The organism is Agromyces sp. NPDC004153 (genome assembly GCF_053603635.1).
The window spans coordinates 1,064,049-1,119,030 of record NZ_JBSGFY010000001.1; the positions used below are offsets into that span (position 1 = coordinate 1,064,049).

At 72.7% G+C, this 54,982-nt stretch carries 51 protein-coding genes and 1 tRNA gene (2 of these 52 only partly in view); 25 read left to right on the forward strand and 27 right to left on the reverse strand.

The features are described 5' to 3' along the window. On the reverse strand, positions 1 to 416 hold the start of the coding sequence (locus ACWEOH_RS05015) for a PucR family transcriptional regulator (protein ID WP_452028785.1). The gene continues 1,258 nt to the left of window position 1, outside the view; 416 of the gene's 1,674 nt are visible here — the first part of the coding sequence; the start codon lies at positions 414 to 416; its stop codon lies off the left edge, out of view. Positions 417 to 562: 146 nt separating this feature from the next. On the opposite strand from ACWEOH_RS05015, the gene ACWEOH_RS05020 reads away from it, so the two are divergent. The 3 genes from ACWEOH_RS05020 (at position 563) to ACWEOH_RS05030 (ending at position 5,338) form a co-directional block, all read left to right on the forward strand. Continuing rightward, on the forward strand, positions 563 to 2,101 hold the full coding sequence (locus ACWEOH_RS05020; RefSeq protein ID WP_452028787.1) for a CoA-acylating methylmalonate-semialdehyde dehydrogenase: 1,539 nt from the start codon (positions 563 to 565) through the stop codon (positions 2,099 to 2,101). Positions 2,102 to 2,220: 119 nt separating this feature from the next. Next, complete coding sequence (locus tag ACWEOH_RS05025; protein ID WP_452028789.1) at positions 2,221 to 3,630, forward strand: aminotransferase class III-fold pyridoxal phosphate-dependent enzyme; 1,410 nt, start codon at positions 2,221 to 2,223, stop codon at positions 3,628 to 3,630. 154 nt (positions 3,631 to 3,784) lie between these two features. After that, positions 3,785 to 5,338 (forward strand): FAD-dependent oxidoreductase, encoded by a 1,554-nt coding sequence (locus tag ACWEOH_RS05030; RefSeq protein WP_452028791.1) that lies wholly within the window; start codon positions 3,785 to 3,787, stop codon positions 5,336 to 5,338. On the opposite strand, the gene ACWEOH_RS05035 is transcribed toward ACWEOH_RS05030, so the two are convergent. The 4 genes from ACWEOH_RS05035 to ACWEOH_RS05050 all read right to left on the reverse strand — a co-directional run bounded on the left by ACWEOH_RS05035 (position 5,235) and on the right by ACWEOH_RS05050 (position 8,456). Continuing rightward, positions 5,235 to 6,029 (reverse strand): Pr6Pr family membrane protein, encoded by a 795-nt coding sequence (locus ACWEOH_RS05035; protein WP_452028793.1) that lies wholly within the window; start codon positions 6,027 to 6,029, stop codon positions 5,235 to 5,237. The genes ACWEOH_RS05030 and ACWEOH_RS05035 overlap by 104 nt on opposite strands. Positions 6,030 to 6,059: 30 nt before the next feature. Continuing rightward, complete coding sequence (locus ACWEOH_RS05040) at positions 6,060 to 6,812, reverse strand: amino acid ABC transporter ATP-binding protein (RefSeq protein ID WP_452031856.1); 753 nt, start codon at positions 6,810 to 6,812, stop codon at positions 6,060 to 6,062. A 97-nt stretch (positions 6,813 to 6,909) separates the two neighbouring features. After that, positions 6,910 to 7,575 carry an amino acid ABC transporter permease gene (locus tag ACWEOH_RS05045; protein ID WP_452028794.1) on the reverse strand — a complete coding sequence of 222 codons (666 nt, stop codon included), beginning with the start codon at positions 7,573 to 7,575 and terminating at the stop codon, positions 6,910 to 6,912. Between the two features lie 59 nt (positions 7,576 to 7,634). Then, the gene (locus ACWEOH_RS05050; protein WP_452028796.1) at positions 7,635 to 8,456 is read right to left on the reverse strand and encodes an amino acid ABC transporter substrate-binding protein; all 822 of its coding nucleotides are present in this window, start codon (positions 8,454 to 8,456) and stop codon (positions 7,635 to 7,637) included. A gap of 300 nt (positions 8,457 to 8,756) precedes the next feature. Here ACWEOH_RS05050 and ACWEOH_RS05055 point away from each other — a divergent pair, with 300 nt between their 5' ends. Next, positions 8,757 to 9,086 (forward strand): hypothetical protein, encoded by a 330-nt coding sequence (locus ACWEOH_RS05055; RefSeq protein ID WP_452028798.1) that lies wholly within the window; start codon positions 8,757 to 8,759, stop codon positions 9,084 to 9,086. 62 nt (positions 9,087 to 9,148) lie between these two features. Here the strand turns inward: ACWEOH_RS05055 and ACWEOH_RS05060 are convergent, their stop codons facing one another. The 4 genes from ACWEOH_RS05060 to ACWEOH_RS05075 are packed head-to-tail and all read right to left on the reverse strand — an operon-like array spanning position 9,149 to position 13,365. Next, positions 9,149 to 9,406: a hypothetical protein gene (locus ACWEOH_RS05060; protein ID WP_148732523.1), complete on the reverse strand. Its 258-nt coding sequence runs from the start codon at positions 9,404 to 9,406 to the stop codon at positions 9,149 to 9,151. Positions 9,407 to 9,443: 37 nt separating this feature from the next. After that, positions 9,444 to 10,943: an aldehyde dehydrogenase (NADP(+)) gene (locus ACWEOH_RS05065; protein WP_452028800.1), complete on the reverse strand. Its 1,500-nt coding sequence runs from the start codon at positions 10,941 to 10,943 to the stop codon at positions 9,444 to 9,446. Then, positions 10,943 to 12,133 (reverse strand): acyl-CoA dehydrogenase family protein, encoded by a 1,191-nt coding sequence (locus tag ACWEOH_RS05070; protein WP_452028802.1) that lies wholly within the window; start codon positions 12,131 to 12,133, stop codon positions 10,943 to 10,945. The genes ACWEOH_RS05065 and ACWEOH_RS05070 overlap by 1 nt, the downstream gene beginning before the upstream one ends. Next, positions 12,130 to 13,365 (reverse strand): CaiB/BaiF CoA transferase family protein, encoded by a 1,236-nt coding sequence (locus tag ACWEOH_RS05075; protein ID WP_452028804.1) that lies wholly within the window; start codon positions 13,363 to 13,365, stop codon positions 12,130 to 12,132. Before ACWEOH_RS05075 ends, ACWEOH_RS05070 begins: the two co-directional genes overlap by 4 nt. A 115-nt stretch (positions 13,366 to 13,480) precedes the next feature. On the opposite strand from ACWEOH_RS05075, the gene ACWEOH_RS05080 reads away from it, so the two are divergent. The 3 genes from ACWEOH_RS05080 to ACWEOH_RS05090 all read left to right on the forward strand — a co-directional run bounded on the left by ACWEOH_RS05080 (position 13,481) and on the right by ACWEOH_RS05090 (position 16,471). After that, positions 13,481 to 14,251 (forward strand): FadR/GntR family transcriptional regulator, encoded by a 771-nt coding sequence (locus tag ACWEOH_RS05080; protein WP_452028806.1) that lies wholly within the window; start codon positions 13,481 to 13,483, stop codon positions 14,249 to 14,251. Next, positions 14,232 to 15,011, forward strand: coding sequence for a PDC sensor domain-containing protein (locus tag ACWEOH_RS05085; RefSeq protein ID WP_452028808.1), 780 nt, complete (start codon positions 14,232 to 14,234; stop codon positions 15,009 to 15,011). The genes ACWEOH_RS05080 and ACWEOH_RS05085 overlap by 20 nt, the downstream gene beginning before the upstream one ends. A gap of 95 nt (positions 15,012 to 15,106) precedes the next feature. Further along, a complete protein-coding gene (locus tag ACWEOH_RS05090; RefSeq protein WP_452028810.1) occupies positions 15,107 to 16,471 on the forward strand; it encodes an NAD-dependent succinate-semialdehyde dehydrogenase in 1,365 nt (454 codons plus the stop codon). Positions 16,472 to 16,572: 101 nt separating this feature from the next. On the opposite strand, the gene ACWEOH_RS05095 is transcribed toward ACWEOH_RS05090, so the two are convergent. Next, positions 16,573 to 17,718, reverse strand: coding sequence for a flavin-containing monooxygenase (locus ACWEOH_RS05095; protein WP_452028812.1), 1,146 nt, complete (start codon positions 17,716 to 17,718; stop codon positions 16,573 to 16,575). A gap of 90 nt (positions 17,719 to 17,808) precedes the next feature. Then, the gene (locus ACWEOH_RS05100) at positions 17,809 to 19,443 is read right to left on the reverse strand and encodes a LuxR C-terminal-related transcriptional regulator (protein ID WP_452028814.1); all 1,635 of its coding nucleotides are present in this window, start codon (positions 19,441 to 19,443) and stop codon (positions 17,809 to 17,811) included. A 223-nt stretch (positions 19,444 to 19,666) separates the two neighbouring features. Here ACWEOH_RS05100 and ACWEOH_RS05105 point away from each other — a divergent pair, with 223 nt between their 5' ends. Both ACWEOH_RS05105 and ACWEOH_RS05110 read left to right on the forward strand, forming a co-directional pair. Then, a complete protein-coding gene (locus ACWEOH_RS05105) occupies positions 19,667 to 21,190 on the forward strand; it encodes an APC family permease (protein ID WP_452028816.1) in 1,524 nt (507 codons plus the stop codon). A 95-nt stretch (positions 21,191 to 21,285) separates the two neighbouring features. Next, entirely contained in the window at positions 21,286 to 22,086 is an 801-nt protein-coding gene (locus ACWEOH_RS05110) for an alpha/beta fold hydrolase (protein ID WP_452028818.1), read from the forward strand. A gap of 3 nt (positions 22,087 to 22,089) precedes the next feature. Here ACWEOH_RS05110 and ACWEOH_RS05115 read toward each other — a convergent pair whose 3' ends face one another. Both ACWEOH_RS05115 and ACWEOH_RS05120 read right to left on the reverse strand, forming a co-directional pair. Continuing rightward, positions 22,090 to 22,728: an iron chaperone gene (locus ACWEOH_RS05115; protein ID WP_452028820.1), complete on the reverse strand. Its 639-nt coding sequence runs from the start codon at positions 22,726 to 22,728 to the stop codon at positions 22,090 to 22,092. 107 nt (positions 22,729 to 22,835) lie between these two features. Beyond that, positions 22,836 to 24,455: a LuxR C-terminal-related transcriptional regulator gene (locus ACWEOH_RS05120; RefSeq protein WP_452028822.1), complete on the reverse strand. Its 1,620-nt coding sequence runs from the start codon at positions 24,453 to 24,455 to the stop codon at positions 22,836 to 22,838. A 66-nt stretch (positions 24,456 to 24,521) separates the two neighbouring features. On the opposite strand from ACWEOH_RS05120, the gene ACWEOH_RS05125 reads away from it, so the two are divergent. Next, complete coding sequence (locus tag ACWEOH_RS05125) at positions 24,522 to 24,791, forward strand: acylphosphatase (protein WP_452028824.1); 270 nt, start codon at positions 24,522 to 24,524, stop codon at positions 24,789 to 24,791. 138 nt (positions 24,792 to 24,929) lie between these two features. Beyond that, the gene (locus ACWEOH_RS05130) at positions 24,930 to 25,289 is read left to right on the forward strand and encodes an SPW repeat domain-containing protein (RefSeq protein ID WP_148732535.1); all 360 of its coding nucleotides are present in this window, start codon (positions 24,930 to 24,932) and stop codon (positions 25,287 to 25,289) included. A 56-nt stretch (positions 25,290 to 25,345) separates the two neighbouring features. On the opposite strand, the gene rplA is transcribed toward ACWEOH_RS05130, so the two are convergent. The 5 genes from rplA to ACWEOH_RS05155 form a co-directional block, all read right to left on the reverse strand. Beyond that, the gene (gene rplA / locus ACWEOH_RS05135) at positions 25,346 to 26,035 is read right to left on the reverse strand and encodes a 50S ribosomal protein L1 (protein WP_452028825.1); all 690 of its coding nucleotides are present in this window, start codon (positions 26,033 to 26,035) and stop codon (positions 25,346 to 25,348) included. Positions 26,036 to 26,180: 145 nt separating this feature from the next. Continuing rightward, a complete protein-coding gene (gene rplK, locus ACWEOH_RS05140) occupies positions 26,181 to 26,609 on the reverse strand; it encodes a 50S ribosomal protein L11 (protein WP_148732537.1) in 429 nt (142 codons plus the stop codon). Positions 26,610 to 26,760: 151 nt separating this feature from the next. Continuing rightward, positions 26,761 to 27,687 (reverse strand): transcription termination/antitermination protein NusG, encoded by a 927-nt coding sequence (gene nusG / locus ACWEOH_RS05145; RefSeq protein WP_148732538.1) that lies wholly within the window; start codon positions 27,685 to 27,687, stop codon positions 26,761 to 26,763. A gap of 61 nt (positions 27,688 to 27,748) precedes the next feature. After that, positions 27,749 to 28,024, reverse strand: a complete 276-nt coding sequence (gene secE, locus ACWEOH_RS05150; protein WP_148732539.1) for a preprotein translocase subunit SecE — start codon at positions 28,022 to 28,024, stop codon at positions 27,749 to 27,751. Between the two features lie 40 nt (positions 28,025 to 28,064). Continuing rightward, positions 28,065 to 28,137, reverse strand: a tRNA-Trp gene (locus ACWEOH_RS05155). A 244-nt stretch (positions 28,138 to 28,381) separates the two neighbouring features. Between ACWEOH_RS05155 and ACWEOH_RS05160 the strand changes: the two genes are divergently transcribed. Beyond that, positions 28,382 to 29,896: a deoxyguanosinetriphosphate triphosphohydrolase family protein gene (locus ACWEOH_RS05160; protein ID WP_452028828.1), complete on the forward strand. Its 1,515-nt coding sequence runs from the start codon at positions 28,382 to 28,384 to the stop codon at positions 29,894 to 29,896. 130 nt (positions 29,897 to 30,026) lie between these two features. Beyond that, the gene (locus tag ACWEOH_RS05165; protein WP_452028830.1) at positions 30,027 to 30,434 is read left to right on the forward strand and encodes a DUF7144 family membrane protein; all 408 of its coding nucleotides are present in this window, start codon (positions 30,027 to 30,029) and stop codon (positions 30,432 to 30,434) included. Here ACWEOH_RS05165 and ACWEOH_RS05170 read toward each other — a convergent pair. Continuing rightward, on the reverse strand, positions 30,394 to 33,450 hold the full coding sequence (locus ACWEOH_RS05170; protein WP_452031858.1) for a hypothetical protein: 3,057 nt from the start codon (positions 33,448 to 33,450) through the stop codon (positions 30,394 to 30,396). The genes ACWEOH_RS05165 and ACWEOH_RS05170 overlap by 41 nt on opposite strands. Before the next feature lie 130 nt (positions 33,451 to 33,580). On the opposite strand from ACWEOH_RS05170, the gene ACWEOH_RS05175 reads away from it, so the two are divergent. After that, entirely contained in the window at positions 33,581 to 35,851 is a 2,271-nt protein-coding gene (locus ACWEOH_RS05175) for an esterase-like activity of phytase family protein (protein WP_452028832.1), read from the forward strand. A 100-nt stretch (positions 35,852 to 35,951) separates the two neighbouring features. Continuing rightward, on the forward strand, positions 35,952 to 37,169 hold the full coding sequence (locus ACWEOH_RS05180) for a pyridoxal phosphate-dependent aminotransferase (protein ID WP_452028834.1): 1,218 nt from the start codon (positions 35,952 to 35,954) through the stop codon (positions 37,167 to 37,169). 64 nt (positions 37,170 to 37,233) lie between these two features. Here the strand turns inward: ACWEOH_RS05180 and ACWEOH_RS05185 are convergent, their stop codons facing one another. Next, entirely contained in the window at positions 37,234 to 37,416 is a 183-nt protein-coding gene (locus tag ACWEOH_RS05185; protein WP_452028836.1) for a CsbD family protein, read from the reverse strand. A gap of 94 nt (positions 37,417 to 37,510) precedes the next feature. Then, entirely contained in the window at positions 37,511 to 38,404 is an 894-nt protein-coding gene (locus ACWEOH_RS05190; protein WP_452028837.1) for a LysR family transcriptional regulator ArgP, read from the reverse strand. A gap of 71 nt (positions 38,405 to 38,475) precedes the next feature. Between ACWEOH_RS05190 and ACWEOH_RS05195 the strand changes: the two genes are divergently transcribed. The 3 genes from ACWEOH_RS05195 (at position 38,476) to ACWEOH_RS05205 (ending at position 41,533) form a co-directional block, all read left to right on the forward strand. Beyond that, positions 38,476 to 39,261 (forward strand): LysE/ArgO family amino acid transporter, encoded by a 786-nt coding sequence (locus ACWEOH_RS05195; protein ID WP_452028839.1) that lies wholly within the window; start codon positions 38,476 to 38,478, stop codon positions 39,259 to 39,261. A gap of 80 nt (positions 39,262 to 39,341) precedes the next feature. Beyond that, entirely contained in the window at positions 39,342 to 40,211 is an 870-nt protein-coding gene (locus tag ACWEOH_RS05200; RefSeq protein WP_452028841.1) for a YciI family protein, read from the forward strand. Positions 40,212 to 40,279: 68 nt separating this feature from the next. Next, positions 40,280 to 41,533 carry an RNA polymerase sigma factor gene (locus tag ACWEOH_RS05205; protein ID WP_452028842.1) on the forward strand — a complete coding sequence of 418 codons (1,254 nt, stop codon included), beginning with the start codon at positions 40,280 to 40,282 and terminating at the stop codon, positions 41,531 to 41,533. 45 nt (positions 41,534 to 41,578) lie between these two features. Here ACWEOH_RS05205 and ACWEOH_RS05210 read toward each other — a convergent pair whose 3' ends face one another. Further along, positions 41,579 to 43,153, reverse strand: coding sequence for a carboxypeptidase regulatory-like domain-containing protein (locus ACWEOH_RS05210; RefSeq protein ID WP_452028845.1), 1,575 nt, complete (start codon positions 43,151 to 43,153; stop codon positions 41,579 to 41,581). Positions 43,154 to 43,350: 197 nt separating this feature from the next. Between ACWEOH_RS05210 and ACWEOH_RS05215 the strand changes: the two genes are divergently transcribed. From ACWEOH_RS05215 to ACWEOH_RS05235, 5 genes are all read left to right on the forward strand, one after another. Continuing rightward, positions 43,351 to 44,271 carry an ABC transporter ATP-binding protein gene (locus ACWEOH_RS05215; protein ID WP_452028847.1) on the forward strand — a complete coding sequence of 307 codons (921 nt, stop codon included), beginning with the start codon at positions 43,351 to 43,353 and terminating at the stop codon, positions 44,269 to 44,271. Then, positions 44,268 to 45,077 (forward strand): ABC transporter permease, encoded by an 810-nt coding sequence (locus tag ACWEOH_RS05220; protein WP_452028848.1) that lies wholly within the window; start codon positions 44,268 to 44,270, stop codon positions 45,075 to 45,077. Before ACWEOH_RS05215 ends, ACWEOH_RS05220 begins: the two co-directional genes overlap by 4 nt. Before the next feature lie 61 nt (positions 45,078 to 45,138). Further along, positions 45,139 to 46,320 (forward strand): sensor histidine kinase, encoded by a 1,182-nt coding sequence (locus ACWEOH_RS05225; protein WP_452028849.1) that lies wholly within the window; start codon positions 45,139 to 45,141, stop codon positions 46,318 to 46,320. Then, positions 46,317 to 46,955: a response regulator gene (locus ACWEOH_RS05230; protein WP_452028851.1), complete on the forward strand. Its 639-nt coding sequence runs from the start codon at positions 46,317 to 46,319 to the stop codon at positions 46,953 to 46,955. Before ACWEOH_RS05225 ends, ACWEOH_RS05230 begins: the two co-directional genes overlap by 4 nt. A gap of 126 nt (positions 46,956 to 47,081) precedes the next feature. Beyond that, the gene (locus ACWEOH_RS05235) at positions 47,082 to 48,713 is read left to right on the forward strand and encodes a phosphatase PAP2 family protein (RefSeq protein ID WP_452028853.1); all 1,632 of its coding nucleotides are present in this window, start codon (positions 47,082 to 47,084) and stop codon (positions 48,711 to 48,713) included. Here the strand turns inward: ACWEOH_RS05235 and ACWEOH_RS05240 are convergent. The 5 genes from ACWEOH_RS05240 to ACWEOH_RS05260 form a co-directional block, all read right to left on the reverse strand. Then, positions 48,710 to 49,942 carry a UDP-N-acetylmuramate dehydrogenase gene (locus ACWEOH_RS05240; RefSeq protein ID WP_452028855.1) on the reverse strand — a complete coding sequence of 411 codons (1,233 nt, stop codon included), beginning with the start codon at positions 49,940 to 49,942 and terminating at the stop codon, positions 48,710 to 48,712. The genes ACWEOH_RS05235 and ACWEOH_RS05240 overlap by 4 nt on opposite strands. Continuing rightward, complete coding sequence (locus ACWEOH_RS05245) at positions 49,942 to 50,367, reverse strand: MaoC family dehydratase (protein WP_452028857.1); 426 nt, start codon at positions 50,365 to 50,367, stop codon at positions 49,942 to 49,944. The genes ACWEOH_RS05240 and ACWEOH_RS05245 overlap by 1 nt, the downstream gene beginning before the upstream one ends. Further along, a complete protein-coding gene (locus tag ACWEOH_RS05250) occupies positions 50,367 to 50,816 on the reverse strand; it encodes an FAS1-like dehydratase domain-containing protein (RefSeq protein ID WP_452028859.1) in 450 nt (149 codons plus the stop codon). The genes ACWEOH_RS05245 and ACWEOH_RS05250 overlap by 1 nt, the downstream gene beginning before the upstream one ends. A 124-nt stretch (positions 50,817 to 50,940) precedes the next feature. Continuing rightward, positions 50,941 to 51,564 (reverse strand): DUF937 domain-containing protein, encoded by a 624-nt coding sequence (locus ACWEOH_RS05255; RefSeq protein ID WP_452028861.1) that lies wholly within the window; start codon positions 51,562 to 51,564, stop codon positions 50,941 to 50,943. 102 nt (positions 51,565 to 51,666) lie between these two features. Beyond that, positions 51,667 to 52,281, reverse strand: coding sequence for a TetR/AcrR family transcriptional regulator (locus tag ACWEOH_RS05260; protein ID WP_452028863.1), 615 nt, complete (start codon positions 52,279 to 52,281; stop codon positions 51,667 to 51,669). A gap of 146 nt (positions 52,282 to 52,427) precedes the next feature. Between ACWEOH_RS05260 and ACWEOH_RS05265 the strand changes: the two genes are divergently transcribed. Next, on the forward strand, positions 52,428 to 53,669 hold the full coding sequence (locus ACWEOH_RS05265) for an MFS transporter (RefSeq protein ID WP_452028865.1): 1,242 nt from the start codon (positions 52,428 to 52,430) through the stop codon (positions 53,667 to 53,669). Then, a protein-coding gene (locus ACWEOH_RS05270) for an amidohydrolase (RefSeq protein WP_452028867.1) crosses the window boundary here: on the forward strand, positions 53,666 to 54,982 show its 5' portion. 333 nt of this gene lie beyond the right edge of the window; the window shows 1,317 of its 1,650 coding nt (coding positions 1-1,317); it begins with the start codon at positions 53,666 to 53,668; the stop codon falls past the right edge of the window. The genes ACWEOH_RS05265 and ACWEOH_RS05270 overlap by 4 nt, the downstream gene beginning before the upstream one ends.

The following is a 54,982-nucleotide window of genomic DNA, read 5'->3' on the forward strand; positions in this document are numbered from 1 at the left end:
TCGCGGTGCAGCGCGACGAGGGCCAGGCCGTGCTCGCGGGCCGCCTGCTCCACGACCGCGGGCACGTAGCGGTAGTGCACGCCGAGCTCGAGCACCAGGCCTGCGACGCCGGCGTCGACGAGTCCGGCGATGAACGACTCGAGGTCGGCCGGTTCGGTCGGCCAGCCCGATCCGGTCGACAGCAGCAGCTCGCCGCCGTTCAGCAGGCGAGCGACGCCGGCGCTGTCGGACGCGTGCACCCAGCGCACGCGCGCGTCGAGCGCCTCATCGCTCGCGAGCACCTCGGGCACCCCCTGCACGACGGCCTCGAGGGTCAGGATCTCGCCCACGGTCGGCAGTCCGGCGTCGCCCCGCTGTTCCCCCAGGCCGTTCGGACGATCCGTATGGTTCGAGACGTCTTCGCGACGGTCTGCCATCTGTAGGGCCTCTCTGCCTCTGTAAGATTTGGGAACGCCAGCTTAGACGAACTCGGTCGATCTGTCCGACTGCAGGTCCGGCGGCAAGCACATCCGTCGATGCGGTGCCGAGGCATCCGTCGGCACGAACCAACCGAAGGAGCGCCATGAGCCTCGTCCAGGACACCGTCGACCGCGAGGTCGTCGACGAGCGCGAGACCGCCCTCGTCCGTCATTTCGTCGCCGGCCGCGAGGTCGGCGTCGCCGACCGCACCGGTCCCGTCTTCAACCCCGCCACCGGCGAGGTGTCGCGTCGCGTCGCCTTCGCCTCGACCGCCGAGGTCGACGAGGCGATCGCCGCCGCCAAGGCCGCACTGCCCGGATGGCGTGCCACCGGCCTCATCAAGCGCGCCGACGTGTTCTTCAAGCTCCGGCACCTCCTCGTCGAGCGCCAGGACGAGCTCGCCGCGATCCTCACGAACGAGCACGGCAAGGTGCTGTCCGACGCGAAGGGCGAGATCAGCCGGGGCATCGAGAACGTCGAGTTCGCCGCCGGGCTCGTGCACCTCCTGAAGGGCGAGCGCTCCGAGCAGGTCGCGCGCGGCGTCGACGTGCACCAGGCCAAGCAGCCGGTGGGCGTGGTCGGCGCCATCACGCCGTTCAACTTCCCGGTCATGGTGCCGCTCTGGATGGTCGCCTCGGCGATCGCGTGCGGCAACACCGTCGTGCTGAAGCCGTCGGAGAAGGACCCGAGCGCCGCGATCTTCCTCGCGAAGCTCTTCCAGGAGGCCGGCCTGCCCGACGGCGTGCTCAACGTCGTGCACGGCGACAAGGTCGCGGTCGACGCGATCCTCGACTCGCCCGACGTGCGTGCGGTCTCGTTCGTCGGCTCGACGCCCATCGCCCGGTCGATCTACCGGCGCGCATCCGAGAACGGCAAGCGCGTCCAGGCGCTCGGCGGCGCGAAGAACCACATGGTCGTCATGCCCGACGCCGACCTCGACGCCGCGGCCGACGCCGCCGTCTCGGCCGCATACGGCTCGGCGGGCGAGCGCTGCATGGCGGTGTCGGTGCTCGTCGCGGTGGGCGACGAGGTCGCCGACGCCATCGTCGCGAAGGTCGCCGAGCGGATGGCGACGCTGAAGATCGGCGACGGAACCGACCCGGCGAGCGAGATGGGCCCGCTCATCACCCGCGAGCACCGCGACAAGGTCGCCTCGTACGTCACGGGCGCCGCGGCGGAGGGTGCGACGGTCGTCGTCGACGGCACCCTGCAGGCGTTCGAGGGCGACGGGTTCTTCGTCGGCACCTCGCTCGTCGACCACGTGAAGCCCGGCATGCGGGTGTACGACGACGAGATCTTCGGACCGGTGCTGTCGGTCGTGCGCGTCGCCTCGTACGAGGATGCCGTCGACCTGATCAACGCGAACGACTTCGCGAACGGCGTCGCGGTCTTCACGCGCGACGGCGGCACGGCCCGCCAGTTCGAGTTCGACATCGAGGTCGGCATGGTCGGCGTCAACGTGCCGATCCCCGTGCCGATCGGCGCCTACTCGTTCGGCGGCTGGAAGAACTCGCTCTTCGGCGACTCGCACATCTACGGCCCCGAGTCGGTGCACTTCTACACCCGCTCGAAGGTCGTCACGACGCGCTGGCCCGACCCGTCGGAGTCGCAGGTCAACCTGGGCTTCCCGAGCAACCACTGATCGTCCCGGTGGTCGAGTAGCGCCCGGCGAAGCCGGACGCGTATCGAGACCCGTGCTGCGTCTCGATACGCGTCGCCTGCGGCGGCGCTACTCGACGACCGACCTGAAAGGACCCCACCATGACCGACACCCTGATCGACACGGCGACGTACGTCGACCGGAGCGGCACGCGGCATCCGCTGCCCGACACGGCGGCCGAGGCGCAGGTGCGCGCCGACGACCGCGGCCACGTGTTCCACTCGTGGAGCGCGCAGGCCCTCATCGACCCGCTGCCCATCGCGGCGGGCGAGGGCTCGACGTTCTGGGACTACGCGGGCAACGCGTACCTCGACTTCTCGAGCCAGCTCGTGAACCTCAACCTCGGGCACCAGCACCCGGACCTCGTCGCGGCGATCCAGCAGCAGGCGGGGCGGCTGGCGACGATCCAGCCGTCGATGGCCTCGGACGTGCGCGGCGAGCTCGCGCGCCGGATCGCCGAGGTCGCACCCGGCGACCTCGACACGGTGTTCTTCACCAACGGCGGCGCCGACGCCAACGAGTACGCCGTGCGCATGGCGCGCGCGGTCACCGGCCGCCGCAAGGTGCTGTCGATGTACCGCAGCTACCACGGCGGCACGGCGACGGCGATCTCGCTCACGGGCGACCCGCGCCGGTGGGCGAACGAGCCGAGCGACGGCAGCGTGGCGCACTTCCTCGGGCCGTACCCGTACCGCTCGTCGTTCCACGCCGACACCCCCGAGCAGGAGACCGAGCGCGCGCTCGCGCACCTCGAGCAGGTCATCACGCTCGAGGGCGCGTCGACCATCGCCGCGATCATCATCGAGACCGTCGTCGGCACGAACGGCGTGCTCGTGCCGCCGCCGGGTTACCTCGAGGGCGTGCGGCGGCTGGCCGACCGGTACGGCATCGTCTACATCGCCGACGAGGTCATGGTCGGCTTCGGCCGGGTCGGCGAGTGGTTCGCCGTGAACCACTTCGGCGTGACCCCCGACCTCATCACCTTCGCGAAGGGCGTGAACTCGGGCTACGTGCCGCTCGGCGGCGTGGTCATCTCGCAGCGCATCGCGTCGCACTTCGACACGGTGTCGTTCCAGGGCGGCCTCACCTACTCCGGCCACCCGCTCGCGTGCGCGGCGGGCGTCGCGACGTTCGAGGTGTTCGAGCGCGACGGCATCCTCGAGCGCGTGCGCGACCTCGGCACGCGCGTCGTCGAGCCCCGCCTGCGGGCGATGGCCGAGCGGCATCCGTCGGTCGGCGAGGTGCGCGGGCTCGGCCTGTTCTGGGCGATCGAGCTGGTGGCGGATGCCGCGACGCGCGCGCCGCTCGTGCCGTTCAACGCGTCGGGGCCGGATGCTGCGCCGATGGCGGCCGTGGCGGCCGCGTGCAAGCGGGCCGGCCTCTGGCCGTTCATCCACTTCAACCGGATGCACGTCGCGCCGCCGCTCGTCATCACCGAGGACGAGCTCGTGCGCGGCCTCGACGTGATCGACGAGGCGCTCGACGTGGCCGACGGGTACGTCACGGGCTGAGGTCCTGCCGGGCGGAAACGCATGAGAATCCGCACGACAGGCGCCCACGGGGCGCCGAAGTGCGGATTCTCATGCATTTCGGGATCGACCAGCGTGGGCGGGCGCTGCGCGCCCTCCGCAACCCGCCGAGAACCCGTCGACTAGCCTGAAACCCATGGAGTCTCGGGCGGGGTCGGGCGGCATGGCCCGGCGAACCTTCCTCGCCGCGTCGCTCTCGGGGATCGCCGCCGTCGCCCTCTCGAGCTGCACCTGGGGACAGCCGAACCCGACCGGCTCGCCGACCGCGAGCCCGACCCCGTCGCCCACGCCCACGCCGACGCCGGCGGTGCCCGACGGCGTCCCGCTGCCGACGGCGATGCGGCGCTCGAGCTGGAGCTCCGACCCGTTCGCGCGCGGCGCGTTCTCGTTCGACGGCGTCGGCACGACCCCCGAGCTCCGGTCGTCGCTCGCCGAACCCGTCGAGGACCGGCTCTGGATCGCCGGCGAGGCCTGCTCCCCCGATGCGCCGGGCACCATCACCGGCGCGCGCGACTCGGGGCTCGCCGCGGCCGAGCAGCTCGCCCGCACCGCCGAGCCCGGGGAGCGCATCGCCGTGATCGGCGCGGGCATGGCCGGGCTCACGGCGGCCGTGCACCTCGTCGAGGAGGGCTTCGAGGTCGTCGTCGTCGAGGCGCGCGACCGCGCCGGCGGGCGCGTATGGTCGGTGGATGCCGACGGCTTCGACCGGCCGGTCGAGCTCGGCCCCGTGCTGGTGCCCGACGAGGAGCCGCTCGCCGAGGCGCTCGGCGCGGCATCCGTCGACACTCTGGCCTTCGACGGGGTGGTCGAGGCCCGCACCGCCGACGGCGTCGTCGTGGCGATCCCGCCGACGGGCGACGAGGCGGTCGCCACCGCCCGCGCGTGGGCCGAGGCCGCGCCCCGCGACGTCTCGCTCGCGGACGCGCTCGTGCAGTCGGGCGTCGTCCCGCTCTCGCAGGACCTCGGCCCCGACGGCGTGAGCCCGGCGTCGTGGCTCGCGCACACCATCTCGAGCGGGGTGCAGCCCGCGACGGGCGCGCCGTCGAACCGGGTCTCCGCGCGGACGGCGCCGACCATCGCGTTCCCGCCCGGCTCGCGGCTCGTGACCGGACGCCTCTCCGACCTGCTCGACGGACTCGCCGACCAGGTCGACATCGCCGTCTCGAGCGTCGTGACGCGCATCGCCTACAACGACACCCGGGTGAGCCTCCGGCTCGACTCGGGCGAGTCGCTCACCGTCGACCGCGCGATCGTGACGGTGCCGCTCGGGGTGCTGAAGTCCGACACCCTCCGGTTCTCGCCCGCGCTGCCGTACGCCCACCAGCGCGCGATCGCCGTGCTCGAGACGGGCGCGATCGACGTGGTGTGGCTGCGGTTCGACGAGGCGTTCTGGCGCGCTGGCGCCGGAGCCGACGGCACCGAGGGCGCCGACGGTGGCGACAGCGGGGCGGATGCCGCGGGCGACGCGGCATCCGTCGAGCCCGCGGCATCCGTGCCCGATGTGCTCACCCTCGTGGGCACGCCGTCGCCCGTGGCCGCCTGGCTCGACGTCGGACGGGAGACCGGCGAGCCGATCCTCGTCGGCGTCATCGCGGCGGGACAGGCACCTCGACTGGAAGCGCTCGACGATCGGGAGTTCCTCGAGGTGATCCTCGCCGGGCTCGCGCCCTACGCCACAGCGCCCGGTTGATGGCGACGAGCACCGCCGTGACCGCGACGAAGATCAGGAGCACGAGGGCGCAGTAGAGCGCGACCCCCAGTGCGCCGCCGACCTGCGCCTCGTCGAGGAAGAAGTACGGGTACCAGCCGACGTCGGCGCCGCGCCAGAGCGTGTAGGGCAGCCACAGCGACGGGTAGACCAGCACCCAGCCGACCGTCGACCACGGCACGGGCGGGTTCACCGCCATGATGCTGTCGGTCGTCCACGCGATCACCGCGAGCGCCGGCACGACCCAGTGCAGGAGCGTGTCGGACCACGGCACGTCGACGCGGTAGTCGCGCGTCGACGCCTGGCTCACGATGAGCGCGAACACGATGCCCGAGACGAGCAGGTACGCCGTCACCATGGTGCGCAGCACGCCGAGCCACGGCGGGTCGTTCGGCGCGAGCAGGGCGTACGCGGCGGCGATCCCGAGCGTCGCGACGGCGAGCATCGCCGACTGGATCGTGAAGTAGCTGAAGAAGTTCGCTGTGGCGAAGAAGCGGAATCCGAGCACGTACTCGTAGTTGCCGATGAGCGCGACGACCTCGATCGCGGCGATGAGCACGCGGAAGACGCCGAGGGCGCGCCGCTGCCGCATGCCCGGCAGGCGGGCGTCGGGAGCAGGGTCCGCGCGGGCCCGCGAACCCGGAGCGGTGACTCCGGGGGTGCGGGCGGCCATGCGTCAACGCTACGCCCCGCGACTCCGACGTCAGTCGAACGGGCGCAGGATGCGGTCGAGGAACCGGCGCGTGCGCTCCTCGCGCGGCGCGGTGAACAGCCGCGACGGCGGACCCTGCTCGACGACGACCCCGCCGTCGAGGAACAGCACCTCGTCGGCCACCTGGCGCGCGAACCCGAGCTCGTGCGTCACGATGACCATCGTCCAGCCCTCCTCGGCGAGCTCCTTGATGACCGCGAGCACCTCGCCGACCAGCTCGGGGTCGAGCGCGCTCGTCGGCTCGTCGAAGAGCAGGAGCATGGGCTTCAGCGCGAGGGCGCGCACGATCCCGACGCGCTGCTGCTGCCCGCCCGAGAGCTCGAACGGGTAGGCGTCCCGTTTCTCGGCGAGCCCCACGCGGGCGAGGAGCGCCTCGGCCTCGGCGATCGCCTTGGCCTTCGGCACGCGCTGCACCTGCGTCGGCCCCTCGATGACGTTCTGCAGCACCGTCATGTGCGGGAACAGGTTGTGGTGCTGGAACACCATCGCCGAGCGGTCGCGCAGCGCGAACCGGTCGGCCTTCGGTACGGGCGCGCCGAACGTGATCGACGGACCCCCGTCGACCGCGATGGTGCCCGCGTCGGGCGTCTCGAGTCCGTTCAGCGAGCGCAGCACGGTCGTCTTGCCCGAGCCGCTCGGTCCGATGAGGGCCACGACCTCGCCGCGGCGCACCTCGAGGTCGACGCCGCGCAGCACCTCGTTCTTCCCGAACGACTTGCGGATGCCGCGCGCGGTGAGCACCATCGTGTGGTCGGCCGGCGTCTCGGGCGCGAGCGCGTCGTCGCCCGCGGAACCGCCCGCGGGAACCGGCTCGTCACCGTTGCCGTCGCGACCCCCAGGATCAGTGTGCGACATGGCGGTCGAGCCTCCTCTCGAGGGCATTCTGCCCCGACGACAGCGCGAGGCAGAACAGCCAGTAGATGAGCGCGGCCTCGAGGTAGAGCAGCATGAACTGCTGGCTGAACGCCGCGATCTGCTGCGCCACCCTGAACAGCTCGGTGACGAGGATGAGCGAGGCGAGCGACGTGTCCTTCACGAGCGAGATGAACGTGTTCGACAGCGGCGGCACGGATACGCGCGCCGCCTGCGGCAGGATGATGCGCCGCAGCGTCTTCGCGTTCGACATCCCGATCGTGTAGCCCGCCTCCCACTGGCCCTTGGGCACCGAGAGGATGGCGGCCCGGATGACCTCGGCGGCGTACCCGCCCACGTTCAGCGAGAACGCCGCGATCGCGCTCGGCCACGGGTCGATCACGACGCCGATGGCCGGCAGCCCGTAGAAGATCACGAACAGCTGCACGAGCAGCGGCGTGCCGCGGATGACCGACACGTAGAACCGGGCGATGCCCGAGACCACGCGGTTCCGCGACAGCCGCATGAGCGCGACGCCGAGCGCCAGCACGAGCCCGATCGCGAAGGAGATGAGCGCGAGCGGGATCGTCCCCGTGATGCCGCCCCAGACGATGGGCCAGAACGACTCAAGGAAGAGCTGCAGGTCCTCGTTCACGGGGAGCCTCCCTCCGGCGGCATCCGCCGCGCCGCCACCCTACCCGGTGACGGGCTCACCTACTCGGAGACGTCGGCGCCGAAGTACTTCTCGCCGAGCTCGGCGAGCACGCCCTCCTCGCGCAGCTCCGCGAGCGCGCCGTTCACGGCGTCGACGAGGGCCTGCTTGTCCTTCGTGAACGTGAGTGCGCTGAGCGACGGGTCGTCGGTCTCCGCGGCGACCTCGATCGCCGCGTCGGGCGTCGTGTTCACGTAGTCGAGGAAGGTGAGCTTGTCGTTGATCGTCGCGTCGACCCGGCCCTGCTGGAGGAGCGAGACGGCCTGCGCCCAGCCCTCGACGGCCTCGACGTTCGCGCCCGACTCCTGAGCGAGCTCGTACCAGTTGCTCGTGAGCGACTGCGCGGTGGTCTTGCCGGCGAGGTCGTCGAAGCTCGAGATCGACGAGTCGCCCTCGTTCACGACGATGACACCGGGCGAGACGGTGTACGGCTCGCTGAAGAGGTACTGCTCCTCGCGCTCGGGGTTGATCGAGACCTGGTTCGCGATCACGTCGAAGCGGCCAGCGTCGAGGCCCGCGAAGATCGCGTCCCACTGGGTCTCCTGGAACTCGACGTCGAGGCCGAGCTTCTCGGCGACGGCCTCGGCCAGCTCGACGTCGTAGCCGACCAGGTCGCCCGAGCCGTCCTCGTGGAAGCTGAAGGGACGGTACGTGCCCTCGGTGGCGACGGTGAGCGTGCCCGCCTTCAGCAGGCCGTACTCGTCGCCGCCCTCCGCGCTGTCGCTCGCCGCGGGTGCGCCGCTCGAGCAGGCGGCGAGGGCGATGAGTGCGGCGGAGGCTGCGGCGAGGCCGAGCAGGGTGCGGGCGCGGCGGGCGCGGGTCATGTGGTACTCCTTCGTGGGGAATGTCGAGGCCCGGCGGGCGTTCGTTCGTCGCCCTGGGCGGAACCAGTCCAGCACGCGGGCGACCCCGAGGGGAAACCCCATGACTCCGCGTTGCATTCCGCCGCTCGCGAGAACGGGACGGATGTCCCGCCCTCGGGGCTCATGCGGGCCGCGGCATACACGGCACGGCGTGTCGCACGCAAGCCCTGCCGCGCCGATCGCGCCCGTCGCTACGCTGGCCGCGTCGTGGGAGTCCCCTCCCGCGTCGCGGTGCCCCCCACACCAACCCGAAGGGAACCCATGATCACGCTGTCCTGGCTCCTGCTCATCGCCCTCGCCGGTGGCGTCCTCGCCCTGGTCGACGGCATCTGGCGACTCCGCGCGCGCGGCGGCTCCACCGTCGTCGGCATCATCGAGGTCATCGTCGCCGGACTGTTCCTGCTGTCGCTGTTCGTGCCCGGCATCCCGTGGGGATCGCTCGTGCTCGGCATCGCGACGCTCGTCGTGCTCGCGGTCGCCATGTTCGCGGGCGGGCGCACGGGCCGAACCCTCACGATCATCGCGCTGGTGCTTGTGGTCGTGTGGGTGGTCCTCGTGAACCGCTGGCTGGTGATCCCCGGGATCAACTGAGCCCGGGCACGCGACGAGGCGGCCGTCCCCGGCGGGGGCGGCCGCCTCGCGTCATGCGCGGGTCAGCCGCGATCGTAGGCCGCGCTCCAGGCGAGCGCGTCGACGGCGTCGCCGCCGAGCTCGGGATGCCGCAGCCGGAACTCCGAGGAGGACGCGGCGTAGTCGGCCTCGAGGGTGCGGGCCGCCTTGGCGAGTGCCGGTCCGGCGACCCCGCCGAACCGTGCGATGACCCTGGCGTCGTCGCGGGCGGGACGGGGCGTGCTGCCCCAGCCGGTCCACTCCACGACGGCACGGGTGAGACGAGGCTCCATTGCCTTCATCGGTGCTCCTTGCTTCGTTGCATCAACGATGTTATGCCTACTCGGGCGAAGTGTCGCCACGGTGTCCACGTGGTGTCGGCACGCCGTCCTCACGCCGCGGGATCCCGAGCGGGTTCCCGTCGCGCAGCTCCGGCGGCAGCACCTCGGCGGGCGCGTCCTGGTACGCCACGGGCGTGAGGAACCGGCGGATCGCGGTCGCGCCGACGGAGGTGTGCACCGACGCCGTCGTGGCGGGCCAGCCGCCGCCGTGGTGCTGCGCCCAGGCGATCGCGACGCCCGTCGGCCAGCCGTTGAACACGAGTCGCCCGGCGACGCGCTCGAGCTTCTCGGCGAGGGCGGTCACGTCTTCACCCGGTGCGTGGTGGATCGACGCGGTGAGGCTGCCCTCGAGCGACGCGAGCGTGGCGTCGAGGTCGTCGTCGTCGCGATAGCGCACGAGCACGGTGAGCGGCCCGAAGCACTCCTGCAGCCACGCGTCCGGTGCGGCGGTGAGGGCGGGCGCATCGGTCGCGACGACGGTGGCCGCGGCATCCGCACCCTCGGCCGCGCCGCGCCAGACGATCTCGGCATCGTCGAGGCCGGCCAGCCGGGCGGCGCCGTCGGCGAAGGCGGTCGCCATGCCGTCGGTGAGCAGCCGCTGCGAGCCGACCGTGCCGAGCGCGTCGCACAGCGCCTCCTCGAAGCCGGCGTCGGCCGGCACGAACACGAGCCCGGGCTTCGTGCAGTACTGGCCGCCGTCGCGGGTGAACGAGCCCGCGAGTCCGGTCGCGACGCCCTCGACGTCGCCGGCGGCCGCCGCCCGCGTGACGACGACGGGGTTGAGCGAGCCGAGCTCCCCGTAGAACGGGATGGGCGCGGGCCGCGCCGCGGCGAGGTCGAAGAGCGCGCGTCCGCCGCGCAGCGAGCCGGTGAAGCCGACCGCGGCCACGAGCGGATGCCCCACGAGCTCCACGCCCGCGTCGAGTCCCTCGATCACCGAGAGCGCATCGGCGGGTGCGCCCACCTCGACGAGCGCGAGCCGGGCGACCTCGGCCACATGTCGTGAGAGCAGCGGATGCCCCGGATGCGCCTTCACGACGACGGGGCATCCGGCGGCGAGGGCCGACGCGGTGTCGTTGCCGAGCACCGAGAACGCGAACGGGAAGTTCGACGCTGCGAACACCGCGACGGTGCCGATGGGCCGCAGCATCCGTCGCAGGTCGGGGCGCGGCGGGATGAGCCGCGCATCGGGCGGGTCGATCGCCGCCTCGAGGTAGGAGCCCTCCTCGATGACGCCGGCGAAGAAGCGCAGCTGGGTGGCCGTGCGCACGACCTCGCCGCCGAGTCGCGCCTCGGAGAGGTGGGTCTCGTCGTGCGCGAGGCCGACGAGCTCGTCGCGGTGGTGCTCGATCGCGTCGGCGAGCGCCCGCAGCCAGGTCGCGCGCTCGGCGCGGGTCGATCGGTCGACGCCGGATGCCGCGGCGGCGCGCACGGCCGCGTCGACCTCCCCCGAGGCCGCGGTCGTCGCGTCGACGGCGACGGTGTGACGGCCGCTCATCAGAACGCGTTCAGCCCCGTGAGGGCGCGGCCGAGGATGAGCTGGTGGATCTCGTCGGTGCCCTCGTAGGTGCGCACCGACTCGAGGTTGGCCGCGTGCCGCATGACCGGGTAGGCGTCGGTGATGCCGTCGCCGCCGAGGATCGTGCGGGCCTGGTGCGCGATCTCGAGCGCCTCGCGCACGCTGTTGAGCTTGCCGACCGAGATCTGCGCGGGCGTGAGGCGGCCCTGCTCCTTGAGCCGCCCGAGGTGGAGGGCGAGCAGGATTCCCTTCTCGAGCTCGAGGAGCATGTCGGCGAGCTTCGCCTGCGTGAGCTGGTTCGCGCCGATCGGCTTGCCGAACACCTCGCGTTCGCGCGAGCGCTCGAGCGCAGCCTCGAAGCACGACCGGGCGGCGCCCATCGCTCCCCAGACGATGCCGTACCGGGCCTCGTTGAGGCAGCCGAAGGGCCCCGAGAGTCCGGATGCCCCGGGCAGGATCGCATCGGCCGGTACGCGCACCCCGTCGAGCTCGACGTCGCACTGCACGGAGGCGCGCATCGAGAGCTTGCCCTCGATGGGCGTCGCGGTGAACCCGGCCGTCGTGGTCGGCACGAGGAAGCCGCGCACGGCGGCCCCGCCGTCGCCGTACGCAGCATCCTCGACGCGCGCCCACACGACGGCGACATCGGCGAGCGACGCGAGGCCGATCCAGCGCTTGGCGCCCTCGAGCACCCACTCGTCGCCGTCGCGGCGCGCGACGGTGGTCATCGCCGCGGGGTCGGAGCCGCCCTGCGGCTCGGTGAGGGCGAAGCATCCGATGAGCTCGCCCTTCGCCATGCCCGGCAGCCACCGCTGCTTCTGCTCCTCGGAGCCGTAGCGGCGGATCGCGCTCATCGCGAGCGACCCCTGCACCGAGACGAACGTGCGCCAGCCCGAGTCGGCGGCCTCGAGCTCGAGGCAGACGAGGCCGTAGCTCACCGCGCCGGCGCCCGCGCAGCCGTACCCCTCGAGGTGCATGCCGAGGAAGCCCTGCTCGCCGAGCTCGCGCACGAGCTCGCGGCGGAAGTGCCGCTGCTCGAAGTCCTCCTCGATGATCGGGAGGATGCGCTCCTGCGCGAAGGCGCGGGCGCGCTGCTGCCAGTCGCGCTCCTCGTCGGTGAGCAGTCCGTCGAGGTCGAAGACCTCGTCGAGGCGTGGGGCCGTGGTCATGCGGTGGGTCCTTTCTCACGGGGAGTCTCACGGTCGCGCGGCTCGCGCGGGTCGCGCGGCTCGCGCGGGTCGCGCGGCTCGCGCGGGTCGCGCGCAAGCCAGTCGGCGCCGGCGTGCTCGTCGAGCCGCGGCGGGGGCGTGCGGTAGTCGGGGGCGGCCTGCGAGAGGCCGATGGGGTTCGCGACGGTACGGCTCGCGCCCAGCTCGACGACGGGCTCGAGCCCGAGCGACTCGGCGAACGCGATGGCCTCGGCGACGTCGTTCACGAGCCCGGCGGGCACGCCGGCGTCGGTCAGCGCGCGCACCCAGTGGTCGGCGGATGCCGCGGCGAGCGCGCCCTCGAGCTCGGCGTGCAACAGGTCGCGGTGCGCCACGCGGGCCTCGTTCGCGGCGTAGCGGGGGTCGTCGGCGAGCGCCGGCACGCCGAGGAGCCCGGCGAGCGCGCGGAACTGCCGGTCGTTGCCGACGGCGATCACGAGGTCGCGGTCGGCGGCGGGGAACACGGCGTACGGCGCGATGCTCGGATGCCGGTTGCCGAGCCGTCGGGGCGCCCGTCCGGTCGCGAGGGTCGAGGCCGCCTGGTTCGTGAGCGCCGAGAGGAGGCTCTGCAGCAGGTTCACCTCGACGCGCTGGCCCAAGCCGGTGCGGTCGCGGTCGCGCAGGGCGAGCAGGATGCCCGCCACGGCGTTCTGCCCGCAGAGCACGTCGACGAGCGCGACGCCCGCCTTCGACGGCTCGCCCTCGGGCTCGCCGGTGATCGACATGAGCCCGCCGACGGCCTGCACGAGCAGGTCATAGCCGGCGAGGGTCGCCCCGTCGCCCGTGCCGAAGCCCGTGATCGAGCAGTACACGACCCCGGGGTTCGCGGCGCGAACCTCCTCGTACGACAGGCCGAACCGGTCCATGACGCCGGGGCGGAAGTTCTCGACCACGACGTCGGCGGATGCCGCGAGCCGACGCGCCTCGGCGAGCCCCGACTCCGTGGCGAGGTCGAGCGCCACCGACCGCTTGTTGCGGTTCACGCTGCCGAAGTACGTGGCCTCCCCCGCCGCGTCGACAGGCGGCTTCCAGTGCCGGGTGTCGTCGCCCGCCGGCGACTCGACCTTGATCACGTCGGCGCCGAAGTCGGCCAGGGTCATGGTGGCGTAGGGGCCGGCGAGCACGCGGGAGAAGTCCGCGACGCGCACGCCGGCGAGCGCGCCGCGCGGCATCGCCCGGGTCGACTCGGTCATGGATCATCCGCCTTCGCATGATGCGGCCCAGCGGGGCGCGCCGGATTCATCCTATATCGAATCTTTTTTCCGCGCGGCGCCCGCCGCGGGCGCACCCCTCGGCTAACGTGGTCCCATGGAGACGAGGGTCGGTCCCGGGGCGCGCGAAGCCGTGTTCGCCCAGTTGGCCGACGCCGGGCGTGCCGAGCAGGTCGCCCAGCGCCTCACCGACGGCATCGTGCTCGGGGTGCTCGACCCCGGCGAGCGCCTCCCCAGCGAGCCCGAGCTCGCCCGCCGCTTCGGCGTCGCCCTCATCACCGTGCGCGAGGGCCTCGGCATCCTGCGCGACGCCGGCCTCGTCGAGACCCGACGCGGTCGCGAGGGCGGCAGCTTCGTGGTGCACGACGACGTCGAGCACCGCACGATCCTCACGGCCCGGCTCCGCGGGCTCGCCCAGGTCGAGCTCAGCGACATGGCGGTGTACTTCGGCGCGATCCTCGCGGGCGCCGCCGAGCGGGCGGCCGAGCGCGCGTCCGACGACGATGCGGCCAACCTCGCGGGCTGGCTCCGCAACGCCGACTTCTCCACCGCCGCCGCGGCGCGCACCAACCAGGGCGGGTTCCTGCTCGAGCTCGCGGTGCTCAGCCAGTCGGCGCGGCTCGTGCGCGAGCAGATCCGGCTGCAGGCCGAGTTCGGGCCGCTGCTCCTGCTCGGCCTCGCCGACGAGGGTGCCCGCGACGAGGTCGCCGACCTGAACCAGCGCATCGTGCGGGCGGTGGCGCGGCACCGGGCGGTGCGGGCCCGCGAGGCGGCGGGCGAGCTCGTCGCGATGCTCGCGCGTCGGCTGCTCGCCGCGAAGGCCCGCGTCGAGCGAGGGGGTGCGCTCGATGAGCCGCACGCCGACTGAGGTCGCCGACGCCGTCAGCGAGGTGTTCCGCGGCGTGTTCGACCAGCTCGCCGCGTGGCGCACGCCGATCGAGCAGCTGCTGGCCGCGAGCGTGAGTGCTGCGGGCGCGGTCGGCGCGGCCGGCAGCACGAGCGGCGCCGCGCGCGGCGAGGTCCGCCCGGCGACGCTCGACGCGACCGTGGCCGACCTCGTGCTCCCGCGGCTCGAGGAGGCCGACCCGATGCTCGTCGGCGCGGGGTTCATCGCCGACGGGGAGGTGGTGCGCGGCAAGGGCGTGCACTTCGCGTGGTGGCTGGGCCCCCTCGACGACAACCCCGTGCTCGGCTCCACCGACGGACCCACCCGGCTCGACCTGTCGACGCGCGGCTACACCGAGTACCTCCGCGACTTCCGCGCCCTCGAGTGGTACCGCATCCCGGCGACCACGCGGCACGCGCACGTGACCGGCCCCTACGTCGACCACCTCTGCACGTGCGACTACATCCTCACGCTCACGATGCCCGTGCACGACGCCGACGGCGAGCGCATGGTCGGCGTCGTCGGCGCCGACGTCGCGGTGCGCACGCTCGAGCGTGCGCTGCTCGCCACGTTCCTCGACGTCGACGATCCGCTCGCGCTCGTGAACGAGCACGGCCGGGTCGTGCTCTCCACCGAGCCGGCGCTGCAGGTCGGCCAGCTGGCGGGCCCGGGGGCCGAGACGGTGCCGTGCGCCGGCACGCCGTTCGCCGTGCGCGTGCGGCCCGCGGCATCCGGTTCGTGATCAATCATTCAGTGGTATATCTTTGACGGACGAGCGACTGCACCGCGGCAGACGGACTCTCCCGCGTGTGTGCACCTGAGAAGGAGAGAACTCCCATGAGCTATGCCGTGACCAACCCCGCCACCGGCGAGACGGTCAAGACGTTCCCGACCATCACCGACGCCGAGCTCGAGGCCGCCATCGCCGCCGCCGCCGAGGCGCACCGTACCTGGTCGAAGTCGACCACGGTCGAGGAGCGTGCCGCGCTCATCCGCCGCGTGGGCGAGCTGCACGTCGAGCGCCGCCAGGAGCTGGCCGAGATCATCGTGCGCGAGATGGGCAAGCCCATCGAGCAGGCCCTCGCCGAGGCCGACTTCGCCGGCGACATCTACGGCTACTACGCCGACAACGCGGCCGAGTTCCTGAAGGACGAGCCGGTGTCGCTCCTCGCGGGCGACGGCTCTGCGGTGATCCGTCGCTCCTCGCTGGGCGTGCTGCTCGGCGTCATGCCGTGGAACTTCCCGTACTACCAGGTGGCCCGCTTCGCCGGCCCCAACCTCATCATCGGCAACACGATCCTGCTCAAGCACGCCGAGCAGTGCCCCGAGTCGGCCGCCGCCATCGCGCAGATCTTCGCCGACGCGGGCTTCCCTGAGGGCGCGTACGTCAACATCTACGCGTCGCACGCCCAGATCGAGACCGTCATCGCCGACCCGCGCGTGCAGGGCGTCTCGCTCACGGGCTCCGAGCGCGCCGGCGCCGCGGTCGCCGAGGTGGCGGGCCGTCACCTGAAGAAGGTCGTGCTCGAGCTCGGCGGCTCCGACCCGTTCATCCTGCTGTCGACCGACGACCTCGACTCTGCTGTGCAGAACGCGGTCGACGCACGCCTCGACAACAGCGGCCAGTCGTGCAACGCGGCGAAGCGCTTCATCGTGATCGACGAACTGTACGAGCCGTTCCTCGAGAAGTTCACCGCGAAGATCGCCGAGGTCGAGGCGACCGACCCGACCTCGTCGGACTCGGCGCTCGGCCCGCTGTCGTCGCTGAAGGCGGCCGAGGGCCTCGACGAGCAGGTCAAGCGCGCGGTCGAGCACGGCGCGACGCTCGTGCACGGCGGCACGCGCGACGGCGCGTTCTTCCAGACGACGGTGCTGACGGATGTCTCCGCCGACAACCCCGCGTCGAAGGAGGAGTTCTTCGGCCCGGTCGCGCAGGTGTACCGTGCGACCGACGAGGGCGACGCGGTCCGCATCGCGAACGACATCCCGTTCGGCCTCGGCTCCTACGTCTACACGACCGACGCCGCGCAGGCCGACCGTGTCGCGAACGCGATCGAGGCGGGCATGGTGTTCGTCAACCTCGTGCTGGCCGACGGCGCGGAGCTGCCCTTCGGCGGCGTGAAGCGCTCGGGCTCGGGCCGCGAGCTCGGCCGCTTCGGCGCCGACGAGTTCGTCAACAAGAAGATGATCCGCATCGGCTGACGCCCTCCGGTGGTCGAGGAGCGCCCGCTGGAAGCGGGGCGCGTCTCGAGATCCGCACGCACGAGCCCCCGACCGTTCCGGTCGGGGGCTCGTCGCGTTCGTCACGACCTCGTCGAGGCTGCGTCGGTGACGTCGGTGGTCGCCGATGCGTCCGAGCGCCGTGCGCGCATCATCCGGGCGAGGTGGGCGGCGTCGCGCGACACGCCGGGCAGCGTCGCGGAGGCCATGGCGTACATGAAGTCCATCCCGATGGCGTAGAGCCCGGGAACGGCGTCGACGACGCCCCGGTACTGGCGTAGGCGCCCCGACTCGTCGAAGGCGGGGAGGTCGACCCAGCCGAAGTCGTCGTCGTACCCCGTGCACCAGATGACGTTCGCCACGTCGAGCACGCGGCCGTCGTCCGCGACCGGCCTCCCGTCGGCGACGCCCGTCACCCGCCCCACGCGCGAGACGCCGGCCGCGTCGAGATCCGCGAGCTTCGTGCGGATCAGCGGAGCGCCGTGGCCGGCGAGCTTCGGCAGCACGCGACGACCGATCGGCGTGCCGAGCGAGAGGACGCGCGTCCCGGCGAAGCGCAGGATGGGCGCGCCCCACCTCGCGAACGCGCGCCCATGCCGCAGGGGGAACTCACCGGACGGGGTTCCCGCGACGGTGGTGGCGTGCGCGCCGCTGACGTCGAGCGCGATCTCGGCTCCCGAGTTGCCGATCCCCACCACCAGGACCGCACCGGGGCGGAGCTGTTCGGGACCGCGGTACGCGCTCGAGTGCAGCTGCAGCACGGATGCCGCCAGCCCCAGCGCGAACCCGGGCACGCGCGGCGCCTGGTGGCCGCCGGTGGCGAGCACGACGTTCCGGCCGAGCCAGCGGCGTGCGCCCGCCTCGACGACGAAGCGGTCGCCGTCGCGGGCGACTCGGTCGACGTGCACCCCGGTGAGCACCGGGAGCTCGAACCGGGCGGCGTAGGCCTCGAGGTAGTCGGCCTGCTCGTCCTTCGTCGGGAACCCGAGCCGGTCGCCCGGGAACGGCATACCCGTGAGTCCGTCGAGCTTCGCGGGCGTGAACAGGCGCAGGGAGTCCCAGCGCCGGCGCCACGCGTCGCCGATGCGCTCGTGCGCGTCGAGGACCACGAAGTCGCGGTGCTGCTGCGCCAGGTGGTAGGCGATCGCCAGGCCGGCCTGCCCGCCGCCGATGACGACGGTGTCGAGTGTGCGGCCGGTGGTGTCCGTGTGGTCAGGTGTCTCGTTCATGCACCGGACGGTACGGCGGCGCCACGCGATCCGCGTCGAGAGGATCTCCCATTCCGCGAGCGCGGTCGTCGGGGATACCACCCATCCGGTTCAGTCGGCGACGCCGTGCCGGAACGCGAACGCGGTCGCGGCCGACCGCGAGGAGACGCCGAGCTTGCCGAAGATGTTGCTGAGGTGCCGCTCGACGGTCTTCTCGCTGAGGAAGAGGTCGCTCGCGATCTCGCGGTTGGTCTCGCCTGCCGCCACGAGCCGCAGCACCTCGGCCTCCCTGGCGGACAGCCCGCCCGGCTGCGCCGTCGGTTCGGCCGACCACTCGGCCTCCGCCGCAGAGAGCGCCTGCCCGGCGCCGAGGTCGGCGAGCACGACGCGCGCCGCGTCGAGCTCCATCGCTGCGGATGCCTCGTCGTCGAGGGCCCGGCAGGCCCTGGCCGCGATCAGCCGGCACCGGGCCGCCTCGTAGGGGACGTCGAGGTCACGCCAGCGAGCCCATGCCCGCCGCGACGCCGTCAGCGCGCCACGAGCATCGCCCTCGGCGAGCCGCACGGCCGCGTCGGCCTGCTCGACGACCGCCAGCAGCATCGGCATCGGGCTCGACCGGCTCAGCTCCCGCAGCTCGTCGGCCACCGCACGCGCGGCGGCGACGTCGCCCACGCCGAGCTGGATCTCGACGGTCGCGGGGAGCAGCCAGCGGCGCTCCGCCGGATCCAGTCGTTCCGCCGCGGCGACGACCATGGCGCGCGCCACGTCGGGCTCCGCCTGTGCCAGCCGCAGCAGGGCGAGGCCGGGCTGCGGCTCGAAGCCCGTGCGTGCGGCCTGCTCGTACGCCGCCGCCGCGGCATCCGGCTCACCGCGCAGCCGATGCACCTCCCCGATCTGGTAGCACGCCCCGAACATGCCGTTGGGGTCGCCGAGCTCCGAGAGCTCCCGCGCCAGCTCCGCTGCGGCGAGCGCGTCCGCCCAGGCGCCGTGCAGGAGGAAGAGCTCGGCCCGGTGCGAGTGGCACTGCCCGCTGAACGCGACCATGTCCGGCCGTTCGGCGCACCACCGGTCGAGCGCACGGGTCCACTCGTGTGCGCGCCGCACGTCGAACGTCTGCCGGCAGCACTGCAGGACCTCGCAGTAGACGATGCCCGAGGGAACGGGCGAGAGCTCACCGGCCGTGACGGCCACCATCACCTCGTCGAGCCGGGCGAGACCCTCCGCCGACCGGCCGAGCATGATCTCCGACTGGCCCATGCCGAGCTCGCCGAGCGCGACGAGGTCGGCGTCCTTCGCCGTGCGGGCGAGCTCCGCCGCGCGGGAGAACGATGCCGCCGCGCGCGCGCCGTCGCCGCCGTAGAGGGCCGCCAGCCCTTCGGGGATGAAGAGGAACCCGTGGTCGGGGCGACCGTCGGGATGCTCCTCCAGCAGTCGCTGCGCCCGCGCGAACCAGCCGCCGCCCTGCGCCAGCTGCCCGACGTACATGAACTCCATCCCGAGCCAGACCGCGCAGCGGATGGCGTCGTCCAGGTCTCCATCGGCCAGGAACGCCTCGTGGGCCCGCGTGCGCCACTCGACGCTCTCCTCGAACCGTCCGACCAGGAGGGCCGCGGTCGCCAGCTGCTCGAGGTCGAGTGCGGTGGTCGCCGTCGCGCGATCCGCCGCATCGAGGCCGATGACGGCGTCGGTCCAGCGGTGTTCGAGGTAGGCGGTGCGTCCTCGGTCGAGGGCGGTCGACGCGTCCATGACGCCTCCCGGGAGGTGACGGCGACGACCGCGCACGAGGTCGGGAGACCGTCGACTCCGACCGACGCCCAGCCTCAGGCTAGCCCCGCGCGCACGGCGCGGCAACGCTGCGGGAGATAATCATCCGGTGCTATAGCTTTAGCGCCGAAGGTATGGCATGCTGGCGCAACCGACTGGCGTCCGGGTGGGCGGACGCGATCAACGACGATCACGAAAGGTCACGATGTCCGAACCCGCCAAGCCCGCCGACCTCGGCGACGGCGAGCACCTGAACGTCCTCGGCTACCAGGACGAGTTCAACCGCTCCATGAGCCTCTGGGCGAACTTCGCCCTCGGCTTCACCTACCTGTCGCCGCTCGTCGGCGTCTACTCGCTCTTCGCGCTCGCGCTCACCGTCGGCGGACCGCCCTCCATCTGGTGGATCGTCATCGTCGGCGCCGGACAGCTGCTGGTCTCGCTCGTGTTCGGCGAGGTCGTGTCCCAGTACCCGATCCACGGCGGCATCTACCCGTGGGCACGCCGCCTGTGGGGTCGCCGCTACGCCTGGATGGCCGCGTGGGTCTACATCTGGGCCATGATCGTGACGATCACCGCCGTCGCCGAGTACGGGTCGGGCTTCGCCGCGAGCCTGTTCGGCGTCGAAGCGAATCCGACCACGGGGCTCGTGCTCACCCTCGCCCTGCTGCTCATCGCGCTCGCGATCAACTTCACCGGCACGAAGTGGCTGGCCCGCGTCGCGCGCATCGGCCTCGCGGCCGAGCTCATCGGCGTCATCGGCCTTGGCCTGTACCTGCTGATCTTCCAGCGCAAGCAGGAGTTCAGCATCTTCTTCGACACGATGGGCGTGCAGGGGGACGGCAGCTACCTGCCGGCCTTCATCGGTGCCGCGCTCGCCGGCCTGTTCCTCTTCTACGGCTTCGAGGCGTGCGGCGACGTCGCCGAGGAGGTCGAGAACCCGGCACGACGCATCCCGAAGGCGATGATCCTGACGATCCTCGTCGGCGGCGTCTCCGCGCTGTTCTCCTTCGGCGGCTACGTGCTCGCGGCGCCCGACCTGCAGGCCATCGTCTCCGGCGAGGACGCCGACCCGATCCCCGCGATCCTCGAGTCGACGCTCGGCCCGGTCGGGGCGAAGCTGTTCCTCGTCGTCGCGATCACGGCCTTCCTGTCGTGCGTGCTCAGCCTGCAGGCCGCCGCGAGCCGCCTCCTGTTCTCCTTCGCACGCGACGGGATGCTCCCAGGTCACCGCTGGCTGTCGAAGGTGTCGGAGCGCAGCAAGGTCCCGACCAACGCGCTCATCGTCGCCTGCACGGTGCCCGCGCTCATCGCGGTCCTGGTCTGGCTGAACGCCGACCTGCTCTACCCCGTCACGGCGTTCGCAGTGCTCGGCATCTACGTCGCCTTCCAGATGGTCGTGCTCGCATCGCTGCGGCAGCGCTTCCGCGGCTGGAAGCCCGCCGGCCCGTTCTCGCTCGGCCGCTGGGGCATCGTGGTGAACGTCCTCGCGCTCGGGTATGGGATCTTCGCGATGTACCTGCTCGCGGCTCCCGGCGCTTCGGGTGACTTCTTCACCGACTGGGTGGTCCTCATCGGTCTCGGCGTCGTGCTCGCGACTGGCTTCGCGTACCTCTTCCTCGCGCGCCCCGACCGCAAGTCGGACGCGCCCGCCGGCGACGCGATCGAGGTCGCGGACCGCCTCAGGGCGCACCGCGGCGAGTTCGCCGAGGCGCCCTCCATCGTGAACTGAACCGACGGCGGACGAGCGGTCGCGGCAGGGGGACGCCGCGACCGCTCGTCCGTCGTTCGTGGCCGTCGCGCGTGGCGCAGCGCTACCGTGGCGGCATGCGCACCGTGCGGGTCGACGGCCTCGACCTCGCCTATCGCCGGAGCGGACACGGCGTCCCGCTCCTGTTCCTTCACGGCGCCTTCGGCGACTCGCGCGATTGGACCGCTGAATCGGAGCGGCTCGCCGATCGCGCCGACGTCGTCGCGTGGGACGCCCCGGGCTGCGGCGGCTCCTCCGACGTGCCCGAGGGCTGGACCGACGAGGACTGGTCGGGCGCGATCGCGGGCTTCGTCGACACGCTCGGTCTCGACCGTCCCGTGATCTGCGGGCTCTCCCTCGGATCCGTGCTCGCCCTGCTCGCGGTGCGCGACCATCCCCGCCTCGCTCGGGGCCTCATCCTCGCCGGACCCTACGCCGGCTGGGCCGGGTCGCTCCCGGCCACCGAGGTGGAGCGGCGCATCCACGACTTCGAGGCCACGGCCGACCTGCCGGTGGCCGAGTGGGCGGAGGAGTTCCTGCAGGGCGCATTCCGGGCGGATGCCTCGCCCGAGCGCCTGGCGTCGGCCCGCGCCGCCCTGCTCGAGTGGCGGCCGCAGACGACCGCGGCGATGCTGGAGGCCCTGGGCCGACTCGACCTGCGCTCGTGCCTCCACCTGATCGACGTGCCCACGCTCGTCGTGCACGGCGGCGCCGACCGGCGCAGCCCGTTCTCGGCGGCGCTCGCGATCGCGCAGGCGATCCCGAATGCGCGGCTCGTGGAGCTCGCGGGCCTCGGCCACGACTGCTGCGGCGAGGCCGAGTTCATCCGCGCCGTCGAGCGATTCCTCGACGACCTCGGCGACGAGGCCGCCGCGTAGGCGTCAGCGCTTCTTCGCGGCGTCGATCTGGTCGCGGCGCAGCAGGATGATGCGATCCACGAGCGACTCGGGCAGCGGATGCTCGGGCGTGAACCGGATGGTGCCCTTCGACCACGACCAACCGTGGAGCTCGCCCTCCACCGACGAGACGACCTCGGGGCTGAACGGGTAGAGGCCGATGTGGTCCTTCGTGGACATCAGGCTGAGCAGCGGCGAGTCGCGGTATCGCAGCGCCGGCATGCCGTAGCTCACGCCCTCGACCGCCTCCGGCACGAGTGACACGGCCCTCGCCCGGATCCGCTCGATCAGGTCGCGCTCGGGCTCCTCGAGCCCCGCGATGTAGTCGCTCATCTCCCCCATGTCGTCACATGGTACGCCGGGGGTGCGACGCGCCGCCCGCAGGCAGAGCACGAGCATGATGCCGCACGAGACGAGGTAGAACGTGTGCAGCGCCCAGATCGGGCCGATCGGCAGGCTGAACACGTAGAGCGAGTAGATGGCGTTCGCGGTGTTGATGATGGCCATGCTCGAGACGCTGTACGAGGAGACGTCCCGCGTGCGCAGCGCCTTGCGCAGCATCGGCAGGTTGCTGACCGCGAAGGCCACGGTCGAGACCGTGCCGGCGACCAACGGGATGTCCATGGCGGCAACGGTAGGCCGGGGCATCCGCCCGCCGCGTCGGCCGAAGCGCCCAACTTCGCGGTCCCGCGGGCATGGGTCATTCGATGCAGACGGATGCCGCGCCCGGATCAGACGAGCCCGTTCTCGTACGCGTAGGCGGTCGCGCCGGCGCGCGACGAGAGGCCGAGCTTGCCGAAGATGTTGCTGAGGTGCCGTGCGACGGTCTTCTCGCTCAGCGAGAGCCGCTCGCCGATGGCTCGGTTGGTGAGGCCCGTCGAGACCAGGCGGAGCACCTCGACCTCGCGTGCGGTGAGCGCGCCGGCCGGGCGATCCCCCGTCAGTGCGGCGAGCTCCGCGAGCGCGGGGTCGGCGCCGAGTGCACGGAACACCTCCCGGGCGCTGCGGAACTCGGCCTCGGCCGCATCGCGATCGCCGAGCGCCGCCAGCGCTCGTCCCGCCACCACGCGGCTGCGTGCGAACTCGTAGCCCGCGCCGACCGTCCGCCAGGCCTCAATGGCGGCGCGTGCCGCATCGAGCGCAGCACGCGCATCGGCCTCGGCCAGGAGCACGCGTGCCTCGCCGGCCGCGACCAGCGCCTCGAGCGTCGGCGTCGTCATCAGCCGGCCCGATTCGTGGAGCTCGTCGACCGCGCGGCGAGCCGCTCCGACGTCGCCCGCTGCGAGCTCGATCTCGACGACGGCCGGCAGCAGGTACCGCCGGGTGAACGGATCGACGCCCGCGGCGCTGCGCCGGATCTCGTCCTGCGCCTGTCGGGTGCGCCCGGCGGCGAGGTGGAGCAACGCGAGACCGGGCTGCGGCTCCCACCCCGACTCGCCGGCCCGCCGGTACGCGGCCTCGGCGGAGTGGAACGCGCCGCGCAGGCGTGCGAGCTCGGCGAGCTGGTACGGCGCGCCGTAGACCGCCCGGTAGTCGCCGGCGCGGAAACGCGAGAGCGCGAGCTCGGCGGCCGTGTCGGCCTCGGCCCAGGCCCCGCGCGTGATCAGGAGGGCGGCCTCGAGGGCGTGGCGCTGCCCGCTGAACGTCACGAGCTCGGGCTGGCCTCGGCACCACTCGTCGAGGGCCGCCGTCCAGGCCGCAGCGCGGTCGAGGTCGGAGGCCATGAGCGCGTCCGAGATCACCGCGCAGGCGACGACGCCGGATGCCACGGGCGTGACCTCGCCCGCGGCGATCGAGGACATGGCGCGGTCGAAGCAGCCGAATCCCTCGGCGACCTCGCCCAGCTCGATGAGCGACTTCCCGAGGCACAGCGACGCGTTCGCGATGAGCTCGCGATCGTCCGCCTGCTCGCCGATCGCGAGGACCTCCTCGCTGATGCGCCTCGCCTCGGCAGGGTTGCCGCTGCCGAGCTGCGCCACCGTGGGCGCCAGGCGGACAAACCCTGCGAGCGCACCCGGATGGTCCATGGCCTCGACGAGGTGCATCGCTCGAGAGGCCCAGACGACGCAGCGCGAGAAGTCGCCCAGCTCGATCAGCCACAGCGAGAGCCATCCCGCCGCGCGGGCGGCCCGGTCGGTTCTGCCCGCCGAGAGGTGCGCCTCGTACGCGCGCGACAGCGCGTCGACCGCCTCCTGGGGCTCTCCGCGGAGCAGCGTGACCTCCGCGAGCAGCTCGAGGTCGGTCGCGCCGAGGCCGTCGACCGCGTCCGCGACCGAGAGCCGCTCGTACGCCTCCGCCCAGCGCCGCACCGCCGCGGCCGCGCGGCCCGCCTCGAGTGCGCTCGACGTCATGTCGCCCCCAGCCGGGTGCGGTCCGCCGTGGCCCGACGCCGGCACTCGTCATCGTACGCTGGAGGGGTGATCCGCAGGCGGGTGATCGTGCACGGCGGGGTCCAGGGCGTGGGCTTCCGCTACTCCGCGCAGCTCGAGGCCGACCGCCTCGGGGTCGCCGGCTGGGTGCGGAACCGCTCCGACGGCACGGTCGAAGCCGAGGTCGAGGGCGACGCGGCATCCGTGCAGGCGATGCTCGACTGGCTCGCGCAGGGTCCGCGGGGTGCCGTCGTGCAGGGCACCGACGTCACCGAGGTCGAACCCACCGGCGATCGGGGCTTCCGCATCGGCTTCTGAGCGGAGGCCGCACGACCTCGTCGCCCGTCGACGAGCCCGATTGCCTGATCAGTCACGATTGCCGCGCGACCCCGGCGGTCGTACCGTTAAGTCGACCCCCGCTTTGGGAGCCACCGACCCGTGAGGAGGCTGGTTTCTATGAAGAAGTGGACGCGATGGGAGGACTGGGTGGCCATCGCCGCCGGTCTCGCCGTGGCACTGTCGACCTTGTTCGTGCCGCCGATGGGCGCATCGGTCGCGATCATGGTGACGCTCGGCGCGCTGCTCATCGTCTCGGGGCTCGTCAACCTTGCGATGCCGGGCCTCGTCGCGATGGAGTACGTGCAGGGCGCCCTCGGCGTGCTGCTCATCATCTCGCCGTGGATCGGCGGCTACGCCGATCCGATGACCTTCGGTGCGGCGTGGATGTCCTGGATCGGCGGAGCGGTCGTCGTGATCGTCGCCGCACTCGCCATCCGGCCCAGCATGCGGGCCCACCAGGACGCGATCACCCACTGACGATCGGGAACGACGAAGGGCCCGTCGGCGAACCGGCGGGCCCTTCGTGGTGGATCTCAGATCGCGTTGACGTCCAGCGGGATGCCGGGGCCGAACGTGGTCGACACGGCGCCCTTCTGGATGTAGCGGCCCTTGGCGCTCGACGGCTTGAGGCGCACGACCTCCTCGAGGGCGGCCTTGAGGTTGTCGTTGAGCTGGTCCTGCGAGAACGAGGCCTTGCCGACGACGAAGTGCACGTTGGCGTGCTTGTCGACGCGGAACTCGATCTTGCCGCCCTTGATGTCCTCGACGGCCTTGGCCGGGTTCGGGGTCACGGTGCCGGTCTTGGGGTTCGGCATGAGGCCGCGCGGGCCGAGGACCTTGCCGAGACGCCCGACCTGGCCCATGAGCTCGGGGGTGGCGACGGCCGAGTCGAACGCGGTGTAGCCGCCGGCGACCTTCTCGATGAGCTCGGCGCCGCCGACCTCGTCGGCGCCGGCCGCGATCGCGGCCTCGGCGGCGGGGCCGGTCGCGAACACGATGACGCGAGCGGTCTTGCCGGTGCCGTGCGGGAGGATGACGGTGCCGCGCACCATCTGGTCGGCCTTGCGGGGGTCGACGCCGAGCTTCAGCGCGACCTCGACGGTCGAGTCGAACTTCGCCGAACCGGTCTCCTTCGCCAGGGCGACGGCGTCGGTCGGGGTGTAGTACTTGCCGGCCTCGATCTTCTCGGCCGCGGCCCGGTAGGCCTTGGACTTCTGTGCCATGTTGCTTCTCCTCGAGAGAGTGTGGTCATCGCGCCTGGCGGGCGCTGCCACGAATGAGAGTTCTGAAGGTCGGATGCCGCGACGGGGCATCCGTGGGGTCTCGATACGCGTCGGCTTCGCCGGCGCTCCTCGACCACCGAGGGGATTACTCGACCGTGATGCCCATCGAGCGGGCGGTGCCGGCGATGATCTTCGAGGCGGCGTCGAGGTCGTTCGCGTTGAGGTCGACCATCTTCTGCTCGGCGATCGCGCGGACCTGGTCCTGCGTGAGCTTGCCCACCTTGGTGGTGTGCGGGACGCCGGAGCCCTTGGGCACGCCGGCGGCCTTCTTGATGAGCTCGGCGGCGGGCGGGGTCTTCAGGATGAAGGTGAACGAGCGGTCCTCGTAGACCGTGATCTCGACGGGGATCACGTTGCCGCGCTGCGACTCGGTGGCCGCGTTGTAGGCCTTGCAGAACTCCATGATGTTCACGCCGTGCTGACCCAGGGCCGGGCCGATGGGCGGGGCCGGGTTGGCGGCGCCGGCGTTGATCTGAAGCTTGATCAGACCAGTGACCTTCTTCTTCGGTGCCATGATTTCTCTCTTCCTGTTCGAACGCCCGACCGAATCGATCGGGGCACTCTCCCGCAGGTTCCGGCGGATCCGGGCTGCGGTGGTCTGTGTGCTGGACGCAGCACAACCCCCCGAGTATACCGGAGGGTCGCTGCGTGGGTTCTGTGAGCTCTTAGAGCTTGGTGACCTGGTCGAAGCTGAGCTCGACCGGGGTCTCGCGCTCGAAGAGGGAGACGAGCACCGTGAGCTTGCCGCTCTCGGGCTTGATCTCGCTGATCGTGCCGGGCAGGCCCGCGAACGAGCCGTCCTTGATCGTGATCGTCTCGCCGATCTCGAAGTCGACCTCGGCCGGGATGGCGCGGGCGGCACCGGCGGCGGCACCGGCCTTCGCCCCGCGGGCGGGGGCGACGTCCTTGATCTCGACGAGGCTCTTCAGCATGCCGAAGGCCTCCTCGAAGCGGAGGGGCGTGGGGTTGTGCGCGTTGCCGACGAAGCCGGTGACACCGGGAGTGTGGCGGATGACCGACCAGCTCTCCTCGTTGAGGTCCATGCGCACGAGCACGTAGCCGGGGATGCGCACGCGGGTGACCATCTTGCGCTGGCCGTTCTTGATCTCGACCACGTCCTCCATCGGCACCTCGACCTGGAAGATGTAGTCGGCCATCGCCATCGACTCGCGGCGCTGCTCGATGTTCGCCTTCACGCGGCGCTCGAAGCCCGCGTAGGAGTGGATGACGTACCACTTGCCCGGGAGGAAGCGCAGTTCGGCGCGGAACTCCTCGTAGGGGTCGTGGGTCTCCTCGGCCTCCTCGGCGGTCGCCTCGGCGGCCGCGAGGACCTCGTCCTCCGAGTCGATCTCGAGGGCGTCGTCGACGACCGCGTCGGCCTCGGGGTCGGCGGCCTCGGCCATGGCGTCGAGCACGGCGTCGAGGTCGATGTCGTTGCCCTCGTCGTCGACGATGTGCACGGCGCGGTGCTCGGCCGCCTCGACCGACTCCTCGTCGTGCTCGTTGGGCGAGCCTTCCTGCACTTCGTCGTCCTCAGACGACTGCTCGGCAGCCGTCGCCCAGTCGACGTCTTCGCGCTCGATCCTTGCCACTTCTCTCAATCCTTTGCTTCCGTGCGCCGTCGGCGCCTCCGGTCACCGGGGCCGCGCCCCGCTAGGCCGCGGGAGTACCGAAGACCCAGAGGACGAGCCAGCCGAAGACCTGGTCGAGGCCCCACACGAGCGCCATCATGATGATGACGAACACGAGCACGACGGCGGTGAAGCTGAACAGCTCCCGACGCGTGGGCGTGACGACCTTGCGCAGTTCGCCGAAGACCTGCCGGATGAACAGCGCGATCCGCGCGAAGGGGTTGCGCCGCGCCGCGCGTTCGCGCTTCGCGTTGGCGACGACATCCTCGCTGGGCTCGTCGATGATCTTCCGTGCCACCTCGTACACCTTTCGTGGGCCGGCAATCACTGCCGGCTCGCAGGGCGGACAGGACTCGAACCTGCAACCTGCGGTTTTGGAGACCGCTGCTCTACCAATTGAGCCACCGCCCTTCGGAGGCCCTCGGCCTCCGCGGGTGTCGCGCTCCCGCCTGCTCCTCCTGCCCGAAAGAGGGCAGGGGAAAGCTTGGGTGAGAACCGCAACCTCAGCAAGTTTAGGCGACGGATGCCGCGCCGCCAAACCGCGCCCGCATCGCCGTGCCGCTCGCGGCCCCCGCGGCGTCGCCCGCCGCCGTAGATTGGGAATCGGCCGCGCCGCACGACGACGCCGGCGGCCGGCCGAGAGGGGAGCCGACTGATGCCGTCCGCACGCGCCGCCCGGCGGTTCGCCGAGCCCCGCTCGAGCGTCGAGGTGATCGGCGAGCACTCCGAGTTCCGGCTCGACCTCGAGCGCATCCGCTTCTCGCCGTACTTCTCGCGCCTGTCGGCGGTGACGCAGGTGATCGCGCAGCCCGGCGCCGGCCCGCTCATCCACAACCGCCTGACGCACTCGATCAAGGTCACCGCGGTCGCGCGGTCGATCGCGGTCGGGCTCAACGACCCGTCGTCGCCCGCCCGCGACCTCGTGCTCGAACACGGCTGCGACGCCGTCGTGGTGCAGGCCGCGGCGAGCGCGCACGACCTGGGGCATCCGCCGTTCGGCCACCTCGGCGAACGCGTGCTCGATCGGCTGGCGCGCGAGAGCCTCGGCCTCGCCGACGGCTTCGAGGGCAACGCGCAGACCTACCGCATCCTCACCGCGCTCGACGTGTGCGAGGCGGCGCCGCAGGGCCTGAACCTCACGGCCGCGGTGCGCACCGCCGTGGCGAAGTACCCGTGGACGCGGTTCGTCGACGTCGGCTCGTCCGACGAACCCCTGCCACGCGGCCTCCGCCGCGTCTCGGGCGGGGTCGAGGTGGTGAAGTTCTCGGCGTACGACCTCGACGCCGACGACCTCGTCGCCGCACGCCGAGGGATGCCGCCGCTGCAGCAGTCGCTCGAGTGCTCGATCATGGACATCGCCGACGACATCGCCTACTCGATCCACGACGTCGACGACTTCTACCGGGCGGGCCTGCTCAGCCAGGGCGCCGTCGCGCGGGAGTTCCGCGGGTGGATCGCCGGCGCGACCGAGCTGCGCGCGCTCGACGACGAGGGGCTCACCCCCCGCGGCGCACCCCCCGGCTCCGCGCTCGAGGGCCTGCGCCGCAAGCTGCGCCGCAGCGACCCGTGGATCGCCGACGACGACGCGTTCGCCGACGCCGTCGACGTCGTGGCCGACGACCTCGTCGACGGCCTGCTCGCGACGCCGTTCGACGGCTCGATCGCCTCAGAGCGCGCACTGTCGTCGTTCACCAACCGCTGGATCGGGCACCTGCGGGCCTCGGTCGTCCCCGCGCCGCCCGGCGTCGCACGCTCGGGCCTCGTGACCCTCGACCGGCGCGCGTGGCACGAGGTCGAGGTCCTGAAGTTCGTGCACCGGCACTTCATCCTCGACCGCGCCGACATCGTCATGTACCAGCGCGGGCTCAGCCGCGCCCTCACGCGCACCGTGCGCGGGCTCACGGCCTGGGTCACCGACGACTTCGATCGGCACCGCGTGCCCGAGCGGCTCCGAGAGCTCGTCGACCTCGCGACCGAGGGGTACGCCAGGCTGCGCGCGGCCCAGCCGGCGGGCATCCCGGTGCCCGAGGCATCCGAGGTGCACACCCTCGGGGTGGCACGCGGCGTGGTCGACTACGTCGCCTCGCTGTCGGACGACCAGGCGCTGGCGGTCTCGGAGGCGATCGACGGCCGACCCGACCGCCTGTGGGACATCGGCCAGAGCCTCTGAGCGCCGTGCACGACACGGCGCCCGCGGATCTTGTCGCGCGCTGCCGGCAGCGCTAGCGTCACGCTCAGCACCACCCCGCGCCGAGCGCCCCCGCCCGGTGCCTCGTCCGAGTTCGAGGGAGTGTTCCGCCATGAGTGACAACACCGTGACCAAGTGGGTCGGCTGGGTCTGGTTCGCCGCGATCGTCATGCTCATCGCCGGCGTCTTCGACGCCCTGCACGGGCTCGCCGCGATCTTCGCCCCCGGGAGCGCCTACTTCGTGCGGACCGAGGGCGCCCTGCTGCTCCTCGACGTGCAGGGCTGGGGCTGGTGGCACCTCATCATCGGCATCGCGCTCATCATCGGTGCGGCCGGGCTCTTCCGCGGCGCGACCTGGGCGCGCGTGGTCGCCGTGATCCTCGTCGGCATCAGTGCCGTCAGCCAGCTGTTCCTGCTGCCGACGCAGCCGTGGCTGTCGATCATCGTGCTGGCGCTCGACGTGCTCGTGATCTACGCGATCATCGTGCACGGACGGGAGATGGCGGCTCGGACCGACTGAGCTCCGTCCGCCTGCGCGGCAGCGCGACGAGCGCGCCGACCATGACGAGCACCCCGCCGGCCGCCGCGGCCCACCATGCGGTGTCGGCGGGGATGTCGAGGTAGACGCTGATGCCGAGGATGCGGGAGAGGCCCCACGGCAGCAGCGCCATCTCGTCGTTCCAGAGCGTGAGCGCGGCCTCGAGTCCGATGGCGCCGATGAGCGCCCCGACGACGGCGAGCACGGCGCCGACGGCGGCGACCACGGTGCCGGTGGCCCGGCGGGCGCCGATCTGCCCGGCGAGCGCCCAGGCGCCCGCGACGAGCACCCAGCCGAACGCCGCGAAGGCGACCACGACGTAGGCGGATCGGGCGAGCGGGTCGGTCCAGAAGTGGAACCAGTAGCCGCCCGGACCCGTCGGCGCGAGCACCACGAGCAGGAGCAGCACTCGCAGCATCGCCGCGCCGCCGACGGCCGCGAGCACGGGCCACGCGCGCCGGCCCCGCAGCGCGAACAGCAGCACGAGCACGAAGACCGCCCACGAGCCGAGCGTCACCACGAGGTGCGACGGTGCGAGGAACCAGGTCTGCATGCCGCGGCTCGCCACGAGCGCGAGCGCGGGCACGCCCACCACCAGCGCGCGATCGACGCGCGTGAGCCCGTCGGTCGCCTCGGCGGCGCGCCACGGACGGGTCGCCGCGACCCAGAGCGCGCGTGCGGCCCTCGCCCCGGGCCAGCCGGCGCGCGCGGCGCCCGCGGCGCCCGCGGCGATGCCGTAGGCGATGAACGCCGCGGCGAGCACGAGCGCGATGCGCGCGGCCCATGCCATGGGCAGGTCGCGCTCGGCGCGGTCCACGCCGAGCTGCGCCGCGGTGAGGTTGTACGCCGGGTAGTACGGGTCTCCCGCGTAGGCCGCCTCGTGCGCGGCGGCGGATGCCTCGAACGCATGCCGCGCGGCATCCCACCGCTCGTACGCGGACTGCTCGCCGGTGTCGTGCCACTGCGCCTGGCGCAGGAACATCTCGCGGTAGTCGCCGAGCATCGCGTAGGTCGACGCCTGGTAGTCGAGCGTGTCGAGGAACGCCGTGCGCAGCGCCGGATCGCGCCAGGTCGCGGCATCCGTCGCAGCCACCGCCTCGCGCATGCGCTCGACGGCCGCGCTCGCCCGGTCGCCGCCCGCGATGGCCTCGTCGAGCTGGTCGCGGCTCACGTCGTAGATGACGTCGAGCACGGCGCTGTCGCCCGTGACGATGTCCCACTCGAAGATCCACATCATGGGCGGCGGCTCGAGGCCGATCGCGAACACGCGGCGGTCGGCGAACGGACCGATGTAGAGACCCTCGGTGATCGCCTCGCGCGACTGCGCCATCGCCTCGCCGATGGCCCGCACGGTGGCGGGGTCGTCGGAGAACCAGCGTCGCGCCCAGTCCGCGGTGAGCTGCGCCGGGTCGGCACCGGGGTCGCGCGCGAGGCGCACGGCGAGCTCGGTGTTGAGCTCGTAGAGCTGCCAGAAGCCGGCCTTCAGCTCGAGCGAGAGCGGCCCGGCGCGCCACGGGCCGCCGTCCTGCGTCCAGGTCCAGATGCCCTCGAGACCCGGGTTCGCTGCGATGAAGCGCTGCAGGGCCTCCTGATAGAGCACGCCGAGGTCGTTCGGGAACGCGCCGAAGTTCTCGAACTCGCGGCGGCTCTGGAACTCGACGATGCGGCGGTGGTCGCCGACCTCGAGCGTGTGGTTGAGCGGCAGATGGCTGTAGAAGTCGCCGAGCGTGTACTTCGTCGACACGATGAGGCGGTCGGAGTCGATGCCATCGAGCACGGCCCGGTACGAGCGGTCGTTCGTGTGCATGTCGCCCACCGCGCCCACGCCGACGCTCCACGTGCGGAAGATCACCTCGCGGTCGACCCGCTCGGCCTGCTCGGTGAACGCCGTGAGCATCGCGCGCACCGAGTCGACCGTCGTGACGGCGAGCTCGGAGTAGTAGTCCCAGCCCGGCAGGTCGTAGACGCGGCCCGCCTCGCCGATGCGCACGAGCAGTCCGTCGACGTAGGGCAGCTCGGCGTAGAGCTCGTCGAGGCCGGCCGCGTACACGTCCCAGAAGGCCGGGTCCTCGGTGGCGAGCCCGCCGAAGCGGTCGGTGAGATACGCCTCGAGCGGCGTCGTGAGCGTGAGCATGTCGGTGCGGAAGTAGACGCGCAGGCCCGCGTCGTGCGCGAACTCCCACATCGGCCCGAAGGCCTCGCGCATCGCCAGTGCGCGGGCGACGTGGTCGTCGTCGGCGCCGTACACGTCGTCGCCGTCGCCGACCTCCGAGAACGTGAGGTACTCGATGAACCCCGGGATGGCGATCGCGTTGTAGCCCTCGGCGAGCGCGTGGCGCACGTACGCCTCGAAGTCGGCACGAGCGACCTCGAGCGCCGCCTCGTCGATGTACGGCGCCTCGGGCAGGATGACGTCGGCGAAGGCCTTCGAGTTGTGCGAGTAGTCGTCGCCGGCGGCCCACTCCGCCTCGTCGACGGTCACGCCCACGGCGCCGAGGTCGACCATGCGGAACCCGAGCTCGGACTCGACGACGTCGCCGAGCCGCTCATCGACAGGCCGTCCGTCGCGGACCGCCGCGGCGAGGTCGTAGACCCCGAGGGCGGCGCCGGCCTCGGTGGCCGCGACGACCCGAAGCGCGTCGGGCGCGCCCTCGAGCCGGTACGTGTCATCGGCATCGGATGCCGCTGCCGCGCCGCCCCCCTCGACGACCACGTCGAGCGTCGCCGTGCCCTCGGTGGCGCCCGCATCGGCGACCGCGGCCTGCAGTTCCTCGACCGCCAGCGCCATGCGGAGGGAGTCGGGCGCCGTCACCGCCGTGAACGCCGGCGGCACGGAGACGGGGATCTCGGGCGCGGCCACGAGCGTCTCGGCGGGGATGTCGGACGGCTCGGATCGGATGCCGAGCGCGTCGGTCAGCACGAACGCGATCCCCGCCCCGAGGGCGAGCAGGACCAGGATCGCGGCCCCGGCGCGCAGGGCTCGTCGGGGGCGCGTCATCACGCGGCGCAGCGTAGCAGAAGTGGGTCAGATGTCCCACTCTGTGCGCCACCTGTGCGTTCACCCAGCGGCCGCGACCCCTTCCCCTGCGCGTCATCCCGACGACGGACGGCGTCGATTGGCTCGCCGCATGAGCCGAACATCGACACGACGCGCCCTGCCGCGCCTCCTCGCACTGTCCGCCGCCGCGGCCCTCGCCGCCGTCATCATCCCCTCCCCCGCCATAGCCGCACCCGGCCAGGGCGACGAGCACTCGAGCTCGCCGTACGTGCAGGCGCACGAGCCCACGCTCGTCGCGCGCGCGACGCTGAGCGCCGACCACCTCGAGCCGGGGCCGGCGTCGGGTGCGCTCGCCTCGCCGGGCAACGGCCGGGTCGGCCCGTGGCCGGGCCAGGTCATCCCCGGGTTCTCGGCCGCCATCGACAACGGCGACGGCACGTTCTGGGCCCAGCCCGACAACGGCTTCGGCAGCAAGGGCAACTCCGCCGACTTCCTGCTGCGCACCTACCTCGTGCGTCCCGCCTGGCAGACCGCCGCCGGCGGTGCCGGCGAGATCGCCGTCGAGCGCTTCGTCTCGTACAACGACCGCAACCACGTGCTCGACTTCCCGATCGTGAACGACGGCACCCCCGAGCGCCTGCTCACCGGCGCCGACTTCGACATCGAGTCGGTCGTGCGCGCCGCGGACGGCTCGTTCTGGGTCGGCGAGGAGTTCGGGCCGTTCCTGCTGCACTTCGACGCGAACGGCACGCTGCTCGAGAAGCCGTACTCCCTCACGGGTGCGAAGTCCCCGCAGAACCCGTACCTGCAGCCGGGCGAGACGCCGCGCGTGCGCGCCAGCCGCGGGTTCGAGGCGCTCGCGGCATCCGTGAACGGGCGCTACCTCTACCCGGTGATCGAGGGCTCGTACGCCGACGACCGCGACCTGCGCCGCCGCGAGATCCACGAGTTCGACACTCGCGCGGGCGCCTACACCGGTCGGACCTGGAGCTACCAGGCCGACCAGGAGGCGAACGTCATCGGCGATGCCTTCACCGTTCGCAACGACGTGCTCCTGCTCATCGAGCGCGACGACTTCGAGGGCGAGCAGTCGGTCACGAAGCGCGTCTACGAGGTCGACCTGCGTCGCACGGATGCCGCGGGGTACCTCGAGAAGACGCTCGTGCTCGACGGGCTCCGCATCGCCAACCCCGACGGCATCGGCGCGGGCGACGGCTACGGCACGGGCGAGGTCTTCTCCCTGCCCGTGCAGTCGTTCGAGACGGTCGTGCGGCTGAAGAACGGCGACCTGCTCATCGGCAACGACAACAACTACCCCGGCAACGACGCGCGCATCCCGGGAACGCCCGACGACACCGAGTTCGCCGTCATCGACCTCGACAAGCTGAAGATCGAGCCGTCGCCGGTGACCCTGGTCGGCCACCGCGGCGCGAGCGGGTACCGCCCTGAGCACACGCTCGCCTCGTACGAGACCGCGATCGTGCAGTGCGCCGACTACATCGAGCCCGATGTGGTCTCGACGAAGGACGGCGTGCTCGTCGCCCGCCACGAGAACGAGATCAGCGGTACCACGGATGTCGCGGCACGGCCGGAGTTCGCCGGTCGCAAGGCGACCAAGCTCATCGACGGCGCGAGCATCACCGGCTGGTTCACCGAGGACTTCACGCTCGCCGAGCTCCGCACGCTGCGCGCCAAGGAGCGGCTGCCGCTGACCCGGCCCGCGAACACCGCGTTCGACGGGCTCTACCTGATCCCGACCCTCGACGAGGTCATGGACCTCGCCCGCCACTCGATCAGCTGCGACGGCCGCCAGGTCGGCGTCTACCCCGAGACGAAGCACCCGACGTACTTCGACTCGATCGGCCTCTCGCTCGAGGAGCCGCTCGTCGCGGCGCTGCAGGCGAACGACCTCGATCGCGCGACCGCGCCGGTAATCGTGCAGAGCTTCGAGGTCGGCAACCTGCGCGAGCTCGACGCCATGACCGACGTCACCCTCGCCCAGCTCGTGAGCTCGTCGGGTCGCCCGTACGACTTCACCGCCGCCGGCGATCCGCGCACCTACGCCGACCTCGTGACGCCCGCCGGCCTCGCCGAGGTCGCGACGTACGCCGACGGCGTCGGCCTCGAGAAGTCGGTCATGATCCCGCGCACGCCGGCGGGCACGCTCGGCACGCCGAAGCCGATCATCGCGGACGCCCACGCGGCCGGGCTCGACGTGCACGGCTGGACGTTCCGCCTCGAGAACCAGTTCCTGCCGGCCGAGTTCCGCTCGTCGAGCGACCCGAACGCTCCCGGCGACCTCGCCGGCGAGCTGCAGGTGTTCATCGACGCGGGCATGGACGGCGTCTTCAGCGACCACCCCGACGTTGCCGTGACGATCGACGGGCCCACCGAGGGCTGATCGGTCGTTCGTCCCGACGGGCGGGCGGATGCCACGGCATCCGTCCGCCCGTCGCCGACCCCACGTGCCACGCGGCATCCGCTCGCCCTAGGCTGTGAGGGTGACCGAACACGCCCGACTCTCCGCCCGCATCGCCGCCATCGCCGAGTCCGCCACGCTGAAGGTCGATGCGAAGGCGAAGGCCCTCCAGGCCGAGGGCCGGCCGGTCATCTCGTACGCCGCGGGCGAGCCCGACTTCCCGACGCCCGAGCACATCGTCGAGGCGGCGCTCGACGCCGTGCGCGATCCCCGCAACCACCGCTACACGCCCGCGGCCGGCCTGCCCGACCTCCGGGAGGCGATCGCGCAGAAGACGCTGCGCGACTCGGGCCTCGAGGTCGGCGCCGGCCAGGTCGTCGTCACGAACGGCGGCAAGCAGGCCGTGTACCAGGCCTTCCAGGTGCTGCTCGACGACGGCGACGAGGTGCTCGTCCCCACGCCGTACTGGACGACGTATCCCGAGGCGATCAAGCTCGCGGGCGGCCGCCAGGTCGACGTGTTCGCCGGCGCCGACCAGGGCTACCTCGTCACGGTCGACCAGCTCGAGGCCGCGCGCACCGACCGCACGAAGGTGCTGCTGCTCGTCTCGCCGTCGAACCCGACCGGCGCGGTCTACTCGGCCGACCAGATCCGCGAGATCGGCCAGTGGGCGCTCGAGCACGGCATCTGGGTCGTGGCCGACGAGATCTACCAGAACCTCACCTACGCCGACGACCCCGACGGCGTGCCGCCGCGCGCGGTGTCGGTCGTCGAGGCCGTGCCCGAGCTCGCGAACCAGACGATCCTCGTCAACGGCGTCGCGAAGACCTACGCGATGACCGGCTGGCGCCTCGGCTGGATGGTCGGCCCCTCCGACGTGATCAAGGGCGCCGCCAACCTGCAGTCGCACCTCTCGTCGAACGTCTCGAACATCTCGCAGCGCGCCGCGATCGCCGCGCTCACCGGCCCGCAGGAGCCTGTCGAGGAGATGCGCCGCGCGTTCGACCGCCGCCGTCGCACGATCGTGGCCGAGCTCTCGAAGATCGACGGCGTGCACGTGCCGGTGCCGCAGGGCGCGTTCTACGTCTACCCCGACGTCACGGGCCTGCTCGGCCGGGAGTGGGGCGGCGTCACGCCGACCACGTCGCTCGAGCTCGCCGACCTCATGCTCGAGCAAGCCGAGGTCGCGGCCGTGCCGGGCGAGGCGTTCGGGCCGAGCGGGTTCCTGCGCTTCAGCTACGCGCTCGGCGATGCGCCGCTCCTCGAGGGCGTGCAGCGCCTGCAGCGGCTGTTCGCCTGACCACGTCCCGACACGACGACGGGCCGCCGGGGATGAACCCGGCGGCCCGTCGACGTCGATGCCCCTAGCGGTCGTCGTCGCGGAAGGCGTCCTTCACGTCCTCGACGGCGTTCTTCATGTCCGCCTTGGCCTGGTCCATCTTGCCCTCGGCCTCGAGGCGCTCGTTGTCCGTGACCTTGCCCGCGGCCTCCTTGGCCTTGCCGCCGAGGTCCTCGGCCGTGTTCTCCATGCGGTCTCCGACACCCATGATCGGACTCCTTTCCGGCGGGATCGCCGCCGCATCCCACTCAACGCGGGACGGGGCGGCCCGACAAGGGGCTTGAGTCCGGGCGCGCGACTCGCTACGCGACGACGAGTGCGCGGCGGGACTCCGCGACGACCTCCTCGGCGATCGCATCGAGCAGCCGCGAGCGCAGGTTCCACTGCTGCCAGTGGTGCGGCACGTCGACCGGCGGACCGCCCAGTGACACCAGCGCTCCGCGGTCGAGCTCGTCGTCGCATTGGAACCCGGGCAGGAGCCCCCAGCCGAGGCCGAGCTTGATGGCCTCGGCGAAGTCGTTCGACGCGGGGACGTAGTGCCGGGGCGAGCGCGCGGCATCCGCGCCGACCTCCTCGAGCCACGCGGACTGCAGGTCGTCGCGCCGGTCGAAGTCGACGCGCGGCGCCGACTCGATCGCCGCGCGCGTCGGCCCGTCGGGGAGCCAGAGCGCGACGTAGCCGGGAGTGGCGACCGCGCGGTAGCGCATGATGCCGAGGGGACGCACGACGCAGCCGGCGACGGGCTCGGCCTGCGAGGTGACCGCGGCCATCACGGTGCCCGACTCGAGCAGCCCGGCGGTGAAGTCCTGGTCGTCGCGGTGCAGGTCGAAGACGACCGGATGCCGCTGCACCACGCGAGCGAGCGCCGGGAGGAACCACGTGGCGAGCGAGTCGGCGTTGACGGCGAGCGGCACCGAGACGGGTCTGTCGGGCGCGGCGTCGTCGCCGAACGCGGCGAGCGCGTCGTGCTCAAGCAACGCGAGCTGGCGGGCGAGGCGCACGATGGGCGCGCCGGCCTCGGTGGGGCGCGCCGGCTTCGACCGCACCACGAGCACGCGACCGAGCTGCTGCTCGAGGCTCTTCACGCGCTGCGAGACCGCCGACGGCGTGATCCGCAGGCGCTTCGCGGCCGCGTCGAACGTGCCCTCGTCGATGACGGCGGCGAGGGTGCGGGCGAGGTCGAGCGGGATCTCCATCTGAAGCAATGCTAATGCTGATGAAGAATCATGAGCTGGATTGCTGAACGCTGCGCGCCTAGCCTCGAAGCGTGTTCACCTCCCTGCTCGCCGGAATCGGCCTCGGCCTCTCGCTCATCGTCGCCATCGGCGCGCAGAACCTCTTCGTGCTGCGCCAGGGCATCCGGCGCGAGCACGTGCTCGCGGTCGCCGCGATCTGCGCTCTCTCCGACCTCGCGCTGATCATCGTGGGCGTCTCGGGCGTGGGTGCCGTCATGCAGGCCGTGCCGTGGCTCGTCGACCTCATCCGGTGGGCGGGCGCGGCGTTCCTCGTGGCGTACGGCCTGCTTGCGGCACGACGGGCGATCCGTCCGAGCGGCGCGGCGCTCGACGCACGCAGCGGTGCGGATGCCCCGGAGCGGTCGGATGCCGGGGCCGGGACACCTGCGGCATCCGACGGCCCGGAGGCATCCGGTGGGCTCGCCGCATCCGGTGGGCTCGCGGCATCCGGTGGGCTCGCGGCATCCGGGACCGCGACGGCGACGGCAACCGCGACGGCGACCCTGACCCGCACGGCGACCGCTCGCTCGGGTCTGCTCGCGGCCGTGCTGACCTGCCTCGCGCTCACGTGGCTCAACCCGCACGTCTACCTCGACACGGTGTTCCTGCTCGGCTCGGTCGCGAACACGCACGGCGACGGTCGCTGGGCGTTCGCGGTCGGCGCCGGGCTCGCGAGCATCGCCTGGTTCTTCGGCCTGGCCTACGGCGCGAGGCTCCTCGGCCGCGTGCTCGCCAGCCCGCGCGCCTGGCGGGTGCTCGACGCGGTGATCGCGGTCGTCATGATCGTGCTCGGCGTCTCGCTCGTGCTGCCGCACTGATCGTTTCGGATCGAAGTGTCGATCCGCCTTCCCCTCGTTCGTCGTACCTGCGTAGCGTGACCGAGGGAGAGGAATCCGCCATGCAGTACGCACTGTTCTACGCCGAGGGCCCCGACGCCCTGCCGTACGTCCCCGCCGAGGACAACGTCGGCGAGTGGGTCGACGACATCGAGGCGCGTGGCGTCTCGGAGTACGGCGAACGCCTGCGGCCCGAGCACGACGCGACGACCGTCCGCGTGCGCGACGGCCAGGTGCTCGTCGTCGACGGGCCGTTCACCGAGGCGAAGGAGGCGATCGGCGGGTTCGACGTCATCGACGTGCGCGACCTCGACGAGGCGATCGAAATCGCGTCGAAGCATCCGGCGGCGTCGTTCGGGCGCGTGGAGATCCGGCCGTTCGTGCAGTGGCCCGACGCCGAGCCCGGCGCCAGGATCGTGCCCGACGGATTCGCCGAGCGGGCGCCGCGCGGACGGCGGTACCTCATGCTCGTCGTCGCGGAGTCGACCGGCGAGCGGAGCGAGGCCGCGGCCGACACCGACGCGGCCGACACCGACGCGGCCGACACCGACGCGGCGGACGACGACCCCGAGGCCTGGGTGAACGAGATGGACGGACGCGGCATCCGCCAGTTCGGCGAGGTGCTGCGGCCGCCGTCGGATGCCACCTTCGTGCGCCGCCGCAACGACGAGGTGCTCGTCACCGACGGCGGATTCGCGGAGTCGAAGGAGTGGGTCGCCGGGTTCGACCTCATCGACGTGCAGGATCTCGGCGAGGCGATCGGGGTGGCCGCGAAGCACCCGATGGCCCGCGGCGGCGCGATCGAGCTGCGGCCGCTGTGGCCGTTCGACGTGCACGGCGACCAGGTCGCGCGCGCGGAGCGGGAGGCCGAGGAGCGCGGTCGCCGCCTCGAACCCGCGGCCGCCGAAGCCCTCGCAGGAGCGTCGCTCTGACCGGTTCGGACGAGAGCGAGTCGGGTGCGGGCGCCGGGGACGCGCTCGCGCCCGACGTCGCGGTCGCGTTGCGCGAGGCGTATCGCGGCGAGTGGGCGCGCGTCGTCGCGACCCTGATCCGGGTGACGGGCGACTGGGACGTGGCCGAGGAGGCCGCGTCGGGCGCCTTCGAACGCGCGGCGACCACGTGGGCGCGCGACGGCGTCCCGCGCACCCCGGGCGCCTGGCTCACCACGGCCGCGCGCAACCTCGCGCTCGACCGGTTGCGGCGCCGCGGCGTCGAGGCCGAGAAGGTCAGGGAGTGGATGGCGATGGAGGAGTTCTCGGGGCGGGCCGACGGCCCGCGCGATCCCGCCGACGTCGTCGCCGACGACGAGCCCGCGTGGGACGACCGGCTGCGGCTCGTCTTCACGTGCGCGCATCCCGCCCTGTCGATGGACGCCCGCGTGGCGCTGACGCTCCGCACCGTCGGCGGTCTCGACACCGGCGAGATCGCCCGGGCGTTCCACGTGCCGGAGGCCACCATGGCCCAGCGCATCGTTCGTGCGAAGCGCCGGATCCGGCACGCCGGCATCCCCTACCGCGTGCCCACCGCCGACCTGCTCCCCGAGCGACTCGACGGCGTGCTCGCGGTGCTCTACCTCGTGGCGAACGAGGGCTACCTCGCGTCGCACGGCGACGAGCTGCAGCGCCTCGACCTCTCGATCGAGGCGATCCGCCTCACGCGCATGGTGGTCGCGCTGCTCCCCGACGCCGACGAGGCGCGGGCGCTCCTCGCGCTCCTGCTGCTGCAGCACGCCAGGTCGGCCGCGCGCGTGGACGCCGACGGCGAGCTCGTGCCGCTGCCCGAGCAGGACCGCTCGAGCTGGGATGCGGCCGAGCTCGCCGAGGGGCTCGGGCTGCTCGAGGCGGCGGCGGGCAACGGCGGCCCGGCCGACCCGCCCGGGCCGTACCGCCTGCAGGCGGAGATCCAGGCCGTGCACGCCCGCGCACGTACGGCCGACGAGACGGACTGGGCGGCGATCGTCGACCGGTACGACACCCTGGCGACCTTCGCCGACTCGCCGTTCGTGGTGCTCAACCGGGCGATCGCCCGGGGCATGGCCTTCGGGCCCGAACAGGGGCTCGACGACCTCGCGCTGCTCGAGGCATCCGGCCGGCTCGACGGCTACCACCTGCTGCCGGCGGCCCAGGCCGACCTGCTGCGCCGGCTCGGGCGCGCGGATGCCGCGGCCGCCCGCTATCGCGAGGCGATCGCGCTCGCCCGCACCGCCCCCGAGCGGCGCTTCCTGGAGCGGCGGCTCGCCGAGCTCGGGGTGTGACGGGTGGCGGGCGCCGCGCCGGAGACCCGACGCGGCGCCTCGCCGTCAGCCCTGCGCGAGCGGGGCGAAGATCGGCAACGCCTGCACGGGACCGGACCACGCGCTCACGACGCTCGTCGGTCCCCAGCCCGGCTTGTGGGCGGTGACCCGAACCGACAGGGAGGTTCCGGCGTCCTGCGCGGTGGGGATGTACTTGCGCGAGGTGGCGCCGTCGATCGGCATGCCCCACCGCAGCCACTGGTAGGAGTACCGCACCGGGTCGGGCGTCCAGACACCTGGGTCCACCGTGAGGAGGCTGCCCACCTGCGGAACACCGACGATCGTCGGAACGCCGGCCGTCATGCGTTCCATCACCACCCTCGTCGGCTCACTCGTCGTCGTGGCCGAGCGCACGCCGAACGCCGAGCCGGTGACCCGCACCGAGATGCGGCTTCCGAGGTCCCCCTCGCTGACGGTGTACTGCTGCCAGAAGACGCCCTCGATGGGCTCGCCGTCGCGGAGCCACTGGTAGCGGCTCGACTGCAGCGCCGGAGTCCAGACGCCGCTGTCCACGGTGAGGGTCTCGCCCGGGGTGGGGTTCCCGACGATGGCGACGGTGCCGGGCACGATCGCGTCGGCGAACGGAGCGATCTCGGCGTCGAAGCCGACGAGCGTCTCACCCTCGGCGACCGTGATGACGGTCGCGGAATCGAAGTCGGCCGCATCGGCGTACCACTCCTCGATGAACTCGCCGGGAGTGTCCTTCAGTGCGCCGAAGGCGAGACGGTACTCGCCGGCGGGGAGTGCGTCGATCGTGTAGCTGCCGTCGGCCGCGACGCCGGCGACGTTCGCGATCGAGCGGTCCGCGCGATGGATGCTGACCGAGGACCCGGTCACCGGCGAGCCGTCGGTGGAGGTGACGATCCCCGAGATGGTCGCCCCACGCTGGAGCACCGCGTCCACGCCCGTCACGGCCGTCCCGGCGGCGACGAGCAGCGATTCGCTCGCCTCGAACGGCACGAACCCGCCGCCGGCGGTGACCGACAGGCGATACGTGCCGGCGGCCAGTCCCTCGATCACGTAGGCTCCGGCGGCATCCGTCGTGGCGTATCCGCCGCGGCCGGTCGTCTCGTTGCGCACCGACACCGAGGCGCCGCCGACCGGCGACCCGTCCGTGCCGGACGAGACGGTTCCGGTGATCGACGCCAGGCGCGGAAGCACCACCTCCGTGGTCGTGACGCCGCCCGCGGCGACCCGCACGATCGGCAGGGTGGCGAGCTCGTCGAGCGTCGGGCTCCAACCGGCGATGGTGGGCACGTCACCCCAGCCGGAGGACATCCACTGGCGAACCGCCAGTCGGTAGTCCCCGGCCGGAAGGCCCGAGATGGTGAAGGCGCCCGCGTTCGCGGACGCGAACCCAGTCGCGAACGTGGAGCCTGCGGGGTACGCGGTCACCTGGGCGGCGCCCGTCAGGGGAACGACGGGCTCGCCCTGGCCGACGATCGTGCCGGAGATGGTGCCGGAGGTCTCGTCGGCCGAGGCCGGCACGGCGACGCCGAGCGCGGCGCCGGCGGTGAGCCCGACGGCGAGGAGGAGGGTGAGGGCGCGCGCGCCGGCGCGCCGGAAGGAGTGGGTCGTCATCGAGTCCGTCGTCTGGGTAGGGCGCAGAGCGCGGTGGAGCGTGCGGCATCACCCGCACGCTGCTGCAGCATATCGGCGCGGGCATCAGGTCGGGGTACCCCCCGAACGAGGCACGCGGGCATCCACCGATCGGTGGAGGGCGGAATCGACCGCACGGTCGCTGCCGCTCGCGAGCCGCAACCGGCAGGCTCGGTGGCATGGACATCACGACGCCCGGTACGGGCACCATCGCGAGTGACGCGGACGCCGCCGTGCGCATCCGCGGCCTCCGCAAGGACTACGGACAGCTCGCCGCCGTCGACGGCATCGACCTCGACATCGCGCGCGGCGAGACCTTCGCCCTGCTCGGCCCGAACGGCGCGGGCAAGTCGACCACGGTCGAGATCCTCGAGGGCTACCGGCTCCGCTCAGGTGGCGACGTCAGCGTGCTGGGCGTGGACCCGGCCCGCGGCGACCTCGCCTGGAAGGCCCGGATCGGCATCGTGCTGCAGTCGGCCACCGAGCCCGGCACCGCGACCGTGCGCGAGCAGCTGCGGCAGTTCGCGGGCTACTACCCGAATCCGCGGGACGTCGACGAGGTGATCGCCGCGGTCGGCCTCGAGGAGAAGGCGCGCACGCGCGTGGCGAAGCTCTCGGGCGGCCAGCGCCGGCGGGTCGACGTCGCGCTCGGCATCATCGGGCGCCCCGAGCTGCTGTTCCTCGACGAGCCGACGACGGGCTTCGACCCCGAGGCGCGGCGCGAGTTCTGGCAGCTCATCCGGTCGCTGAAGGCCGAGGGCACCACGATCCTGCTCACGACGCACTACCTCGACGAGGCGGCGCAGCTCGGCGACCGGGCGGGCGTCATCATCGGCGGCCGGCTCGTCGACGTCGGCGCGATCGACGAGCTCGGCGGCGCCGAGGCGCGTGTGCCGATCGTGCGGTGGCGCGAGGCCGACGGCGCGCTCCGCGAGGTGCGCACCGAACGACCTGCCGAGCTCGTCGCCTCCGTCGTCGCCCGGCTCGGCGGCGAACCCGAGGGGCTCGAGGTCATCCGCCCGAGCCTCGAGGACATCTACCTGCAGCTGGTGCACTCGGCCGGAGCCGAGGCGCACGATCGCGAGGAGGCGCTCGCATGAGCACGACCATGATCGGCGCATCGCGCGTCGGATTCGAGACGCGGAGCTACTTCCGCTCGCCCGATGCCGTGTTCTTCACGTTCCTGTTCCCCGTCATCATGCTCGGCATCTTCACGGCCGCGTTCAGCTCGGCGGGCGAAATCCAGCCAGGCCCGGGCGCCGAGGGCGTCTCGGTCGGGGCGTACTACCTGCCGGGAATGCTCGCCGCGGGCATCCTCCTGTCGGGCGTGCAGAACCTCGCCGTCGACATCGCGGGCGAGAAGAGCAACGGCACGCTGAAGCGGCTCGGCGGCACGCCGCTGTCGCCGGTGTCGTACTTCATGGGCAAGATCGGCCAGGTCTTCGCGACCGGCGCGCTGCAGGCCGCGCTGCTGCTCGTCGTGGCGGCGACGGTGCTCGGCATCGCGCTGCCGACGACCCTCGACGCGTGGCTCACGTTCGCGTGGGTGTTCGTGCTCGGCACCATCACGTCGGCGCTGCTCGGCATCGCGCTGTCGGCGGTGCCGCGCAGCGGCAAGAGCGCCACGGCCGTCGTCATCCCGATCGTGCTCATCCTCCAGTTCATCTCGGGCGTGTACCTGCAGTTCTCGCAGCTGCCCGAGTGGATGCAGAACATCGCGAGCATCTTCCCGCTCAAGTGGATGGCGCAGGGCATGCGCGCCGTGTTCCTGCCCGACGACTTCAAGGTGCTCGAGCAGAACGGCGAGTGGGACCTCGGGCTCGTCGCGATCGTGCTCGTCGCCTGGCTCGTCGTGGGGCTCGTCATCAGCCGCGTCACGTTCCGGTGGATCCGGCGCGACGCGTGACCGACCGGGCGCCGGCAGCCTCGCGCTGCCGGCGCCGACCCGCACGTGAGAAGGTGGCGTCATGCTGAGCGCACGCTGGTGGGACCTCGCGGCGATCGTCGCCGCGAGCGTCATCGTGGTGCTGACGCTCATCGACCCGCCGTACGGGCCGACCGAGTGGGGCGCGTGGGCCGCGGCGGGCGCGTTCCTCATCGTGTACTTCGCCGGCGCTCGTCGCCTGCTCCCCGTGGGCGAGCTGCGTCCGTACCTCGTGGTCGCGATCCTCTTCGCGGCGGTCCTCGCGGTCGGCACGGCGTTCGAGCCGGCGTTCGCGATCGTGCAGGCGTTCATCTACCCGTTCGTCTGGACCACGGCGCCGACCACGAGGAGCGCCATCACGGCGAACATCCTCGTCGCCGCCGCGATCGTCGTCGGCTACGCCGCGCGATCCGGTCCCATGGGCCTGCTCACCGGCCTCGGCGTGGCCGTGCTCACGGTCGGGTTCAGCATCGCGCTCGGCCTCTGGATCACCCGCATCGCCCAGTACGGGGAGGAGCGCGCACGCCTGCTCGACGAGCTGCAGGCCGCGCAGGGACAGCTCGCCGCGATGCACCGCGATGCGGGCATGACCGAGGAGCGCGGACGGCTCGCACGCGAGATCCACGACACCATCGCGCAGAGCCTCACGGGGCTGGTCATGGTGGCGCAGCGGGCGGGCAACCGGCTCGAGGCGGTCGACGGGGCGGCCGCGGCATCCGCGCGCGACGACATCGAGCTCATGGAGCAGATGGCCCGCGAGGCGCTCACCGAGGCCCGCGGGCTCGTCGCGGCGCTCGCGCCCGTCGAGGCCGAGGCGGGACTCGCCGAGGCGCTGCGCCGCCTCGCCGTCTCGTTCGAGCGCGAGACCGGCGTGGCCGTCTCGGTCTCGGCCGACGTCGCCGGCCTCGACCGCGAGCTCGAGGTCGTGCTGCTGCGCTCGGCGCAGGAGGCGCTCGCCAACGTGCGCAAGCATGCCCGCGCGTCGGCCGCGACGATCGAGGTGGCGGCCACGGGAACCGATGTCGTGCTCACGGTGACCGACGACGGCGTCGGACCCGGCGAGGCGCAGCCGGGCGAGCACGGGTTCGGGCTCGCCGGCATCCGCGACCGGGCGGCGCTCGCGGGGGGCACGTTCGAGTTCGGGCCCGCCGCCACGGGCGGCACGCGACTCCGGGTCGTCGTGCCTCGAGCGGATGCCGCGAGCCCCACGGGAGGCACCGCATGACGGTTCCCATCCGCATCGTCGTCGCCGACGACCACCCGATCGTGCGCGCCGGCATCGTCGGACTGCTCGAGACCGCGCCCGGCATCGAGGTGGTCGGGGAGGCCGCCGACGGCGCCGAGGCGGTGGCGCTCGCGGCGTCCGAGCGCCCCGACCTCGTGCTCATGGACCTGCGGATGCCCGGCGTCGACGGGGCGAGCGCGACGGCGAGCATCGTCGCGGCGGGCGGCGGCACGCGGGTGCTCGTGCTCACCACGTACGAGACCGACGACCACATCCTCGCCGCGATCGAGGCGGGGGCGAGCGGCTACCTGTTGAAGGCGGCGCCGCAGGCCGAGATCCTCGCGGGCATCCGCGCGGTCGCCGCGGGCGAGACGGTGCTCGCGCCGTCGATCGCGGCGAAGCTCGTCTCGCGCGTGCGGGCCGACGCGGCATCCGAGCCTCCGCCGGCGCTCTCGCCGCGCGAGCGGGAGGTGCTCGTGCTCGTCGCCGAGGGACGCTCGAACCCCGAGATCGCGAAGGCCCTCTACATCGGCGAGGCCACGGTGAAGACGCACCTGCTGCACGTCTTCGAGAAGCTCGGCGTGAACGACCGCACCCGTGCCGTCACCCGCGCGATGGAGCTCGGCCTCATCTGAACCGAGCCCGGCGACCGAGCAGGCGCCGGCATCCGACCGTCGCCGAGCGTCCGCCCGTCGCCTAGCGCGACCGGCCGCGCGCCGCAACGCCGTGACGAAGCGAGGCGCGCCCCCTACGCTGTGCGGGTGGCACCATCGAGCGTCCGCGTCGCCATCCGGCGCACGAGGATCCTCCCCCGGTGGGTCCGGCGGGCGGATGCCGCGGCCGGCCGTGCCGTGAACCGACGCCACGCGCACCCCCTCGCCGACCGGTTCTGGTCGCGGCTCACGGGCTTCGCCGACCGCGGCGTGCTCTGGTGGACGCTCGCGGGCGTGCTCGCGGTGACCCGTCGACGTCGCGCGGCCGCGCGCGGCCTGCTGTCGCTGCTCGCGGCGAGCGCGCTCACGAACCTCATCGCCAAGGAGGTGTTCGGCGGCGACCGGCCGTTGCTCGCCGACGTGCCGATCGCGCGGCGCCTGCCGAAGCCGCCGATCACGCCGTCGTTCCCGTCGGGGCACTCGGCGAGCGCGGCCGCCTTCGCGGCCGGGGTCGCGATCGAGAAGCCGGGCATCGGGGCGGCGATCGCGCCGCTCGCGCTCGGCGTCGGGTACTCGCGCCTGCACACGGGCGCGCACTGGCTCTCGGACGTCGTCGGCGGGCTCGCCCTCGGCGCGGGCGTCGCGGGCCTCGGCGCGCTGGTGGTGCCACGGCGCGGCGAGCCCGTGCCGCCCGTGCCGAGCGGCGTCGACCGTGCGCTGCCCGCATCGCCCGACGGCACAGGCGTGTTCCTCGTCGCGAACCGCTCGTCGGGCACCGCGGTCGTGCGTGCGGACCCCCTGCGGCTCATCGCCGACCGGCTCCCCGCCGCCCGGGTGCACGTGCTCGAGGACGGCGAGGAGCCCGAAGCGGTCGTGCGCGCCGCGCTCCGGCACCGCCGCGGCCGGCCGCGCATCCTCGGGGTGTGCGGCGGCGACGGCACGGTCGCCGCGGTGGCGCACGAAGCCCGTGCCGCCGGACTGCCGCTCCTCGTCGTCCCCGGCGGGACGTTCAACCACTTCGCGCGCACGGCCGGCGACACGTCGGCCGCCCTCGCGGTGAGTGCGCTGCAGCGCGGCGAGGGCGTGCGGGCGGATGTCGCCGAACTCTCGTTCGGCGACCGCCCGCCGGTCACCGTGCTGAACACCGCCTCGGTGGGCGTGTATCCCGACTTCGTGGCGATGCGCGAGGAGCTGCGGGACCGCTGGGGCAAGTGGCCGGCCGCGCTCATCGCCGCCGCACGCGTGCTGCGCCGGTCGGCGCCCGTGGAGGTGGTCGTGGCGGGGCGCCGTGCCCGCGTCTGGACGCTCTTCGTGGGCGTCGGGGAGAACGACCCGGGCACCGTCGCGCCCCTGCAGCGGCGCAGCCTCGACGGGGGCGTGCTCGACGTGCGGATCCTGCATGCGGGATCGCGCGTGCGTGCCGCCGCGTCCCTCGCCTTCGGGCGGCGGGTGAGCCGCGTGCTCCGCGGGCTGCGGCTCCTCCCCAAGCGCATCGAGTCGTTCACCACGGAGTCGCTCGACGTCGTGGTGCGCCCGCGCGGCGGCCAGCCGCCGGGGTTCGCGCACGACGGCGAGGTGGCGCTCGAGGCGCCCGCGCGAGCGCAGGCGGCGTACCCCGGTCCGGGCTACCGCACGCTCATCCGGATCGTGCCGCAGGCGCTCGACGTGTACCGGCCGTCAAGTGCACGGCCGACGGCGGCCGAGGCGGCGAGCGCATCGGCGACCGCGACGGACGCCTAGAGGCTGATGCCCACGAACACGGGCTCGGGGTGCAGCACGATGCCGAACTCGGCCTGCACCCGGCTCTGCACGAAGCGGGCGAGCTGCGCGACCTCGTCGGCCGTGGCGCCGCCGCGGTTCGTCAGCGCGAGCGTGTGCTTCGACGAGATCGCGGCGGGCGACCCGGGCAGGGCGAAGCCGCGGTGGATGCCGGAGTGCTCGATGAGCCACGCGGCCGAGAGCTTGACGAGCGGCTCGGGCGGCGCGGCATCCGCCTCGGGCTCGACGGCTTCGAGCGACGCCTGGTGCGCGAGGAACTGGTCGAGGGGCGATTCGTCGAGTCCCGACGTGATCGGGGTGACCTGGTCGGGCGCGTCCTCGCCGACGTACCAGCGCGGCGCGTCGCCCGGCAGCGTGCGCGCCGTGCGCTCGGTGACGATCGGGTTCGTGAAGAACGAGCCGGCGCTCACCGAGTCGGGGTCGTCGGGATCGAGCACCATGCCCTTCGAGGCGCGCAGGCGCAGCACGGCCTCGCGGACGCGGGCGACGGGCACGCGGTCGCCGAGGTTCACCTGCAGCGCGTCGGCGAGCTGGGCGTAGGCGATCGGCTGGCCCAGGGGCTCCCCGAGCACGGCCCGCTCGACGGAGGTGTCGTGCAGGTCGAACTCGGCCGAGACGACGATCCCGCGCAGGCCGCGTTTCAACACCGACGTTCGGTAGCCGAGCTCCAGCTCGGCGGCCGTCATGCGGCGGGGCACGTCGGCGCCCTCGTCGAGGAACTCGATCGCGACGAGCGTCGACTCGAGCTCCTGCCCGTAGGCGCCGATGTTCTGCACGGGCGCGGCGCCGACGGAACCGGGGATGCCCGAGAGCGCCTCGAATCCGGAGTACCCCTCGTGGACCGTCCAGGCCACGACGTCGTCCCACGTCTCGCCGGCCTGCACGCGGATCCGCACCGAGGCCACCCCGTCGGCGGCGGACGCGTCGCCGACCAGGCTCGAATCGGCCGAGTCGCCGCGGCCGAGCACCTCGATGCCCTTCGTGGCGATGCGGATCACGGTGCCGTCGAAGCCCTCGTCGCCGACGAGCAGGTTGGAGCCGCCGCCGAGCGCGAGCCACGGCCCGCCGTGCTCCCACGCCTCGGCGGCGAGGTCGACGAGGTCGCGCTGCGTCGTCGCGGTGACGAGCCGGTGCGCCGGCCCGCCGACGCGCAGAGTGGTGAGCTCCGAGAACGGGATGTCGAGCGCCATCAGTCGAGCGAGACCCGAACCTGCGCCTTGCCGAGCACGGTCTCCTCGCCGACCTTCACGGTGAGGTCGATGCGGGCCACGCCCGTCTCGGCGTCGAGCTGGCCCACCTTCGCGACGACCGACACGACGGCGCCGAGCTCGGGGTCCACCACGACCGGGCGGGTGAAGCGCACCTGGTAGTCGGCGATGCGGCCCGGATCGCCGGCCCAGTCGACGACGGGCTGCACGGCGAAGCCCATCGTGAGCATGCCGTGCGCGAGGACGCCCGGCAGGCCGACGGCGCGCGCGACGTCGTCGCGGTAGTGGATCGGGTTGAAGTCGCCGGACGCGCCGGCGTAGCGCACGAGCGAGTCGCGCGTGAGCGGGAACGACGCCTCCGCGACGATGTCGCCGACACTGAGTTCTGCGAGCGCGGGGGCGGCCATCAGTCCTCCTCCCCGCGCACGACGAGTGCCGAGATCGTGGTCACGACATGGGCGCCGGAGGCATCCGTGACCGAGGTCTCGGCCGTGACGATCGAGTGCCCGCCCAGCGTCTTGACGCTCGGCACCGTGAGCGTGGCCGTGAGCAGGTCGCCGGCGACGATCGGGCGGCTGAAGGTGAAGCGCTGGTCGCCGTGCACGACCCGCGAGAAGTCGATGCCCGCATCGGGCTCGGCGAGCAGCTGCGCGAGCGTGCGCTCCTGGACGACGACGGCGAAGGTGGGCGGCGCGACGACGTCGTCGTAGCCAGCGGCCCGCGCCGCCTCGGGGTCGAGGTTGATCGGATCGGTCGCGAACACGGCGCGCGCGAACTCGCGCACCTTCTCGCGGCCGACCAGGTAGGGCTCGGTGGGCGGGAACGTGCGCCCCTGCAGCTCTGGGTTCACTGGCACCCCGACAGTCTATGCGGGCGCCCATCGCCGGTGGTCGAGTAGCGCGCGACGAAGGAGCACGCGTATCGAGACCGACACGAGGGTCTCGATACGCGTGCTTCGCTCGCTACTCGACCACCGAGGCTCAGCGCTTGCCGCCGCCCAGCAGGCCGCCGAGGAGGTCGCCCAAGCCTCCGCCCGAGCCGCCCGAACCGCCGCCGCCCAGCAGGCCGCCGAGGAGGTCGCCCAGGCCTCCGCCCGAGCCGCCTGCGCCGCCGCCGCTTCCGCCGCCACCCAGCAGGCCGCCGAGGATGTCGCCGATCCCGCCACCGCTGCCGCCGTCGTCATCGGATGCCGCGGGCTCCTGCTTCTTCGTGAACTGCTTCGCTAGCCACGCCATCACGATCGGCGCGAGGATCGGCAGGAGCTGGCCGATGATGTTGCCGCCACCGCCGCCTTCCTTCGTGTCGAGCGCCGTCACGACCTGGTCGGTGTTGGTGCCGAACACGTTCTTCACGATCTTGCGGCCGTCGTCCTCGTCGACGTCGGCGAGGTTCACCCCGCCCTCGACGAGCTTCGGGTCGTGGTGCACGACCGCGCGCTCGAGCGACGCGGCGCCGGCCGGGTCGGTCGCGTTGGCGCCCATGCCCGCCAGCAGCGCGGGAAGCGCGTCGTCGACGGCCCTCCTCGCCGTGGCCTCGTCGACCCCGAGCTTCGCGGCGATGTCGCTCATCGGAAGGTCGGCGATGATGTCGTCGTATCCGGCCATCTGGAACTCCCCCGTTCCCGCGCCCGCCCTCGGACGCAACGGTCTCACCGTAGCCGGGCGGATGCCGCGCGCGGAAGGGCGCGGCCGTCGGGCACCGGAGCCTCAGTCGAGCTCGTAGCGGGCGAGCCGGAGGCGGAGCCCGTCGAGCAGCAGCTCGAGCCCCGACTCGAACGCCCGGTCGCTGCGCGCCGCGCCACGCGGGCCGACCGCCACGAGCCGCCCCAGCGTCTCGGTCGGGGTCTCGGGCGCCCACACCTCGTCGGGCGACGCGAGGTCCAGCCCCATGCCGATCGAGAACGCGTCGATGATCGCGACGACGTCGAGCACGTCGTCCTCGGGGAAGCCGGCCGCCGCGAGCGTCGTCGCAAGGTGGTCGTACGACGCGATCACGGTCGGGTCGGTGATCGTCTGCTCCACGATGAGCGGGATGAGGAACGGATGCTCAGCGTACATGCGGCGCTGCGCGCGCAGGCTCCCCTCGACCACCTCGTCCCACGTGCCGCCGACCAGCTGCGGGAGGTACCGCTCCCCGAGCCGCCCGCGCATGAGCTCGACGATCTCGTCGCGCCCCCGCACGTGGTTGTAGAGCGACGACGGCGTGACGCCGAGCCGCCGGGCGATCGCGTTGACGCCGAACGGCGCACCCTCGTCGACGAGCTGCATCGCGGCATCCGCGATGCGATCGGTCGACAGCAGCGGGGTCCTCGGCCTCGGCATCGGCGCCTCCCTGGTCCACATGCGTGTCACGTCAGCCTACGGGTCGCGAAATACGCACTTCCCGAATCGGCCTCACGTATGCATAATAAACGAATACCATTCGTTTACCTCGCGCACATCGTCGTGCCGAACCCCGGAGGTCCCCCGTGTCCCACTCCCTCCCATCCGCCAGGATTCCCCTGCGGCTGCCCAGCGCGGTCGCCACGTTCGGGATCGGCATCGCCGGCTACCTCGGCGTGAACCTCTCGCCGTACATGATCGCGGCCGTGCAGTCGGCCCTCGGCGCCGACGTGCTCACCGCGAGCTGGATCGTGACGGGCGCGCTGCTCCTCACGGCCATCACCGGCCTCGCGACCGCGAAGCTCAGCGCGGGCCCTCGCCGCCTGCTCGTCGCGCGCGTCGGACTCGTGCTCGCCGTGGTGGGCTTCGGCGCCGCGGCGCTCGTGCCGGCTCCCGCGGTCGTCGTGGCGGGCCTGCTCATCGGCGGCATCGGCGCCGGCGGCGCGGTCTCGTCGTCGGGCGCGGCGCTCGCAGCCTTCGTGAACCCCGACCGCGTCGCCGGGTTCAGCGGCCTCGCCAACCGGGCGATCGTGACGGTGATCCTCGCGCTCATCCCGCTCATGCCGCTCGTGCCGATCAGCGTGTTCGGCACGCTCGCGATCTTCGCGCTCGTCGTGCTGTTCGCCTCGGCCTGGCTGCCGACCGCCCCGGTCGTCGAGCACGCCGCCGTGCCGGCCGCCCACGGTGCCGCCGCGGCATCCGATGCCGTCGCCCGCCGGCCGCGCCGTGCCGAGACGATCGCGGGCTTCGTGCTGCTCATCACGTTCGCGCTGTGGGCCGCGAGCGAGGACTCGCTCTGGGCGATGGCCGGTGTCATGGGCGCCGACCAGGCCGCCCTCACGCCCGAGGGCCTCGGCATCGCGCTCAGCGGCGCGACCGCGGGCGGCATCGTCGGCGCGATCCTGCTCATGATCGTCGGCGACCGCCTCGGCCGCGCCGTGCCGCTCGCGATCCTGCTCGTGGCCGGCGGCCTGCTGAAGATCGCCGAGGGCTTCGTCACCGACCCGACGATGTTCATCGTCATCTTCATCGCCTGGAACACCGTCTACGCGATCGCCTTCCTCTACTTCGTCGCGACCGCCGCCGCACTCGACGCCGACGGCCGCTGGTCGGGCCCGCTGCTCGCGGTGTACCTCGTCGGCTCGGCGCTCACGCCCGTCATCGGCGCCGCGCTCGTCGAGGCGTTCGGCTATCAGGGCTTCGTCACCGCGCTCGGCGTCGCGAGCTTCGTGCTGGCCGTGCCCGCCTTCCTCGTCGCGCGCATCTCGTCGCGGCTGCAGCGCACCGAGGAGCCCGCAGCCGCCGAGGCCGAGGAGGTGGCCGCATGACCCGGGTCCTGCACCGCGGCGGCCGCGTGTTCACCGCCGACGAGCCCGCGTGGGCCGAGGCCATCGTCACCGAGGGCGCGCGCATCGCGTTCGTCGGCTCCGACGCCGAGGCCGCGTCCTTCGCCGGCACGGATGCCGCGACGGTCGACCTCGACGGCCGCGTCGTGGTCCCGGGCTTCATCGACGCGCACACCCACCTCGTGATGATGGGCGAGGCGCTCGGCAAGGTCGGGCTGACCGACGCACGCACTCTCCCCGAGATCCAGCAGCGGCTGCGCGCCGCCCGCGACGCCGACCCGGATGCCCCCCGGCTGCTCGGCCGCGGCTGGCTCTTCGACTCCGTGCCGGGCGGGGCGCCGACAGCCGCGATGCTCGACGAGGTCGTCGCCGACGTGCCCGTCTACCTCGACGCGAACGACTACCACTCGGTGTGGGTCAACTCGGCAGCGCTGCGGGAGCTCGGCATCGACCGCGACACCCCCGACCCGATCGGCGGTCGCATCGGCCGCGGCGCCGACGGCGAGCCCGACGGCATGCTCTTCGAGACCGCCGCGCAGCAGCACGTCTGGACGCTCCTGGCCGAGGTCGCCACCGACGCCGACCGCGACGCCGCCGTCGAGCGCACCATCGCCGCGTACCTCGCGACCGGCGTGACCGGCGTCGTCGACATGGCGTTCGACGAGCTCGGGCTCGAGGCGTTCGACCGTGCCGCCCGGCGCCGCGGCGGGACGCTGCCGATCCGAGTGCTCGCGCACTGGTTCATCGGCAACACGGGCGAGGATGTCGAGAACCTCTCGCAGGTGCAGCGCGCGATCGAGCTCACGGGCGAGCACCGCCCGTGGCTGAAGATCGCGGGCATCAAGCTCGTGCTCGACGGCGTGATCGACGCGTGCACGGCCGCGATGCGGCATCCGTACGCCGACGGCTCGAACGCCGAGCCGATCTGGCCGCTCGAGCGACTGCGTCCGGTCGTGGCCGCAGCGGATGCCGCGGGCCTCCAGGTCGCGCTGCACGCGATCGGCGACCTCGCGAGCGACGTCGCGCTCGACGCGCTCGAGCACGCGCACGCCGTGAACGGCGACCGGCCGCGGCGACACCGGATCGAGCACCTCGAGTACGCCGCCCCCGAGACGGCGGGCCGCATGGCAGCGCTCGGGGTCACCGCGTCGATGCAGCCCGTGCACGCCGATCCCGCGATCTGGACGAACTGGGCCGCGATGCTCGGCGACGACCGCGCCGACCGCGGCTTCGCGTGGACCGAGTTCACCGACGCCGGCGCCCTGCTCGCGTTCTCGACGGATGCCCCGACCGCC

Coding starts and splice junctions, on each gene's coding strand:
- ACWEOH_RS05075 (WP_452028804.1), bottom strand. CDS start 13,365: ATGACCGAGTCGACCCGGGCGATGCCGCGCGGCGCGCTCGCCGGCGTG.
- ACWEOH_RS05090 (WP_452028810.1), top strand. CDS start 15,107: ATGAGCTATGCCGTGACCAACCCCGCCACCGGCGAGACGGTCAAGACG.
- ACWEOH_RS05040 (WP_452031856.1), bottom strand. CDS start 6,812: ATGGTGCTCACCGCGCGCGGCATCCGCAAGTCGTTCGGGAAGAACGAG.
- ACWEOH_RS05120 (WP_452028822.1), bottom strand. CDS start 24,455: ATGACGTCGAGCGCACTCGAGGCGGGCCGCGCGGCCGCGGCGGTGCGG.
- ACWEOH_RS05115 (WP_452028820.1), bottom strand. CDS start 22,728: ATGGACATCCCGTTGGTCGCCGGCACGGTCTCGACCGTGGCCTTCGCG.
- ACWEOH_RS05245 (WP_452028857.1), bottom strand. CDS start 50,367: ATGGCCGCCCCCGCGCTCGCAGAACTCAGTGTCGGCGACATCGTCGCG.
- ACWEOH_RS05070 (WP_452028802.1), bottom strand. CDS start 12,133: ATGACCACGGCCCCACGCCTCGACGAGGTCTTCGACCTCGACGGACTG.
- ACWEOH_RS05160 (WP_452028828.1), top strand. CDS start 28,382: ATGCCGTCCGCACGCGCCGCCCGGCGGTTCGCCGAGCCCCGCTCGAGC.
- ACWEOH_RS05055 (WP_452028798.1), top strand. CDS start 8,757: ATGATCACGCTGTCCTGGCTCCTGCTCATCGCCCTCGCCGGTGGCGTC.
- rplA (WP_452028825.1), bottom strand. CDS start 26,035: ATGGCACAGAAGTCCAAGGCCTACCGGGCCGCGGCCGAGAAGATCGAG.
- ACWEOH_RS05240 (WP_452028855.1), bottom strand. CDS start 49,942: ATGGCGCTCGACATCCCGTTCTCGGAGCTCACCACTCTGCGCGTCGGC.
- ACWEOH_RS05200 (WP_452028841.1), top strand. CDS start 39,342: ATGCAGTACGCACTGTTCTACGCCGAGGGCCCCGACGCCCTGCCGTAC.
- ACWEOH_RS05210 (WP_452028845.1), bottom strand. CDS start 43,153: ATGACGACCCACTCCTTCCGGCGCGCCGGCGCGCGCGCCCTCACCCTC.
- ACWEOH_RS05110 (WP_452028818.1), top strand. CDS start 21,286: ATGCGCACCGTGCGGGTCGACGGCCTCGACCTCGCCTATCGCCGGAGC.
- ACWEOH_RS05080 (WP_452028806.1), top strand. CDS start 13,481: ATGGAGACGAGGGTCGGTCCCGGGGCGCGCGAAGCCGTGTTCGCCCAG.
- ACWEOH_RS05085 (WP_452028808.1), top strand. CDS start 14,232: ATGAGCCGCACGCCGACTGAGGTCGCCGACGCCGTCAGCGAGGTGTTC.
- ACWEOH_RS05165 (WP_452028830.1), top strand. CDS start 30,027: ATGAGTGACAACACCGTGACCAAGTGGGTCGGCTGGGTCTGGTTCGCC.
- ACWEOH_RS05220 (WP_452028848.1), top strand. CDS start 44,268: ATGAGCACGACCATGATCGGCGCATCGCGCGTCGGATTCGAGACGCGG.
- ACWEOH_RS05130 (WP_148732535.1), top strand. CDS start 24,930: ATGAAGAAGTGGACGCGATGGGAGGACTGGGTGGCCATCGCCGCCGGT.
- ACWEOH_RS05185 (WP_452028836.1), bottom strand. CDS start 37,416: ATGGGTGTCGGAGACCGCATGGAGAACACGGCCGAGGACCTCGGCGGC.
- ACWEOH_RS05260 (WP_452028863.1), bottom strand. CDS start 52,281: ATGCCGAGGCCGAGGACCCCGCTGCTGTCGACCGATCGCATCGCGGAT.
- ACWEOH_RS05065 (WP_452028800.1), bottom strand. CDS start 10,943: ATGAGCGGCCGTCACACCGTCGCCGTCGACGCGACGACCGCGGCCTCG.
- ACWEOH_RS05095 (WP_452028812.1), bottom strand. CDS start 17,718: ATGAACGAGACACCTGACCACACGGACACCACCGGCCGCACACTCGAC.
- ACWEOH_RS05170 (WP_452031858.1), bottom strand. CDS start 33,450: ATGACGCGCCCCCGACGAGCCCTGCGCGCCGGGGCCGCGATCCTGGTC.
- ACWEOH_RS05215 (WP_452028847.1), top strand. CDS start 43,351: ATGGACATCACGACGCCCGGTACGGGCACCATCGCGAGTGACGCGGAC.
- ACWEOH_RS05230 (WP_452028851.1), top strand. CDS start 46,317: ATGACGGTTCCCATCCGCATCGTCGTCGCCGACGACCACCCGATCGTG.
- ACWEOH_RS05105 (WP_452028816.1), top strand. CDS start 19,667: ATGTCCGAACCCGCCAAGCCCGCCGACCTCGGCGACGGCGAGCACCTG.
- ACWEOH_RS05035 (WP_452028793.1), bottom strand. CDS start 6,029: ATGGCCGCCCGCACCCCCGGAGTCACCGCTCCGGGTTCGCGGGCCCGC.
- ACWEOH_RS05020 (WP_452028787.1), top strand. CDS start 563: ATGAGCCTCGTCCAGGACACCGTCGACCGCGAGGTCGTCGACGAGCGC.
- ACWEOH_RS05225 (WP_452028849.1), top strand. CDS start 45,139: ATGCTGAGCGCACGCTGGTGGGACCTCGCGGCGATCGTCGCCGCGAGC.
- rplK (WP_148732537.1), bottom strand. CDS start 26,609: ATGGCACCGAAGAAGAAGGTCACTGGTCTGATCAAGCTTCAGATCAAC.
- ACWEOH_RS05050 (WP_452028796.1), bottom strand. CDS start 8,456: ATGACCCGCGCCCGCCGCGCCCGCACCCTGCTCGGCCTCGCCGCAGCC.
- ACWEOH_RS05100 (WP_452028814.1), bottom strand. CDS start 19,443: ATGGACGCGTCGACCGCCCTCGACCGAGGACGCACCGCCTACCTCGAA.
- ACWEOH_RS05175 (WP_452028832.1), top strand. CDS start 33,581: ATGAGCCGAACATCGACACGACGCGCCCTGCCGCGCCTCCTCGCACTG.
- ACWEOH_RS05060 (WP_148732523.1), bottom strand. CDS start 9,406: ATGAAGGCAATGGAGCCTCGTCTCACCCGTGCCGTCGTGGAGTGGACC.
- ACWEOH_RS05025 (WP_452028789.1), top strand. CDS start 2,221: ATGACCGACACCCTGATCGACACGGCGACGTACGTCGACCGGAGCGGC.
- ACWEOH_RS05190 (WP_452028837.1), bottom strand. CDS start 38,404: ATGGAGATCCCGCTCGACCTCGCCCGCACCCTCGCCGCCGTCATCGAC.
- ACWEOH_RS05030 (WP_452028791.1), top strand. CDS start 3,785: ATGGAGTCTCGGGCGGGGTCGGGCGGCATGGCCCGGCGAACCTTCCTC.
- ACWEOH_RS05255 (WP_452028861.1), bottom strand. CDS start 51,564: ATGGCCGGATACGACGACATCATCGCCGACCTTCCGATGAGCGACATC.